This window comes from Ornithinimicrobium pekingense DSM 21552, from assembly GCF_000421185.1.
Classification (GTDB): domain Bacteria; phylum Actinomycetota; class Actinomycetes; order Actinomycetales; family Dermatophilaceae; genus Ornithinicoccus; species Ornithinicoccus pekingensis.
The window spans coordinates 115344-158433 of the sequence record NZ_ATWJ01000002.1 but is presented as its reverse complement, the minus strand read 5'-3'; the positions used below and the strand labels follow the sequence as shown (position 1 = coordinate 158433).

Genomic DNA, 43090 nt, shown 5'->3' with positions numbered 1-43090 from the left:
GAGGCGACCCGGGCCACCTCGCCCAGCACCTCACCGGCCCGCGCCATCCCCCCGGCCGCCTGGCCCAGCGCCTCACCGAGGACCTCACCCCGCGGGCGCGCCGCCTCAGCCGCCACGGCCGCCTCCCGCGCCTCGGCGACCATGCCCGCGGTCAACGCCTCGAACGCGTCCTGGACCAGCACCTCGTGCGCCAGACTCTCCGGATCCAACGGGTCACCCCACCCCGGATGCTCAGCCCACACCACCCGCCCCGGTCCTGCGGTCGCCACCGGTGCTGCGGTCGCCACCGCCTCGGCGCGCGGCGCGGCCGGCTCGCGGTAGCCGTGCCGACGCCACGGCGGCACATCGGGCTCGCACTGGGACGTCCCAGCCACCCTCACCCACTCCCGCGCCGGCCACATACCCACACCCAACCACCCACCACCGACAGACCCGCTGACCAGCGCACACGCCCGACCAGCACGGGGTCACGGACCCGGCGACCGCGTCCGGCGCGGTCGGCCTACGGGCCGTCCTGCCCCGTCAGGTCGACCTCGACCGGCAGGATCTCGGGCCGCTTGGGCACGCGGTGGTCCCCCGAGGACTCTCCGCGCAGCCGGCGCCGGATCCAGGGCCGGAGGTGCCCGGCCACCCACTCGCGGTTGGCCTGCAGCGACTCGAAGCGGCTCAGCGGCGGCGCCGGGTCGAGCGGGTCCACCCAGTCCCGCACCTCGAACGGCATACCGAGGGTCCACAGCGCCTGCGCGGCGACCCGCGCGTGCCCTTCGGAGCTGAGGTGGATCCGGTCGGCTCCGTACATGCGCGGGTCCCGCAGCGACCGCATCGTGTAGATGTCGACGACGAACGCGCCGGTGCGCTGCCCGACGGCCCACAGCTCGGCGGTGTACTCCACGAGCCGCGGGTGCACCCGGCTGACCAGCGGCGCCCACGAGAGGTTGGGCGCGGTGACGAGCATGACGTCGGCGCCGGTGCCGCGGATCTGCTCGACCGCCGCCTCCAGCCTGGCGATCACGGACTCGACCGAGACCCGGGGCCGCAGCACGTCGTTGCCGCCGGCGGACAGGCTCACGAGGTCCGGGGTCAGCGCCAGCGCGGGCTCGAGCTGCTCGTCGATGATGGCCCCGATCATCCGGCCGCGGATCGCCAGGTTGGCGTAGCCGAACGGCCGGTCGAGCCCGGCGTTGCGGGCGGCGAGCGCGGCCGCGACGCGGTCGGCCCAGCCGACGTACTCCCCGTCGCGCCCCGGATGAGCGTCGACCATGCCCTCGGTGAACGAGTCGCCCACCGCCACGAAACGCTCCCAGGTGCGCGGGACGGCGGGATCGGGACGGACCTGCATGCCGATCAGGCTAGCTGCCACCGAGCTCAGGCGCGCACGACCTCCAGGCCGGTCCAGGTCACGGGGTATGCCGTCGCCACCCGGGCCATCTGCTCCTCCACCTCGGCCTTCCGGGGGCGGCGGGTGCCGGCGAACCAGGTGACGACGCAGGTGCGCCGGCGGCCGCTGCCCTCGGCGCGCCAGTGACCGGTCAGGCGACCATCGACCAGGAGCGGCGAGCGCAGCAGGCCGTTCTCCTGCGTCCAGAGCACCCGATAGTGCTCTGGGTCGACGAACCGGGTCCGCGCGGGCGGGTCGTAGGCGCACAGCAGCGCGTCGAACTCGGGCAGCAGCCGCACGCCCGGCACGACCTCGGCCGGGTGCGCGCCGGCGCCGGACGGCATACCCGGCAGGTCGTGCACCTCCTGCCCGTCGGGCGCCACCGAGGTCACCAGCCCGGGGATCCCCGCCAGCGCCGCGTCGACCGCCCGCAGACCGACCCCGGACCACCACGCCAGGTCGCGGCGGCTCGCCGGCCCGTGGCAGGCCAGGTGCCGGCGCACGAGGGCCACGAGAGCGGTGTGCGGGTCGGCGAGGGCGGCGTCCCGCGCCGCGGCATCGCCCAGCACGGCTCGCGCCGCGCGGTAGCCGGGCGCACCCTGGCCCTCCCAGCCACCCCGCAACGGGCGCCGCAGCAGGCCTCCGTGGCCGAAGCCCAGATAGCGGCCGGCGGTGTCGTCCAGGCGCGCGCCGTGCCCCGGGTCGTGCTCGTCGAGCCAGGAGCGCAGGTGGGTATGCAGCTCGGCCGGCGTGCGCCACTCCTCACGGGCGTAGGTCTCCGTCGCCTCCCACACCTGCTCGAGGGTTGTCCGGTCGAGCCGCAGCGACCGCGCCCAGAGCGTGCGCTGGCCGAGCCGGGTCGCCACCTCGAGCAGCACGTGGTCGGACGGGGTGTTGGTGTGGACCGTCCCGCGCAGGGTGCTGCCGCGCACGATCGCGGCATCCTCGTAGGTCGTGCCGACCGCCTCGTACGTCACGCCGGAGCGCCGGGCGGCGAGCGCCAGGTATGGAGATCGCGCGGTCTGCGACTGGACCGGGCCGATCCGGTCCAGGGCCTGCGCGACGTCCTCCGGCCCGCCGCCCCGGGCGAGGTCGTCCGGGAACTGACGGGCCAGGGTCGCGGCGGCCAGCTGCTCCCACGTCACGCGGGTCATCCCCTCAGACGGCACCCTCGGCCAGGAGCCGGTCCAGCTTGGCGTAGCCCTCGTGCACGCCGACCTCCATGCCCGAGGCGAGCATCCCGTCGCGACCCTCGAACGAGTCGCACAGCGAGAAGGCGTGCAACCGGGTGCGGCCGCCCCCGAGATCCTCGAACGACATCGTCTCCAGCGCGATCGCCTCGGGCATCTCCTCGAAGCAGAACGTCTGCACGAGCCGGCGCTCGCTGATCTCGGGGAAAGTGCCGCGGAAGGCGTACTCGTTGCCCTCGTGCACGTTGACGTAGCGGTAGGAGCCGAGCGTCCGCGCGTCCCAGTGGTCGATCCGGGTCGAGGTGCTGTCCGGGCCGATCCACCGGACGAACAGGTCCGGGTCCGTGTGCGCCCGCAGGAGCTGCTCGGGTGTGGCGTCGAAGTCGCGGGTGATGTGCACCGCCGGGACGTGCTGGTCGGCCTCGATCGCGGCCGTGTCGTAACGGGTACCGGTAGGGCTGTCGGTGGTGGTCATGCGGTGTCCTCCGTCAGGTCGGGCGCGGTGTCACGCCCCTGCAGGTCGGCCAGGACGGTGTCGAGACGCTGGTAGCGCTCCTCCGCCCGGCGCTGGTAGCGCTCGATCCACCTCGTCATCAGGTCGAAGACCTCCGCCTCGAGGTGGACCGGGCGCCGTTGGGCGTCCCGGCCACGGGTGACGAGCCCGGCCTCCTCGAGCACCTTGAGGTGCTTGGAGACGGCCTGCAGGCTCATGTCGTAGGGCTCCGCGAGCTCCCCGACGGTGGCGTCGCCGGCCGTGAGCCGCGCGACGATGTCCCGCCGGGTGGGATCGGCCAGGGCGCTGAACGCCTGGGAGAGCCGGTCGGTCATAGCCAGAACACCTTTCTCAACTAACTGGTTGAACTACCCTAGAGCCGTCCCTCATCTCTTGTCAACCACCTGGTTGAGGACGGCGTCGGACACCGCGCCGGCCCGGGGACGGTGTGCCACGATCGAGGTATGGAGATGGAGCAGCCGCAGCAGATCGAGCCGGACACCAAGGACTGGACCGTCGTCATCAGCCAGGGATGCACCGAGTGCGGGTTCGACCCCTCCTACGACGTCACCACGACGGGCGACCGTCTTCGGGCCACCGAGGCGCCGTGGCGCGAGCAGCTGGCCCGCACCGACGTGCGCGAGCGGCCGGACCCGGCGACGTGGTCGCCGCTGGAGTACGGCGCGCACAGCCGCGACGTGCTGCGCGTGATGCGGGGACGGCTCGAGCTGATGCTCGCCGAGGACGGGGCGACGTTCGAGGGCTGGGATCAGGACGAGGCGGCGGTGAAGGACCGCTACGACCTGCAGGACCCGGCGCGCGTGGCGCAGGAGTACGCCGGGGAGATCGACACCACGGCCAGGGCGTTCGACGCCGTCGAGGGGGAGCGGTGGCAGCACCGCGGGTCACGGTCGGGCACGGCCTTCACGGTGGAGACGCTCGCGATCTACATGCTGCACGACATCGAGCACCACCTCGACGACGTGACCCGCTGACAGGCGGCGAACACCACGCTCCCCGGTCGCTGACAGGCGGCGAACACCACGTTCCCCGGTCGCAGGAACGCCGACGCCCCGCCCGTCAGGACAACGGGCGGGGCGTCGGGACACGCTGTCGCGGCGTCAGCCGGAGACGCGCTCCTTCAGCTTGGAGCCCGCCTTGAACGCCGGCGCCTTGCTCGCGGCGATCTGGATCTCGGCGCCCGTCTGCGGGTTGCGCCCGGTGCGGGCGGCGCGCTCGCGCACCTCGAAGGTGCCGAAGCCGGGGAAGGAGACCTTCTCGCCCTTGGCGAGCTCGGCGCCGATGGCGTCGAGAACGGCGCTGACGACCTTGTCGGCAGCAGCCTGGGTCATGCCCGCCTCGCGGGCGACGGCCTCGACGATAACCTTCTTGCTCATGTGTACAGCCCTTTCATCGGCCCATATGGTCGCCTCACGGTAAGCAGATGTTGCGGGCTATTGCCAACCGACGCGCCCACGAACCCGCGTCAGATCAACGATTTTCGCCTCTGGAGACCGATCTGTGACCCTTCCGGCTGCCGGAGCGCACGGTGGTGACGGTCCGGCGGTGGCCGCCGCCCTCGGCCTGGACCCCGCCGAGCTGGTCGACCTGTCGCAGAACATGAACCCCGTGGCGCCACCTGTCGGGCCCCTCGTGCGGCGGCACCTGGACGCCCTGCACCGCTACCCCGACGCGGGTCCCGCGACCACCCTTCTGGCCCAGGTCCTGGACGTCGAGCCGGCGCGCGTCCTGCTCACCAACGGCGGCAGCGAGGCGATCCACCTGGTCACGCGGGTCCTGGGCGGGCACGTGCGCAGCGAGCCGGAGTTCGGCCTGCACCCACGCCTGGGCCGGGGCAGGGGCCGGGGCGGCACCATGGCGGGCGACGAGGTCCGGTGGCGGACGGACCCGCACAGCCCGACCGGTCGGCTGGCGGCACCGGGCGAGCACGCCGACGTCTGGGACGAGGCCTTCTACGCGCTGGCCACCGGACGCTGGACCGCAGACCGGGAGGGCGTCACCGTGGTCGGCTCCCTCACCAAGACCTTCGCCTGCCCCGGGCTGCGCCTGGGGTATGTCGTCGCCGACCCGGAGGTCGTGCGCCGGTGCGCGGAGCACCAGCCGCACTGGTCGGTGAGCACGCTCGCCCTCGCCGTGCTGCCGGACCTGCTCGAGTCGGCCGACCTGACCCGATGGGCGGGCGCGGTCGCCACGCTGCGGGCCCAGCTGGCCGACCTGCTCCGCGCGCACGGGCTTGCCGTCCGCGCCGCGGACGCACCCTGGGTCCTCGTCGAGGAGCCGGGCCTGCGGGCCCGCCTGGCCCCGCACGGCGTGCTGGTCCGCGACTGCACCAGCTTCGGCCTGCCGGGCACCGCCCGGATCGCGGTCCCCGACGAGGCGGGGCTGGACCGTCTCGAGGCCGCCCTCCGCCGCGCCTGAGGCCCGTCCCGGCCTGCACCGCGAGGGGGTATGGTGATCGGGTCACGCAGACGAAGTCCGGTGAGAAACCGGCACTGTCCCGCAACGGTGGAGCATCCCGACCGACCCAGGTCGAGGGGGCCGAGTCCGGTCGAACTGCCTGGCGATCCGTAACCACTCGCCCTCGAGGACCTAAGGGCCGGTTCGGACGGCGGAGCCCTGCGGCCTGTCGCTCGAGCAGCACCAGACCTCGACGACAGGAGATGCACCATGACACCCAGACCCTCCGCCTCCCTCCGCGCCACCACGGCTGCTGCCGCCGCCCTGGCGCTGCTGCTGACCGGCTGCTCCACCGAGCAGGACGCCACCGGCGCCGCGGACCAGACCCCCGACCCGGCGGGCACCACCACGTCGCCCGAGTCCGCTGACGACGCCGCGGCGAGCACCACGGCCGCCGGCGACGCCTCGGCCGCCGACTTCCCCGTGACGATCCCCGGCCCCGCGGGCGACGTCGTCATCGAGGAGCGCCCGGAGCGCATCGTCTCCCTGTCGCCCTCGGCCACCGAGATCCTCTTCGCCATCGGCGCGGGCGACCAGGTGGTGGCGGCCGACGAGTTCTCCACCTTCCCGGCGGAGGCGCCCACGACCGACCTGTCCGGCTTCGAGCCCAACGTGGAGGCGATCGTCGGCTACGAGCCCGACCTCGTGGTCATCTCCAACGACATCAACGACCTCGTCGCCGGACTGGGCGAGCTCGACATCCCCGTGCTGGTCAACCCGGCCCCGGCCGACCTCGAGAGCGGCTACGCCGGCATGGCCGACCTGGGCCTGGCCACCGGTCACGTCGACGAGACGGCCGCGGCCGTGCAGCAGCTGCGCGACGGCGTCGCCGCGGCGCTCGAGGACGCCCCGGACTCCCCTGTGCGGGTCTACCACGAGCTCGACGAGACGCTCTTCGCCGCCAGCAGCGCCAGCTTCATCGGCTCGGTCTACAGCGAGCTCGGCGCGGTCAACGTCGCCGACGAGGCCGACGCCGAGGGCACCGGCTACCCACAGCTGACCGAGGAGGCGGTCGTGGAGTCGAACCCGCAGCTGATCGTCATCTCCGACCAGGCCGCCTACACCGCCGAGGACGTCGCCGCCCGTCCCGGCTGGAGCGAGGTGGACGCGGTGCGCAACGGCAACATCGTCGCCGTCGACGCCGACATCTCCTCGCGTTGGGGTCCGCGCCTGCCCCAGCTGGTCCAGGCCCTCGCGGACGCGATGGCCGAGGTCCCCGCCGGCGAGCCCGTCGGCCGCTGACGGCCGACGCAGCCCCGAGCAGCCCCGCGACGGGCGCACGGCATACCCGATGACCACCACCCACCCACCCCGTCCGGTCGACCCGCTGGACCAGGCGGCCGAGCGCGCCTTCCGGCTCCCGCTCGCGGCCGTGCTCGGCGCCCTGGCCGTGCTGCTGCTGGTCGCCCTGGCGTCTGTCTCGCAGGGTGCCGCCGGGCTGCCCCTGGAGGGTGTCGTGCGCTCGTTCGCGGGGGCCGTGCCCGGCGTGGACGTCGCCTCGACGCTCACCCCGCAGCAGGAGTCGCTGCTGTGGCAGATCCGGTTGCCGCGCACGGTCCTCGGCGCGCTCGTGGGTGCCTCGCTGGCGATGGCCGGCGCCGGCTACCAGGGCGTCTTCCGCAACCCGCTCGCCGACCCCTACCTGCTCGGGGTGTCTGCGGGCGCCGGGCTGGGCGCGGTGCTCGCCCTGGGCTTCGGGCTCGACCTGTCCTGGGGCCCGGTGGGGGCGCTGCCCGCGGCGGCCTTCGTCGGGGCGCTGCTCGCCGTCACCGGGTCGGTGGTGGTGGCGCGAGGCTCCTTCCGCGACCCGGCGACCCTGCTGCTGGCGGGCGTCGCGATGGCCGCGCTGTTCTCCGCCTCCCAGACCTACGCGCTGCAGAAGCTCGACGAGTCGCGCTCCCGCGAGGTGCTGTCCTGGCTGTTCGGGCGCCTGGCCACCCACGGCTGGCAGCCGGTGACGCTGCTGCTGCCCTACGTGGTGCTCGCCGGTGCCGTGCTGCTCCTGCACGCCCGGCACCTCGACGTGCTGCGCCTGGGGGACGACGAGGCGCGTGCGCTCGGGCTGCACCCGGCGAGGTCCCGGCTGGTCGTCGTCACGGCAGCCACGCTCATCACGGCCGCGGCGGTGTCGGTCAGCGGCCTCATCGCCTTCGTCGGGCTGGTCACCCCGCACGTGGTCCGGCTGCTCGTCGGCCACTCCTACCGGGTGATCGTGCCGCTGTCGGCCCTGGTCGGCGCGTCCTTCCTGGCGCTGACCGACATCGGCGCCCGCACGCTCGCCGCCCCCGCCGAGCTGCCGGTCGGCATCATCACGGCCTTCGTCGGTGCGCCGTTCTTCTGCGTCGTCCTGTGGCGGGGGAGGCACGACGTATGAGCACCGCCAGCCTGACCCCCTCCAGCGCCGTCCGCGTGCACGACCTGCGGGTGGCCTACGACGGCACCGAGGTGCTGCGCGGGATCGACCTCGAGCTGCACACCGGCGAGTGGCTCGGCCTCATCGGCCCCAACGGCTCCGGCAAGTCGACCCTGCTGCGGGCACTGGTCGGCCTGGTGCCCAGCACGGGGACCGTCGAGCTCGGCACCGGGGTGCCGCCCGGGCCGACCGACCTCTCGCTCATGCCGCAGTCGCCGGAGCTGCCGGCGGGGATGACCGTCGTGGAGTACGTCCTCCTCGGCCGCACCGCGCACCTGGGCTGGCTCAGCTCGGAGTCACGCGCGGACCGCAGGGTCGCCACCGACGTCCTGCGCCGGCTCGGGCTGACCTCGTTCGCCGGCCGCGCCGTGCGGCAGCTCTCCGGCGGCGAGGCCCAGCGCGTCGTCATCGCGCGCGCCCTGGCGCAGCAGTCTCCGGTGCTCCTGCTCGACGAGCCGACCAGCGCCCTCGACGTCGGCCACCAGGTCGAGGTGCTCGAGCTGGTCGACGAGCTGCGCCGCGAGGACGGGCTGACCGTGGTCGCCGCCATGCACGACCTGGGCACCGCGGCCCGCTACGCCGACCGGCTGGCGCTGCTGGACCGGGGGTCGCTGGCCGCGCTCGGCGCACCCGTCGACGTGCTCGACGCCTCGCTCGTCTCCCGCGTCTACGGCCACCCGGTGCGGGTCCACGAGCTCGACGGCCACCTGGTGGTCGTGCCCGAGCCGCGGGCGTCACGCCATACCCGCCCCTCCGCCCCGGTGCCGCTGGCCGGCAGGCGCCGGGCGGCGGACGCCGGCTTCGAGGTGTCGTGACTCCCGCAGCGCCCGGACCCGCGCTGAGCAGCCAGGACGACCCCGAAACCCGGCACGGGAGCCCGATGACCGCTACCGTGGTGCAGTGCGCTCTCGCGCGAGCCGTGGCACGTGGACGTGCCGGGCTGGGCACAGACAGGACCGGGAAAGGACTCATGGCCGGAAGGGCAGCGACGACGCGCCCCTCCACCACAGGGGGAGCCGTGATGGTCGTCGGGACGACCAGCGGCGCAGGCAAGTCGACCGTGGTGGCGTCACTGTGCCGTGCCCTGGCGCGGCGGGGGCTGCGGGTGGCGCCGTTCAAGGCGCAGAACATGTCCAACCACGCCGCCGTCACCACCGACGGCGGGGAGATCGGGCGCGCGCAGGCGCTGCAGGCGCTCGCCGCGCGCGTCGAGACCGACCGCCGCATGGGACCGGTGCTGCTCAAGCCCTCGGCCGACAGCACCTCGCACGTGGTCGTGATGGGCGAGGAGGTGGGCGTCGACGACGCGGTCGGGTATGGCGAGCGCGCCGCCCGGGTGCGCCCGGTGGTCCTCGAGGCCCTCTCCTCCCTGCGCCGCGACCACGACGTCGTGGTGCTCGAGGGGGCCGGCGGGGCGGCCGAGATCAACCTGCTGGAGCGCGACGTGGTCAACCTGCCGCTGGCGGCCGCAGCGGGGATCCCGGCCGTGCTCGTGGTGGACGTCGACCGCGGCGGCTCCTTCGCCGCGGCCTACGGCACCTGGGCGCTGCTGCCCGAGCACCTGCGCGGCCGGCTGCGGGGGTTCGTGCTCAACTGCTTCCGCGGCGACAAGGCCCTGATCACCGACGGCCTGACCGACCTGGAGCGCCGCACCGGGGTGCCGGTGCTGGGCGTGCTGCCCCACCTGGGCGACCACCTGATGCTCGGCGTCGAGGACTCGCTGGACCTGCTCGACGCGCGACGGCCCGTGAGCCACGTCAGCGACCCGGTGCGCGTCGCCGTCGTGCGCCTGCCGCACCTGGCCAACCCCTCCGACCTCGACCCGCTCCTGCTCGAGCCGTCCGTGGAGCTGCGGTGGGCCAGCCGGCCCGGTGACCTGGAGGACGCCGACCTGGTCATCCTCCCCGGCAGCCGCGCGACCGTGGCCGACCTGGGGTGGCTGCGGCAGCAGGGCCTGGACCGGGCGCTGGGGAACCTGGACCGGCGCGTGCGGCTCTTCGGCCTGTGCGCCGGCTACCAGATGCTCGGCGGTGTCATCCACGACGACCTGGAGTCGGGGGCCGGCACCGTCGAGGGCCTGGGCCTGCTCCCCGTCGAGACCACCTTCGGGCGGCCCAAGGTGGTCCGGCGCTCGCGGGGCAAGGTGGTGGGGACCGACATCCCGGTCGAGGGCTACCAGATCCGGTGGGGGCAGGTGCGCCGGCTGGGCGGGCAGCCCCTCTTCCGGCTCGACGGCGCCGACGGCGTTCCCGAGCTCGAGGGCTGCGTCTCCGACCGGCACATCCGCGGGACCAGCCTGCACGGCGTCTTTGACAGCGACCGGCTGCGGCACGCCCTGCTGTGGAAGGTGGCCGCCGCGCGCGGCCGGACGTTCGTGCCCTCGGGCACCCCCTACCACGACGCGCTCGACGCCCACGTCGAGCACCTGGCCGACTGGGTCGACGAGCACCTGGACGTCGACGGGCTGCTGGCGCTGGCCGGGGAGGCTGCGCTCCCGGGCCAGGAGCCCGGGTGGTGACGGCGGCCCCCGACGCGCCGCTGCCCGAGCTCGCCCGGCACGACCAGGTCCTCACGTGGGCCCTGCCCGCCGGGTGGCGGGCGCTCTCCTCGGCCGCGGTCGGCGGTGGGCTGGTGGAGCCCCGGTGGGTGCTCAACGCGACGGTCGACGGGAGGTTCGCCCGCACCGACCTCGACGCCTGGGCCGCGGAGACGGCCCGCGCCGTCGGGCTCGACGGGCCCGGGTGCGCGCTGCTGACGGCCGCCGACGTGCGCCAGGTCGAGCACGCGCACCGGGGCGGGGTCAGCGCGTGGGCCACCGTCGGCGTGACCAGGCCGACGTGGCCGCACGACCCTCGTGCCGTCCTGTCGTGTCACGGTGGTCGTCGGGACGACCGGCGTGTCACGACAGCGGTGCACGAGCATGTGCCCGCGCCTCCTGGCACCGTCAACATCGTCGTCGCCCTCCCGGTGCCGCTGAGCGGCTCGGCGCTCGTGCAGGCGCTCGCGACGGCGACCGAGGCCAAGGCTCAGGTGCTGGTGCGGGCCGGCGTGCCCGGCACCGGGACCGCCAGCGACGCGGTGGTGGTCCTGTGCCCCGGCCCCGCGACCGCCTCCGACGCGTCCACCGGCACACAGGACGGGACCATGGACCCCGCGGCGGTGCCCTTCGCCGGCGTCCGGTCCCTGTGGGGCCGGCGGGTCGCGCACGCCGTGCACGACGCGGTGCGGGCGGGCCTGCTCACCCACCCCTGGACCGGCACCGACGCCGACGGCAGCGCGGGCCCGGTGTGGTGACCTCCCCCGGCTCGCGAGCCCTGGGCGTGGCGCTCGGGCTGCTGCTCGACCGCGCCCTCGGTGAGCCGCCGGACCGGTGGCACCCGGTGGCGTGGTTCGGCACCGCGATGCAGCACGTGGAGCGGCGGCTGCACGCCGACAGCCGGGCCAGGGGGCTGCTCCACGCCGCCGTCGGCGTCGGGCTGGGCGCCGGGGCCGGGACACTGCTGCGGGCGGCCCTCGGTGACACCGGGGCGACCGCCGTCGCGGTCGCCACCGCCGGCGCGGGCCGCATGCTGCGCACGACCTCGGCCGTCGTCGAGCAGCAGCTGCGGGAGGGCGACCTCGACGCCGCCCGCGCCACGCTGCCCATGCTCGTCGGCCGCGACCCCTCATCGCTCGACAGGTCGGGCCTCAGCGCCGCGGTCGTCGAGTCGCTCGCCGAGAACACCGTCGACGCGGTGCTCGCCCCCGCCCTGTGGGCCCTGGCCGCCGGCGCCCCCGGAGCGCTGGGGCACCGGGCGGCCAACACGATGGACGCGATGGTGGGCCACCGCACCGCCCGCCACCACCGCTACGGCTGGGCGGCGGCCCGCCTCGACGACGGTATGGCGTGGGCCCCGGCCCGCGCGTTCGCCGGCCTCGTGGCCCTCGTCACCCCGGGCCGCGCGGGTGAGGTGCGACGTCTCGTGCGCCGGGACGCCCCCGCCCACCCCTCCCCGAACGCCGGCGTCGCCGAGACGGCCGTGGCCGCCGCCCTGGGCGTCGAGCTCGGCGGGCCGCTTCGCTACGGTGGTCGGGACGAGGCCCGCCCACGGCTGGGCGAGGGACCACGGCCGTCGGCCGCCGACATCGCCCGGGCCCGGCGGCTGGCCGACCGGGTCGAGCTGGCCGTGGTCGGGCTGTGCCTGGCCGCGTGGGCCGGTGAGCGGGCGACCGCCCGGTGGACAGCGAGGAGAGCCGGATGACCCTGACCCTGCTCACCGGGGGCGCCCGCAGCGGCAAGTCGGCCCTGGCCGTGCACCGCGCCCGGCGCACCGGCACCCCGGTGGTCTTCGTGGCCACCGGGCAGGCGCGCGACGCCGAGATGGCGGACCGGATCTCCCGGCACCGGGCGGAGCGGCCCGAGGGCTGGACGACCGTCGAGGCACCCCTGGAGCTGGTCGCCGCCGTCACGGCCCTGCCGCCCGACCGCACGGTCGTCGTCGACTGCCTGTCGCTGTGGGTGTCCAACCTTCTGGAGCGCGGTGACGACGAGCAGGTGGTGACGACGCAGGCGGGCGAGCTCGCCCGGTGGGGCGCGGCATACCCGGGCACGGTGGTCGTGGTGACCAACGAGGTCGGGCTCGGCCTCGTGCCCATGCACCCGGTCTCGCGCGACTACCGTGACCGGCTCGGGCGGGTCAACGCACTCGTCGCCGCCTCCGCCGATCTCGCCCAGCTGGTGGTCGCCGGACGCACCCTGACCCTCGACCCCGTGGAGGACTGACCCGTGACCGACGAGACGACCGGCCCGCAGAGTCCGCTGGAGCGGGTGGAGGAGGCGGTGAGCAGCATCGGGCGGTTCGACGCCGAGGCCTCGGCCGCCGTCGCCCGCGCCCTGGACGGCAAGGTCAAGCCGCTGCGCAGCCTGGGCGACCTCGAGCACCTGGCGGCCCGGCTGGCCGGCATCCAGGGGACCGCCGAGCCGCACGTGGACGCACCCGCCCTCGTGGTGTGCGCGGCCGACCACGGCGTGGCGGCCGACGGCGTCAGCGCCTACCCCCAGGAGGTCACCGCGCTGATGCTGCAGAGCTTCGCCGAGGGCACCTCGGCCGTCGGCGTGCTCGCGCGTCAGGCCGGCGCGCGGCTGGTCGTGGCCGACCTCGGGGTCGCCGAGGCACCCCGGCTGCAGCCGGGCCAGAACCAGGTGCTCGACCGGCGTGTGCGTGCGGGCACCGCCGACAGCGCCGCCGGGCCTGCGATGAGCCTGGCCGAGGCCCAGCAGGCCGTCGCGCACGGCGTCGCCCTGGTCGACGACCTCGTCGACGAGGGGGTCGACCTCGTCGGGCTCGGGGAGATGGGCATCGGCAACACCACCACGGCGAGCGCGCTGACGGCGGTGCTCCTGGACCGCGACCCCGCCCGCCTCGTGGGCCCCGGGACGGGCGTCACCGGTGAGGCGTTCGCGCGCAAGCTGCGCAAGGTCGACGCGATCCTGGCCCGGCACCGGGACGCCGACGACCCCTGGGACGTCCTCGCCCGGGTCGGCGGCCTGGAGATCGCGGCGCTGGCCGGCGTCGTCCTGGGGTGCGCCGCCCGGCGGGTGCCCGTGGTCCTCGACGGGTTCATCACCACCGCCGCCGCCCTCGTCGCGTGGCGTCTCGCGCCCGCGTGCACCGACGTGATGGTGGCCGGGCACCTGTCCCCCGAGCCCGGTCATCAGGTGCAGCTGCAGGCCCTGGGCCTGCGGCCGGTGCTCGACCTGCGCATGCGCCTGGGCGAGGGCAGCGGGGCCGCCCTGGCCATCCCCGTGCTGCGCTCGGCCGTGACCGTGCTGCACGAGATGGGCAGCTTCGCCGACCTCGGCCTGGACGACGAGCGACCGACCGCCTGACCATGGGCTTCCTCGACGCCGTCACCTTCCTGACCCGCGTCCCGGTCCCGGCCGGCCACCGCCGCGCGGTCGACCTCGCGCGGACCTCGACCTGGTTCCCCGTGGTGGGGGCGCTGCTGGGCGCCGCGCTGCTGCTCCTCGCGTCGGCGCTGGCCGGCAGGACCTCGGCCCTCGTCGCCGTCGTGGTCGTCGTCGCGCTGGAGGTGGTCGTGACCGGCGCGCTGCACCTCGACGGCCTCTCCGACGTGGCCGACGGGCTCGGCGGCAGCGACCGCGCGACCCGGCTGCGGATCATGAAGGACCCGGCCACCGGGGTCTACGGCACCGCCGCCGTCGCCCTCGCCCTGCTGCTGGAGGTCGCCCTGCTGCTGGCCTGGGTGCCGCCGTCGGCGGTCGAGGGTATGCCGTGGCCCGGCCCGGCGAGCCTGCTGCTGGCCTCCTCCCCCGGCTGGGTGACCGCGGCCCTGCTGGGGGCGACCGCCTGGTCGCTGTCCCGGGCCGCCATGCTGCCCGTCGCGCTCGCGCTGCCCTACGCGCGGGCCGAGGGCACCGGCCGCAGCGTGGTGGAGGGCCTCACCCTGCGCCGGACCCTGGTGGCCTGGGTGGTCCCCGGCCTGCTCTGCCTGGCCCTGGGGTGGCGCGGCCTGGCCATGCTGGTCGGCGCGCTCGCGGCGGCGGCCGTGGTCGGCGCCACCGCCCGACGCGCCTTCGGCGGAGCCACCGGCGACGTGCTCGGCGCCACCGCCCAGACCGCGCTGCTGGCCTCCCTGCTGGCCTCGACGCTCCTGCCCTGAGCGGGCTTCCGGGCGGTCCCGGTGGCCCCGGCGGCGGACGCGACGACCGCTCGTCGCGCCAGGCCGACCGTTCGTCGTGCCGGGAGGGTCCGCCCACCCCGTCCCCGGCCCCGCTCGGCGGTCCACGGGCGCCGCTGACCGAGAAATCTGCGCAAGGTCCCCCCACCAGCGCCTTTCGGGCCCTAGCGTGACCCCTGTCACACCGCCGTGACCGCGGCGGACCGCCTCAGCCCAAGGAGCTGCTTGTGCCTGCCCGTTCAGAACCGCCACCCCCGGAGGTGTCCTGATGGATGCTGACAAGCGCCGGGAGTACTGGCGCCGCAACGTACGCCTGATGTCGATCCTGCTCACCGTCTGGGCTCTGGTGTCCTTCGGGGCCGGGATCATCTTCGTCGAGCCCCTCAACAACCTCACGTCCTTCATGGGCGTGCCGCTGGGCTTCTGGTTCGCCCAGCAGGGCTCGATCCTGACCTTCCTCGCGCTCATCGCCATCTACGTGTGGCGGATGGACGCGCTGGACAAGGAGTTCGGGATCACCGAGTACGAGGAGGGGGTCCACCACTCATGAGCATCGTGCAGATCTGGACCCTCGTCTTCGTCGTCATCACCTTCAGCATCTACATCTACATCGCCTACGCCAGCCGGGTGAAGGACACCGCCGGGTTCTACATCGCCGGCGGCGGCATCCCGGCACCGGCCAACGGCGCGGCCATCGCGGCCGACTGGATGAGCGCGGCGTCGTTCATCTCGATGGCGGGCATCATCGCGCTGAGCACCAACGGCTACGCCGGCTCGGTCTACCTCATGGGCTGGACCGGCGGCTACGTGCTGCTGGCCATGCTGCTGGCGCCCTACCTGCGCAAGTTCGGCAAGTACACGGTCCCCGACTTCGTCGGTGACCGCTACTCCGAGACGGCCCGGCTCATCGCCGTCGTCTGCGCGATCGTGGTCTCCTTCGTCTACGTCGCCGGCCAGATGGCCGGCGTCGGCGTCGTGTTCCAGCGCTTCCTGGGCGTCAACGAGACCCTCGGTGTGATCATCGGCATGGTCATCGTCTTCCTCTACGCCGTCCTCGGCGGGATGAAGGGCATCACCTGGACCCAGGTGGCGCAGTACTCCGTGCTGATCGTGGCCTACCTCATCCCGGCGGTCGCGATCTCCCAGCAGCTCACCGGCATCCCGATCCCGCAGGTGGGCTTCGGCCAGATCATGAGCGACCTCAACGCGCTGCAGGCGGAGTTCGGCCTGGCCGAGTACACCTCGCCGTTCACGCAGATGAACATGCTCAACATGATCCTGATGACGGCGACGCTGATGTTCGGCACCGCCGGCCTGCCGCACGTGATCGTCCGGTTCTACACCGCCCGCAGCGTCCGGGCCGCGCGGTTCTCCGCGCTGTGGGCGCTGTTCTTCATCTCGCTGCTCTACACCACGGCCCCGGCCGTCGGTGCGTTCAGCAAGTTCAACATCCTCAACCAGATCCCCGGCACCGCCGTGGACCAGGTGCCGGCGTGGTTCCAGTCCTGGCAGGACGTCGGCCTGATCACGGTCGACGACCTCAACGGCAACGGCATCATCGACGTCGCCGGCGCGCTGGGCGAGGGCACCGAGCTGGCCATCAACAACGACATCGTCGTCCTGGCCACGCCGGAGATCGCCGGGCTGCCCGCACCCATCGTGGGTCTGGTCGCCGCCGGTGGCCTGGCCGCGGCCCTGTCGACGGCCTCGGGCCTGCTGCTGGTCATCTCCTCCTCGGTCGCCAACGACGTCTACTTCAAGCGGATCAACCCGGGCGCCACCGAGGCCCGTCAGCTGATGGTCGGGCGCATCGCCATGGGGGCCGCGATCGTCGTCGCCGGCTACCTGGGCATCAACCCGCCCGGGTTCGTGGCGCAGGTGGTCGCGCTGGCGTTCGGCCTGGGAGCGGCCAGCTTCTTCCCGATCCTGTTCCTCGGGATCTTCTGGAAGAGAGCCACGGCGATGGGAGCGGCCGCCGGCATGGCAGCCGGTCTGGTCACGACCCTGGCCTACCAGATCTGGACGCTGCCGATCTACGGCGGCAGCGACGGGATCTTCGGGATCACGGCCGCCAGCTTCGGCGTGGTCGGCATGCTGATCAACTTCGCGGTGACGATCATCGTCTCGCAGTTCACCCCCAAGCCGACCGAGACCATGCAGCGCGTGGTCGAGGAGGTGCGCTACCCGGGCCGCAGCGAGCTCGTGGCGGCCCACGCGACCGGGGCGCTGGACGACGAGCTCCTGCACGGGGAGCACCACGACGACCCGGGCCGTCACCACCACTGACGGCACCCGGAGTCGCACCACTCCTGCCCGGCACGGCCACGGCCCGTCCCACCGCGACCGTGCCGGGCAGGCGCACCGCATACCTCGACCCTCCCCGGCCCGCACCGCCCGACGATAGGCTGAACCCGATGGCCACCCAGACCGCTCCCGCCCCGACCCGCCGGCGCAAGATGCCCGGGCAGCTGCGGTTGCTCGCCGCGAGCGTGCTCATGATCGTGGGCGCCTTCCTCCCCTGGCTCTACACACCGCTGGGCACGGTGACCGGGATGCGCGGCCCCGGCCTGTGGACCGCGACGGTGGGCATGCTCGCCCTCGCCGGCGCCCTCGTGCCGGTGCGGGTCCTCGCCGTCCTCCAGGCCGTCGTCGCCGCCGCGATCTGCATCGTCCTGCCGATCTGGCAGCTGGTCCACATGCTGGGCCTCGTCGGGATGCAGGGCTGGATCCCCGGCCCGGGCCTGGTGCTCACGCTCGGTGGCGGCGCGCTCGCGGCCCACGCCGCCTGGCAGCTGTGGTCCCTGCGCGCCGTGGAGGCCCCGCGCTCCTGAGCGTCGCCGCCGCCGCGTCCGGTGGCAGGCTTGACCCGTGACCACCTCCCGGCGCCCGCCCCGCCCGACCGCCTCCTCGTCGCCGAGCCTGCCCACCTGGCTGCACCGCGTGGTCCCCGTGCTCGTTCTCGTGGGTCTGATGTGGGTCAGCGAGCTGCTCGACCTGCTCACCCCGCTGCAGCTGGACGGCTACGGCATCCGGCCGCGCGACCTGGACGGGCTCACCGGGATCGTCCTGAGCCCCTTCCTGCACCTGGGGCTGGCGCACCTGGTCGCCAACACCTCCGGGCTGCTCGTGCTCGGCGCGCTGCTGGCCTGGACCACCCGGCACCTGTGGATCGTCACCGCCGGGGTCGTGCTGCTCGGGGGCGCGGCCGTCTGGCTGCTCGGCGCGCCCCGCACCGTCGTCATCGGCGCCAGCGGCGTCGTCTACGGGTATGCGGCCTTCCTCGCCGTCTACGGGTTCGTCGCCCGACGCCTGCTGCCCGTGCTGGTCGGCCTGCTCGTGGTCGTGCTCTACGGCGGGCTGCTGTGGGGCGTGCTGCCCCTGCAGGCCGGGGTCTCCTGGCAGGGCCACCTCTTCGGCGCCGCCGCCGGGGTGCTGCTCGCCCTGTGGCTCGGCCGCCGCGACCGCGCCGCCGGGCCCGCGGGCGCCCGGCCCTCAGCCCGCCGCTGACCCGGGACGCCCGCCCGCCCCGAAGGCGGCGGCATACTCCGGGCCCAGCTCGAGGTAGCCGTCCCACCCCACGGTGCTGACCTCGCCCGTGCGGACGCTGTCCTCCAGCCGGTCCAGGTAGTACTCCCAGCCCGGTCCCACGTCGGTGACGGGCAGGTCGGCGTTCATCACCTGGGCGAGGTCCAGCACGGTGCGCCCGCCCTCCTCCCGCAGCCGCAGGTCCAGCGTCCACACCTGGGCCGGGTCGTCGCCCCGGTTGTGGGCGCGCAGGTGGTGCGGCGCCTCGCAGGCGTCGATGACGTAGACCTCGTCGGCCACCTCGTCCTCGAAGTCCCACCGCACCCGCACCTCGCCGTCGGCCGGGTCGCCGCTCCACGTGCCGAACCAGCGGCCGAGGCGCTCGGACTTGGTCACGGCGGCCCACACGTCCTCGACGGGGGCGGAGAAGGTGCGGGTCAGGACCAGGTGCTCCTGACCGCCGCGGGTCTCGGGTCGTCCGGTGATGGTCATGCGCTCTCTCCTGCCGTGGGGGGTGGGTCTGCCGTGACGGGCGAGCCGTCGGTATGCCGTGCACCCGAGGACGTCTCGCGCGCGGCGCGCTCGCGGACGGTCCGACGGACCTCGAGGTCGAGGGCGTCGAGCTGGTGGTCAGCCAGGGGTGGACGCGGCGGGGGCGCGGCCACGCGGTGCGCCCAGGAGACGACCTCGTCCAGAGGGCCGGCGACGAGCTCGTAGTGCCGCTCCCGGCCGTGGTCGCGGGCGCGCACCAGGCCGGCCTCCCCGAGCACGCGCAGGTGCCGGCTCACGGCCGGCCGCGAGATCCCCCGTCCGACGGTGAGGTCGACGACGCGCACGGCCCCGTCGCGCGCGAGCTGCTCCAGCAGGCCGCGACGCACCGGGTCCGCCAGGGCGGAGAAGACGTCCACAGGCCAATGGTAACTGATCTGTTACTGATTGGTCCAGGGCCCGGCGTCAGCCGCCGAGCACCTGCTTGGTGTAGGTCTCCCGCTCCATCTGCAGGACCTCGGTGGTCACCTGCACCCGGTCCGAGACCGTGGGCAGCGCACCGGCGACGGCCTCGGTCACCGCGAGGGAGATCCCCCGCCGCTGCTCCATGGTGCGGCCGTCGAGGATCGAGACCCGGCAGGCGACGAAGCCCGTGCCGTCGTCCGGGTGGTCCACCGCGGCGCGCTCGAGGGCGACGATCCTGCCCTTGGTGTTGGACATGTCGAACTCGCCGGTCCCCGCGAGCGCCGCCATGGCGGCCTCGAGGACGCGCTGCGGGTCCAGACCGGTGATGGCGGTGTGCTCGACGACCAGGTGCGGCATGACGACATCGTGCCACCGCCGCCCGGTCCGCGGGCGGGGGCGGCGAGACCGACCCGTGGGCCGGCTCGCCCGCGGGACTCACCCCGCGAGCAGGGCCGCGAGCGTGCCACCCAGCTCGTAGGCGGCCTCCTCCTGCTCCGGGCCGACGTCACCCATGACCTCCAGCACCGCGGCCGCCTGCCGCCAGCCGAGCGCGCCGACGATCGACTGCACGGACCGGACGGCGCCGGTGGTGTCGTAGCGGCCGTGGACCCACAGGCCGTAGGGCCGGCCCACCGTGCTGCCCGACGTGGTGCCCGCAACACCTCCCGCCGACCCGTCGGGCGCCCCCGTGGGCGACAGCGCGCCGCCCACCTGCAGGAAGGTGCTGTCGAAGAAGTGCTTGAGCGCCCCGGACATGTAGCCGAAGTTGGCCGGCGTCCCCAACAGGTAGCCGTCAGCCGCCAGCACGTCCTCGGCGCGGGCCTCGAGGGCTGGCAGCGCGAGGACCTCGACCCCCTCGACCAGCGGGTCGTGAGCACCCGCCAGGACCGCCTCGGTCAGGCTCCGCACACCCCGCGTCGGGGAGTGGTGCACCACGAGCAGCCGGGCCATCCCCCGACCCTGCCACAGCGACCCGGCCCCACGGGCGCACCGGCCGGGATGCGGCCGGGGCCCGGCGGTGCCACGGTGGGCACATGAGCGACGACCTCAGCGACACCGGCAGCGGCCCTACCGACAGCGCCGCCACGGACGGCAGGACGGACGGCGACCCCACCGGGCCGGTCTACGACCCCGAGCAGGACCCCGACTCCGACCCCGACATGCTGCAGGAGCAGCACCCCGCCTCGGTGGGCGAGAACGAGCGCGACCCGGCCGAGGGGCCGGACGACGCGTCCGCCACCGACGGCTGAGACCGCGTCAGAGCAGGTCGTCCGCCGCCGGGCGCTCCATGCTCGCGCCCTCCGCCTCGTCCGCGGGGTCGGTCAGGCCCTCGTCTGCGTCACCGGGCCGGCCCGGCTCGAGGGAGCCGATGTGGACCAGGGCGTCGCCGCTGTTGACCAGCGGCGCCTCGGTCCGGCCGATGACGATGCCGTCGCGGTCGGCCTTGACGATGGCCAGCCGCCGGCCGAAGGAGTTGTGCAGCTCCCCCAGCCGCTCGCCGGCGCGCACGTGCTGGCCCAGCTCCACGCCCATGCCGAGGATGCCCGTCCGGCGGGCTCGCACCCAGCCGCTGCGCCAGCAGATCTCGCTGGGCCGCTCCGGATCGGCCAGGGCCGGCGGACGCTCGATCATCCCGAGCATGGTCAGCACCCGCAGGACGCCGTCGACCCCGGCGGTGATCGCCCACTCGTCGAAGCGCCACGCCTCGCCCGCCTCGTAGAGCAGCACCCGCGCCCCCCGCTCGCGGGCCGCGGAGCGCAGCGACCCGTCACGCAGCCGGGCGTGGTAGACCACCGGGGCGCCGAAGGCCTCGGCCAGCTCCCGCGTCCGCGCGTCCTCGAGGTCGCAGCGGATCTGCGGCAGGTTGCTGCGCCGGTCGGAGGCGGTGTGCAGGTCGATGCCGACGTCGCACTTGTCGACGATCTCGGTCATCATCAGGTGCGCGATCCGGGCGGCCAGCGAGCCTCGGGCCGAGCCGGGGAAGCTGCGGTTGAGGTCGCGCCGGTCGGGCAGGTAGCGGTCGTTGGTCATCGTGCCGATGACGTTGACGATCGGCACCGCGACGATCGTGCCGCGGATCTCCTTGGGCGAGAGCTGGCCCAGGACGCGTCGGATGATCTCGATGCCGACGACCTCGTCGCCGTGGATCGCGGCGTCGAGCCAGACCGTCGGCCCGTCCTCGCGGCCGTGGAGCACGTGCACCGGCAGGCTGACCTCGGCACCGGTGATCAGCCGGGTGATCGGCAGCGAGACCTCGCGACGGGCGCCCGTGCGCACCTTCACCCCGCCGATGGCGAAGGAGGGACGCAGCCTGGTCGCCACTACCTGCCCCAGTTGCGGCGGCGCACGGCGCGCTCGGGCCGGCCGCCGGCGTAGGAGGCGGCGGGGTCGACGAGGAAGCCCCGCACGAGCGCCTCGCGCCCCACGAGCATGCGGAAGCCCATCTCGTCGCGGTCGGTCAGCGTCACCTCGGCGTCGACGGAGCGGTGGCCGAGGACCAGCTGGACGAGCACGACATACCGGGTCTCCTCGTGCCCCGAGCTGCTGCGCACGGTGCGCACGTCGTGGATTGGCAGCTCGACCGTGACCGCGTCCTCGGCGGTCGCCTGCCAGGGGTGGACGTCGAAGCGCACCCACGGGCGGCCCTCCACCTCGAGGCGCTGGAGGTCGAAGGCGTGCAGCGAGGACGTGCGGGCCCCCGTGTCGACCTTGGCCTTGATCCAGGGCACGCCGACGGAGTCCATCCGCACCCACTCCCGCCAGCCGACGACCGTCGGCGCGGGGGTGGTTTCATTGGTCTGCCCAGGCACCCACACATCTTGTCAGGACACCGTCGTGAAACTCGCCATCCTGTCCCGGTCGCTGCGCGCCTACTCCACGCAGCGGCTGCGCACCGCCGCCCTCGACCGTGGCCACCAGGTCAAGGTCCTGGACACGCTGCGCTTCGGGATCGACCTGTCCGGCCCCGAGCCCGACCTGCACTTCCGCGGGCGGCCGCTGTCCTCCTACGACGCGGTGCTGCCGCGGGTGGGGGCCTCGGTGACCTACTTCGGCACCGCTGTCGTGCGCCAGTTCGAGCAGATGGACGTCTACACGCCCAACACCGCCAACGGCATCATGAACAGCCGCGACAAGCTGCGCGCCAGCCAGATCCTGTCGCGCCACGGCATCCCGATGCCGGCGACGGTCCTGGTGCGCAACCGCTCGGAGATCCCGCACGCGATCGAGATGGTCGGCGGGGCGCCGGTCGTGCTCAAGCTGCTGGAGGGCACCCAGGGGATCGGCGTCATCCTGGCCCCCGAGGCCAAGGTCGCCGAGGCCATCGTGGAGACCCTGCACGGCACCAACCACCAGGTGCTCATGCAGAGCTTCGTCAAGGAGAGCAAGGGCACCGACATCCGCGCGCTCGTCGTCGGCGACCGTGTCGTCGCGGCGATGCGCCGCCGCGCCGCCGGCGAGGAGTTCCGCTCCAACGTGCACCGGGGCGGGTCCGTCGAGGCCGTCGACCTCGACCCGGAGTATGCCGAGATCGCCGTGCGCAGCGCCCACATCATGGGCCTGCGGGTCGCCGGTGTCGACATGCTGGAGGGACGCGACGGGCCGCTGGTCATGGAGGTCAACTCCTCCCCCGGCCTCCAGGGCATCGAGACCGCGACCAAGCTCGACGTGGCCGGCGCCATCGTCGACTACATCGCCGACCAGGCCGGCTTCCCCGACATCGACGTGCGGCAGCGGCTGGCAGTCTCCACCGGCTACGGCGTCGCCGAGATCGCGGTGCTGGCCGGGTCGGAGCTGATCGGGCACTCCATCGGCGACTCGGGGCTGCTGGAGAAGGACGTGCAGGTCCTCACCCTGCACCGCGGCACCCGGGTGGTCCCCAACCCGGGCCCGTCGAAGGTGCTCGAGGAGGGCGACCGGCTGCTGTGCTTCGGGCGGCACGAGGGGATGCGCTCGCTCATCCCGGCCCGGAGCCGCCGGCACAAGCGGGTGCGCCGCCTGCCCAAGAAGCCGATCCACGACGTCGTCGAGGCCTGAGGCGGGGACCGGCGGCCGGTCTCCTCACGGGGTGACGGACCGGTCCGGCACGACCGGTCGGCCCGGCGCGACGGGGTCGAGCCGCCGGTAGGCCTCGCCCGGGCCCGGGCGCGGGTCGGTCTCGCCCCGGACCGGCCACAGCGACATCGCCCGCTCGGCCTGGGCGGTGATCGTCAGGGAGGGGTTGACGCCCAGGTTGGCCGAGACCGCCGACCCGTCGACGACGTGCAGCCCGGGGTGGCCGTGGACCCGGTGGTAGGGGTCGATCACCCCGGTCCGCGGCGTGTCGCCGATGACGCAGCCGCCCAGGAAGTGCGCGGTCATCGGCACGTCGAAGATCTCCCCGATGCTGCCCGCCGGGTAGCCCCCGATCCGCCGGGCCATCGCCCGGACCGCCCGGTGCGCGGCGGGGATCCACGTCGGGCTGGGCTCGCCGTGCCCCTGCGCCGAGGTCAGCCGGTAGCGCCCCAGCAGCCCGCGCCCCGCGCGCACCGTGATCGAGTTGTCCAGGCTCTGCATGACGAGCGCGATGGTGCTGCGCTCCGACCACGACCCCAGACCCGCCACCATCTCGACCGCCCGGACGGGGTGGCGGGCCACCTGCCCGAGCCACCGCAGCGGCCGCGGCACCCGGCCGCCGCCGTCGGTCATCAGGGTCGTCAGCAGGCCCATCGCGTTCTGCCCCCGGCCGTAGCGGACCGGCTCGACGTGGGTGTCCTCGTCGGGGTGGAAGCTGCTGGTGATGGCCACCCCGCGGGTGAAGTCGACGCCCTTGCGCCGCCGCCGGCCCGGCGGCACCATCGCGCCGACGAGCGCCTCGGAGTTGGTCCGGGTCAGCACGCCCAGCCGGTCGGACAGGTGCGGCAGGTCGCCGTCCCGCCTCAGCCGGTGGAGCAGATGCTGGGTGCCCCAGGTGCCCGCCGCCAGCACCACGTGGTCGGCCGTGAGGGTATGCCGTCGCGCGCGCCGGCCCCGCACGGACCAGGCGCCCGAGCGCACCGTCTCCACGGCATACCCGCCCCCGGGCCGTGGGGTGATCCGGACGACCGTCGTGTCCGGCACGATCCGGGCGCCGGCCCGCTCGGCGAACCACAGGTAGTTCTTGACCAGCGTGTTCTTGGCCCCGACGCGGCAGCCGACCATGCACCCGCCGCACTCGGTGCAGCCGGTGCGCCGCAGCCCGGCGCCGCCGAAGTAGGGGTCCTCGACCTCGACGCCCGGCTCCTGCGTGCCGTCACGGCCGAAGAAGACCCCGACCGGGGCGAGCCGGAAGGTGTGGCCCACCCCCATCTCCTCGGCGACCTCGCGGTAGAGCACGTCGGCCGAGGTCATGGTCGGGTTGCGGACGACGCCGAGCATGCGGGTCGCGGTGTCGTAGTGCGGCGCGAGCTCGGCGCGCCAGTCGGTGATGTGCGCCCACTGGGGGTCGTCGTAGAAGGCTGACGAGCGGGGCCGGTAGAGGGTGTTGGCGTAGTTGAGCGAGCCGCCGCCCACGCCCGCGCCGGCCAGCACCATGACGTGCGGGAGCACGTGGATGCGCTGGATGCCCCGCAGCCCGAGCCGCGGGGCCCACAGGAAGCGGCGCAGGTCCCACGACGTGCGCGCGAAGTCCTCGTCGGCGAACCGGCGGCCCGCCTCGAGGACGGTCACGCCGTAGCCCTTCTCGGTGAGCCGCAGGGCCGCCACGCTGCCGCCGAAGCCGCTGCCCACGACGACCACGTCCGAGTGCTGCGGGGGCGACGTCATACCCGGCAAGGTAGCGCCTGCGGCGCGCGAGGCGACGACGCGGCTGCGGTGGACGAGCCCGAGGGCCTGCGCGACAGTGAGCCTATGGCTGAGCAGAAGGACCGCGACCCCGGTTCGAGCATCAAGGACCCGGAGATGTACGAGGCGCTGCGCGACGACGGCGCCAGCAAGTCCAAGGCGGCGGCGATCTCCAACGCCGCGGCCAACAGCTCGCGCGAGGAGGTCGGCAGCAAGGGCGGCTCGAGCGGCTCCTACGAGGACTGGACCGTGGACGAGCTGCGCGAGCGCGCCGCCGAGCTCGACGTCGAGGGCCGCTCGGACATGACCAAGGACGAGCTGATCAAGGCGCTGCGGGAGTGAGCGCGCGCCCGTGACCGACGACTCCGCGCCGCACCCCACGGACGACCGGGCCGAGTCGCGCGACGAGCGGATGGACCGCAACTTCGTCGAGCTGCTGCAGGAGCTGCGGGTGCTGCAGACCGGCACGCAGATCCTGGCCGGCTTCCTCATGACGCTGCCGTTCCAGGCCCGGTTCCCCGAGCTCAGCGACTACCACCGGTGGCTGTTCCTCGTCGCCATCGTGCTGGCCTTCCTCACCACCGTGCTGCTGGTCGGGCCGGTCAGCGTGCACCGGGCGCTGTTCCGTCAGCACCTCAAGGCCGAGCTGGTGCAGGCATCTCACGTCATGGCCCGCATCGGCCTGCTCACGCTGGGGCTGACGATGGCCACCGTCCTCACGCTCATCTTCAGCGTGGTCCTCGGCGTCACCGCAGGGTATGTCGTGGGAGGCGCCGCCGTCGTGGTCTTCGCCGCCGTGTGGTGGGGGCTGCCGCACCTGCTGCGCAACGGGGCCCGGGAGGCCACGTGACGACGCACGGGGGACAGGATCTCCATACCCCCTGGGGTATGATGTCCACATGAGCCGTGACATCTCCCTGCAGACCTTCCTCGCCCGTCACGCCGACGGCGCCTTCGTCCTGGACGTCCGCGAGCCGGCCGAGTACGTCTCCGGCCACGTGCCCGGCGCCGTCCTCGCGCCGATGAGCCGGATCACCTCCTCCCTCGACGGCGTGCCGCGCGACCGCACGGTCCACGTCATCTGCCAGTCGGGCAACCGCAGCCGCTCGATGGCCGACCTGCTCGGCGCGCTGGGCTACGACGCCGTCTCGGTCGACGGCGGGACGTCCGGGTGGGCGCAGGCCGGGCGGCCGCTCGTCACCGGCACCCAGGCAGCATGACCCTGCCCCCCGCCCGGACCCTGCCGGCCCTGGCCGTGCCGGCGCTGGCGCTCGTGCTCGCCGGGTGCGGCGGCGCGTCGGCGGCCCCGGGCACCGCTCCGGCCGAGGCGGCCGGCACCACCGTCACCGGGGCGGCCGTCACGGAGGCGCCCCTCGCCGAGGAGCCCCCGGTGCCCGAGCCCGCCAGCGCGCCCGTCAACGGCGCCACGCTCGACGTCGACCGGTTCGCCGCCGCCGTCAGGGTGCCCGGCACGGTGGTCCTGGACGTGCGCACCCCGGCGGAGTTCGCCGAGGGCCACCTCGAGGGCGCGCAGAACCTCGACGCCTCCTCGCCCGGGTTCACCGCGACGCTGGAGCTGCTGGACCCCGACGACACCTACGCGGTGTACTGCCGCAGCGGCAGCCGCTCGGCCGCCGCGATGCAGCAGATGCTCGACCGCGGCTTCACCGCGGTCTACCACCTCGACGGGGGCATCGGGGCCTGGACCGCGGCGGGCCGCCCGACCGTGCGCTGACCTTTCCCCACCTGCACCGACGGGACCGGTAGGGTGGCGGCAGCCATCTTGGGGGGCGCCGGTCGTCGGCAGGCGAGCGGGCCGTTCCCGGCGACGACGCCGGCCCCGCACGACTGCCCTGCCTCAAGGAGCCCCATGGATCTCGCCGGCCCCGTCCTGATCGTCGTGGCGATCCTCGTCGTCCTCGTCGCCCTGGCGGTGGTCGCCTTCGTCTACGCCAAGGTGCGCTTCAAGATCGCCACCCCCGACGAGGCGCTCATCATCACCGGCCGCAAGAGCGGGACCCCGGTGATCAACCCCGAGACCGGCGACGAGACCACCGACCTGTCCGGCCAGCGCGTCGTCATCGGTGGCGGCACGTTCGTCAAGCCGATCTTCGAGCAGGTGGCGCGGCTGTCCCTGGCCTCGCAGAGCTTCCCGGTGACGGCCGAGGACGCCACCACCAAGAGCGGCGTCGGGGTCACCCTGCGCAGCATCGCGGTCGTCAAGGTCGGCGGCACCGAGCGCATGGTGCGGGCCGCGGCCCAGCGGTTCGCCGGGCGCAGCCAGGAGCAGGTCATCGAGCAGCAGACCAGCGAGGTCCTCGTCGGCGTGCTGCGCACGATCGCGGGCACCCTGACCGTCGAGTCGATCCTCTACGAGCGCCAGGACTTCTCCAAGGAGGTCAAGGACATCGCCGTCCCGATGCTCGCCGAGCGCGGCCTGATCCTGGAGAACTTCGAGATCCAGACGGTCGAAGACTCCGGCGACTACATCCGCAACCTGGGCCGGCCCCGCGCTGCTGCGGTGGCCCGGGACGCCGAGATCGCCGAGGCGCAGGCGCAGCAGGAGAGCACCGAGCGCTCCAACGAGGCCGCCGTCCAGATCGCGGAGTCCAACAAGGCGCTGGCGCTGCGCAACGCGCACATCGCCCAGGAGACGGCGACCGCCAAGGCGGAGGCCGAGGCGGCGCAGGAGCGCGCGGAGGCCGAGGCCCAGCAGGCCGTGCTGGTGCAGCAGGAGCAGGTGGCGCTGCGCCGGGCGGCGCTGCGCGAGCAGGAGCTGCAGACCGAGGTGCGCAAGCCCGCCGAGGCGCGCAAGTACGAGGCGGCCCAGGAGGCCGACGCCCGCAAGTACGCCGCGGAGCAGGAGGCGGAGGCGGCCAAGACGGCCGCGATCCGCAAGGCTGAGGCGGAGGCCCAGCGCACGACCGCGCAGGCCGACGCGGAGGCCGCGGCGCTGCGCGCGCGGGCCGAGGCGGCGCTGGTCGAGCAGCAGCGCAACGCCGAGGGCGCCCTGGCGCGGGCGCGCGCCGAGGCGGACGGCGTGCAGGCGCGGGGTGAGGCCGAGGCCGCGGCCGAGCGGGCCAAGGGTGAGGCACGCGGTGCCGCCATCAAGGCGGAGGCCGACGCCTACCAGACCTTCCCCGAGTCGGCGCGCCTGCAGATGGTCCTCGACGCGCTGCCGCGGATGGCGCAGCCCTATGCCGACGCGCTCGGCAGCATCGACGACATCACCGTCATCGACCGCGACGGCGCCTCCCGGCTCTCCGGCCAGGTCTCGGCCGGGGTGCAGGAGCTCGCGACGCTGCTCAAGGCCCAGACCGGGGTCGACCTGCTCGAGCTGGTGCGTGGCGGCACGGGCACCGGTGCCCGCACCTCGGCCGGGGGTGCCGCGGACGTGACGGTGGCGGGTGACGGCGCCACGGGTGCGGCGGCGGCGACCAGCGCCGGCCCGGAGGACCCTGCCGGGAGCACCGACCGGTAGCGCGGGCGGCTGGCGTGCGCGAGGCTGGTGCTGCACGCTCCCGCCCGTCCGTCCGGAGGCGCCCATGGGCAGACTGATCTACGCGGCCAACACCTCCCTCGACGGCTATCTCGAGGACGAGGCCGGCTCCTTCGACTGGTCGGTGCCCGACGACGAGGCCCACGCGTTCTGGAACGAGCACGAGCGACGCATCGGCACCTCGCTCTACGGTCGCCGCATGTACGAGACGATGAAGGTCTGGGAGGACGACGACTGGCTGGCGGGTGAGCCGGCCGTGGTCCGCGACTACGCCACGATCTGGCGGGACACGGACAAGGTCGTCTACTCCTCGACGCTCGAGGCCGTGTCGACGGCACGGACGCGCATCGAGCGGCGGTTCGACCCCGAGGCGGTCCGACGGCTCAAGGAGGGGTCCGACGCGGACCTGAGCGTCGGCGGCGCCACCCTGGGTGCCGAGGCGTTCCGTCACGGGCTGGTCGACGAGTGCGTCCTGCTCCTGTGCCCCGTGGTCGTGGGCGGCGGCAGGCCGGCGCTGCCCCGGGGCCTCAGGCTCGACCTGGAGCTGCTCGACCATCGGCGGTTCGACAACGGGGTGGTCGGCGTGCACCACGCGGTGCGGCAGGTCTGAGCGTCGGCCCGCCCGACGACGACCAGCCCTCAGGCGCGACGGTCCGCCCCACGCAGCGCGTCCCCCCCGACGGCCGCGCCGAACCTGGTCAGCAGGTCGGCGGCGACGCTGACGGCGATGACCGCGGGCTCCTTGCCGACGAGGCCGGGCAGCCCGATGGGCGTGACGACCCGCGCCACGTCCTCGTCGCCGAGGCCGTTGTCCAGCAGTCGTCTGCGCAGCCGGGCCCACTTCGCGCCCGAGCCGATCAGCCCCACCGTCCCCAGCCCCTCGGTGCGCAGCGCGGCGTCGACGACCGCCGCGTCCTCGGCGTGGTCGTGCGTCATGACCAGCACGTGGGTCCCCGCCGGAAGCTCGGACAGCACGAGCTCGGGCAGGACGGGTATCGCGTGCGGGTGCACGCGCGCGTCGGCGTCGGCGAGCGGGGCCAGCGCCTGCTCGGTCAGGGCGGAGGGTCGGGTGTCGACCAGGTGCAGGTCGAGGTCGTGGCGGGCGAGGATGCGCGCCAGCTCGTGCCCCACGTGGCCCATGCCGAAGATCGCGACGGACGGCACCACGGGCAGGGGCTCCAGCAGCACACCCACCTCGCCGCCGCAGCACTGCACACCGTGCCGGGACGGGACGCGGTCGGAGAGGGTCGTGGTGAACGTCTCGGGCACCGAGGCTCCCTCGGAGAGCATGGCGCGGGCGCGCTCGACGGCCAGCGCCTCGAGGTTGCCGCCGCCGACGGTGTCCCAGGTGGCGTCCGCGGCGACGACCATCTTGGCACCGGCGGCGCGCGGGGCGTGCCCGCGGACGGTGGTGAGGGTGACGAGCACCCCCGCCTCCCTGCGCGACCGCAGGTGCTCGACGGCCGCCAGCCAGCGCATCAGGCCTCCGACAGGCCGGAGAGCGCGGCCTCGGACTCCGGGCGGCGCTCCGGCGCGTGCGGGTCCGGCCCGGGCGGGCGCGCACCGAGCCCGGCGGTGACCTCGCCGGCCCTGCCGTGCGCCGACCGGGCCTCCTGGAGCGCCCAGAAGACGGCCTCCGGCGTGGCCGGGCTGGCCAGGTCGACGCTGGTGCCCTCGGGCCCGAAGGCGGCGCACGCCTGGCGCAGCGCCTCGCGCACCGACAGCGCCAGCATGAGCGGCGGCTCGCCGACCGCCTTGGAGCCGTAGACGGCGCCCTCCTCGGAGGCGTGCTCGAGCAGTTTCACATGGAACACCGGTGGCATCTCCGAGAAGCTCGGCAGCTTGTAGGTGCTGGCGCTCTGCGTGAGCAGGCGGCCGCGGTGCTCCCCGTCGCCCTCGTCCCAGCGCAGGTCCTCCAGGGTCAGCCAGCCCGCGCCCTGGACGTAGGCGCCCTCGATCTGGCCCACGTCGACGAGCGGGGAGAGACTGTCGCCGACGTCGTGGACGATGTCGACGCGCCGGGTCCGGTAGGCGCCGGTGAAGCCGTCGACCTCGACCTCGGTGGCGGCGACACCGTGGGCGAAGTACTTGAACGGGCTGCCGCGCATGACTCGGGAGTCCCAGTGCAGCCCCTCGGTCCGGTAGTAGCCGGCGGCGAACAGCTGCACCCGGGCGAAGTAGGCGCTGTGGACCAGGTCGTCCCAGGGGAGCGTCTCGGTCGTGCCCAGCCCGCCGACCACCCCGTCGCGGAAGCGGACGTCGGGCGCCGGCACCCCGAGCCGCTGGGCCGCGACCTGCGCCAGCCGCCCGCGGATCTGCTCGCAGGCGTCCTTGACCGCCGCGCCGTTGAGGTCGGCGCTGGAGGAGGCCGCCGTCGCGGAGGTGTTGGGCACCTTGTCGGTGCGGGTCGGGGCGAGCCGGACCGCGGCCGGCGGCACCCCCAGCGTGGTCGCCGCGACCTGCAGCATCTTGGTGTGCAGCCCCTGGCCCATCTCCGTGCCGCCGTGGTTGATGAGCACCGAGCCGTCCTTGTAGACGTGCACGAGCGCCCCGCCCTGGTTGAAGGCCGTGAGGTTGAAGGAGATCCCGAACTTCACGGGGGTGACGGCCACCGCCCGCTTGACGTGCTCGTGCTCGGCGTTGAAGCGCGCCACCTCGGCCCGGCGACGGTCGAGCTCACCCTCGGTGCTCACCTGCTCCCACGCTGCGCGCACCCGGCCGGCCTGCGTGATGACCTGCCCGTAGGGGGTGGACTGGCCGTCGGCGTAGAAGTTGCGCCGGCGCAGCTCGTGCGGCTCGATGCCGAGCAGCGGGGCGCACCGGCCGAGGATGTCCTCGATGACGAGCATGCCCTGGGGCCCGCCGAAGCCGCGGAAGGCGGTCTGGGAGGTCTTGTGCGTCCGGGCGATGCGGCCGGTGACCCGCACGTGGGGGATCCAGTAGTTGTTCTCGACGTGGCACAGCGCCCGGGCCAGCACCGGCTCGGACAGGTCCAGGCTCCAGCCGCCGTCCGAGGTCAGCGTGGCCTCGAGCGCCTGCAGCCGCCCCTCCTCGTCGAAGCCGACCCGCCAGTCGGCGTGGAACCCGTGCCGCTTGCCGGTCATCGTCAGGTCCTGGGTGCGGTTGAGCCGGAGCCGGACGGGACGGCCGGTCAGGCGGGCGCCGAGGGCGGCGATCGCGGCATACCCGTGCGGCTGCATCTCCTTGCCGCCGAAGCCGCCCCCCATCCGCAGGCACTGCACGGTCACCTCGTGGCTGCGCAGGCCGAGGACGTGCGCGACGATCTCCTGGGTCTCGCTGGGGTGCTGGGTGCTGCTCTGCACGAAGATCCTGCCGTCGTCCTCGACCGAGGCGAGGCTGGCGTGGGTCTCCAGGTAGAAGTGCTCCTGGCCGGCGAGCTCGGTCTGCCCGGAGAAGGTGCGCGCCGCCCCCGCGAGCGCGGACCGGACGTCACCGCGCTCGACGGTCGGCTGCGCGCCCTGGAAGCTGTCCGCGGCGACCGCCTCGGCCAGCGTGACGAGGGAGGGCAGCGGCTCGTAGTCGACCTCGACCGCGGCGGCCCCCCGCCGGGCCGCCTCCTGCGTCGCCCCCAGCACCCAGCACACCGCGTGCCCGTAGAAGCACACCTCCTGGGGGAAGAGCGGCTCGTCGCCCTTGACGCCGGCGTCGTTGACGCCCGGCACGTCGGCCGCGGTGAGGACGCGGACGACGCCGGGGACGGCCAGGGCCGGCCCGGTCCGCAGCTCGAGCACGCGCGCGTGGGCGTGCGGCGCCTGCACCGGCCAGGCGTGCAGGACGTCCTTGGTCCGGGGGGTCAGGTCGTCGGTGTAGAGCGCGTGCCCCGTGACGTGCAGCCGGGCCGACTCGTGCGGCACGGCCCGGCCCACGACCGGGTCGGGCGGACGCTCGGACAGCGAGCTCACGACCCGCCTCCGTCCGTCATGGCGTGCAGCCGCAGCAGGGACTGCTCCAGCACGGCCCGGCGGTAGCGGTCGCTGGCCCGGTGGTCGGACAGGGGCGTGCCCTCCGAGCCCAGGACGGCGGCGGCGTGCGCGACGGCCGCCCCGCCCCACGCCATACCCGTGAGCGCCTGCTCGGTGCGCAGCGCCCGCACCGGGGTGGCCGCCACGCCGCCCAGGCCGACCCGCGCGCGCACGACGGTGCCGTCGACGAGGTCGAGCGCGAACGCCACGGCCACGCTGGAGATGTCGTCGAAGCGGCGCTTGGCGACCTTGGTGAAGGCGGTGGTCGTGGCGAGCGGCAGCGGGACCCGCACCTCGCGGATGAGCTCGTCGGCGGCGCGGACGCTCGTGCGGTAGCCGGTGAAGTAGTCCGCCAGCGCGACCGTGCGGTCGCCGTCCGGCCCGCTGAGCACGAGCGTGGCCTCCAGGGCGAGCAGCACGGGGGCGGCGTCGCCGATGGGCGAGGCGGTGGCGAGGTTGCCGCCGAGGGTGGCGCCGTTGCGGATCAGCCGGGAGGCGAACTGCGGGAACAGCTCGGCCAGCAGCGGCACCCGCCCGGCCAGGCCACGCTCCACCTCGGTGAGGGTGAGGGCCGCGCCGATGCGGATCTCGTCGGCGCCGACCTGCAGGTCGCGCAGCTCGGGCAGCCGGTCGACCGCGACGAGCAGCCGGGGCCGGGCGCCGCGCAGGTTGACCTCGACGCCCAGGTCGGTCGAGCCGGCCAGGACGACCGCCTCAGGGTGCTCGGCGAGCAGGGCGGTCGCCTCCCGCAGCGAGGCCGGTCGCACAAAACCGGCGCCGTCCGCCTCCAGGCGGGTATGCCGTGCCGGGGGCGGAGGGGTCGCGCGCCGCCCGGCGAGCGGGTCGGCGGCGTCCGGGTGCCCGAGGGCGAAGGCGGCGTCCTTGATCGGCCGGTAGCCGGTGCACCGGCACAGGTTGCCGGAGAGGGCGTGCAGGTCGAAGCCGTTGGGGCCGTGCTCGTGGTCGTCGTCGTGGTCGTCGTCGTGGGCGTCATCGTGGTCCGCGTGGCGGCCGTCGCGGTAGAACTCGGCGGCCATCGCGCACACGAAGCCCGGGGTGCAGTAGCCGCACTGGGACCCGCCGCGCTCCGCCAGCTCCTGCTGGACCGGGTGCAGCCGTCCGGGCGTGCCGAGCCCCTCTGCGGTGATGACCTCCTGCCCGTCCAGCGCGGTGACCGGCAGCAGGCAGGCGTTGACCGCGACCCACTCGGTCGGCGGCGCCTGCGCGGCGGAGCCCGGCCTGGCCACCAGGACCGCGCAGGCACCGCACTCGCCCTCGGCGCACCCCTCCTTGGCGCCGGTGAGCCCGCGGGCGCGCAGCCAGTCCAGGACCGTGGTGTGCGGCGTGACCCCCTCGAGCGGCAGCGGTGCGCCGTTGACCGTCAGCCCGGCGCCGTCCTGCGCCGCGGCGCCGCTGGCGGGCTGGCCACCTGCGGGGACGGACGTCGTCGTCATTCCCGGCTCCTCCTCCTCGACAGCCTCACCGTACCGCCGCGGCGGCCTCAGTCGCCCTCCTCGGCGCCGAGCAGCTCACGCACGGCCTCCTCGACCGCGCCCTGGCGCCGCACCGGGGTCCGGCCCTCCTTGGCCGCCGGCACCGTGACGGTCTCGCCCTCCTCGTACTGCTCGATGACGCGCGGGTCGATGTAGGAGCCCTTGGCGATCGTGGGCGTGTTGCCGAGGAACTCCGAGACCTCCTCCACCGCCGCCCTCACCGCGCGGCGGCGTGAGGTCACGGTGTCGCCGGGCTCGGGCGAGCTGGCCAGCGCGACCGCCGCGTGGACGGTCGCGTGCCAGGTGCGGAAGTCCTTGGCCGTCAGCTGTCCGTCGAACAGGTCGCCGAGGTAGGTGTTGACGTCGTCGGCGTCCAGGTCGTGCCAGCCCCTGCCGTCTCGGTAGGCCAGCACCCGCTGGGAGGCGGTGCGCCGGCGCCGCATCTGGCGCAGCGCGGCGGTGACGTCCTCGTCCTCGATCGTCAGCTCCTGCTCGACGCCGCTCTTGCCGACGAAGCAGAACCGCAGGCCGCCCCGGACGGACCGCACGTGCTGGCGCTCCAGCGTGGTCAGGCCGAAGGAGCCGTTGACGTCGGTGTAGACGTCGTGCCCGATCCGGAAGTAGCCCTTGTCGAGCATCCGCACGGCGGTCGCGCAGGCGCGCTCCCACGGCATACCCTCCCGGCGCAGGTCGCGGCTCACCCGCTTGCGCGCCGCGGGCAGGAGCCGGGAGGCCTCGACGATCCGCTCGAACTTCAGCTCGTCCTGCCGGGCCCGCCAGTCGGGGTGGTAGAGGTACTGCCGGCGCCCGGCGTCGTCGGTCCCCACGGCCTGGATGTGCCCGTTGGCGCGGGGGCAGATCCACACGTCTCGCCAGGCCGGCGGGATCGCCAGGCTCCTGATGCGCTCGACGTCCTCGGCGGGCAGCTTCGCGCCCTCCTCGTCGCGGTAGCTGAAGCCCTTGCCCGCCCGGCGCCGGGTCCAGCCGGCCTCGTCGGGCGAGACCCTGCGGAGTCTGACCATGGAGAAGTATGCGGTCGCGCCGCGCCTGCTCGGCAACCCGAACCGGCACGGCCGCGCAGCGGGGGCTGCCGCGGCTACGGTGGGCACCGTCGGCGTCGACCCGGAGGTGTGCTCATGGCGGTGACCACTGCGCGAGGGACCGGTGGGCAGCTGCCCCTCGAGGGCCTGCGCGTGGTCTCCCTGGCGGTGAACCTGCCAGGGCCTCTGGCCGCCGCCCGGCTGCACGAGCTCGGCGCGGACGTCACCAAGGTCGAGCCGCCCGCCGGGGACCCGCTCGAGCACTACGTCCCCCGGTGGTATGTCGAGCTGGCCGCCGGCCAGCGCGTGGTCCGGCTGGACCTGCGCAGCGCCGACGGACGGGACGGGCTGGAGGGCCTGCTCGCGCGCTCGGACCTCCTGCTCACCTCGATGCGCCCGTCCGCCGCCGCCCGGCTGGGACTGGCCGGCAGCGTGCGCCGGCACCGCCTCGCACACGTCGAGATCGTCGGTGACGACGGCGACGCGGAGGTGCCCGGCCACGACCTGACCTACCAGGCGGCCCACGGCCTGCTCCGGCCGCCGGACAACCCGACCGTGCTGGTCGCCGACACGCTCGGTGCCGAGCGTGCGGTGAGCGCCGCGCTGCTGGCGTGGGGCTCGGTGGCCCGGGGCTTCGAACCCCCGCACCTGCGGGTCTCGCTCGCGGAGGCGGCCGCGGCGGCCGGTGCGGCCCTCCGCCAGGGGTTGACCGGCCCCGGCGGGCTGCTGGGTGGGGCGCTGCCGGGCTACGGCATCTACGCCACCGCGGACGGCCACGTGGCGGTCGCCGCGCTGGAGCCGCAGTTCGCCGCGGCCCTGGCCGAGCACGTCGGCCGCACCCGCGAGGAGCTCACCACCGCGTTCGCGGCGCGCACGACCGCGCAGTGGGAGGCCGTCGCCGCCGAGCACGACCTGCCGCTCACCGGGCTGCGACCACCGGTGGGAGCCTGAGTCCGCCGAGCGTCTCCCTCCCTTGTTTCAACGAGACCTGTCGTGAATACTGGGAGGGTCATCGTTCCCCGAGGAGGCCACCGTGACCTATGTGATCGCCCAGCCGTGCATCGACGTCCTGGACCGGGCCTGCGTCGAGGAGTGTCCGGTGGACTGCATCTACGAGGGCGAACGGATGCTCTACATCCACCCGGACGAGTGCGTCGACTGCGGCGCCTGCGAGCCGGTCTGCCCGGTCGAGGCCATCTACTACGAGGACGACCTGCCGACCGAGTTCACCCCCTACCTGCAGGACAACGCCGACTTCTTCTTCGACACCCTGCCCGACCGGGACGAGCCGCTGGGCTCCCCCGGTGGTGCCGCCAAGCTGGGGCCGCTGCGGGTCGACACCCCGCTGGTCGCCGCCCAGCCGCCGCAGGCCTGAGCCTGGTCAGCGCCCGGCCGTCGCCCGGACCCGCGCGACGCACAGCGAAGGGGTGACGAACGGCTCGAGCCGCTCCACCGCGGCGGCCGAACCGGTGGCCTCCAGCACCCCCTCCATGAGCCCGAGGTGCACGGCGCAGGGCACCGCGCGGTCCTCCCGGGCCAGCCGCAGGAACGGGCAGTGGTGCACCCGGACCGTCGCGGCCCCCGGCGCCCCGGTGCTCACCTCCGGCGCGAAGCCGGCGTCGTCGAGGACCCGCGTCAGCTCCTCAAGCGATGCGTCCCAGGGGTCGACAGGACCGGTGGGCCCGGTGGTCGGGCCACCCTCCTGCGGGTCGGGCAGGCTGCGTCCCCAGGACCGTCCGGCGGCCTCCGCGCGCGCGACGGGGTCACCCGCCTCGCCCAGCTGCCCGGCGAGCACCCGCGCCAGCAGCTCGTAGTTGTCGTGCCCGGCCCCGTCGCGGTCCCGCCGGGCCACGAAGGTCAGGGGCGGGCGGCCCGGCCCCTGGGAGACGCCGGTGCGCCGCTCGACCGCCCCCTCCTCCAGGAGCCGGTCGAGGTGAAAACGGACGGTGTTCTCGTGCAGGCCGGTGGCCTCGGCCAGAGCCCTGACCCCCAGGCCCTCCCAGGAGGCCCTGATGACGTCGAGGAGCGCGGCACGTCGCGCTCCGGCCCGCCGGTCGGCAGCGGTCGCCGACCGGGAGGTGGCGGTCTGCTGCACCGGCCCGTATGCGGGCGTGAGCGGGTCCGGCGGCGTCATTTCCACAGCATACGCGGGGGAAACCGGTGCGCAGACCCGCGTCCTGTGCCAGTCTCGTCAGGTGCGGGCGGGGACCTCCCGGCCCGGACGCGCACCGACGCACGAAGGAGCGGGACGATGGCGCACGGAGACATCACCCACATCGACATCCCGGTGAGCGACATGGGCCGGGCCCAGTCGTTCTTCGGCGAGATCTTCGGGTGGCAGATCGCCGAGATCGAGGGGTACGAGGGCTACCCCATGTGGCAGGCCCCGAACAAGATCAGCGGCGGCGGGCTCGCCCCGCGCTCGGAGGGCTTCACCCAACCCCGCAGCTATGTCGAGGTCGACTCGATCGACGAGACCCTCGCGCGGGTGACCGAGCTGGGAGGCAGCGTGCAGATGGAGAAGTCGCCGATCAGCGAGACGAGCTGGTGGGCCATCTTCACCGACCCCGACGGCAACACCATCGGCCTCTACGAAGGCACCACCTGAGGGCTCAGCCGTCGGCAGGTGCGGGGTCGGCCAGGCGCCGGACCACGCGGGCCGGGTTGCCCACGGCCACGACGTCGGCCGGCAGGTCCCTGGTGACGACCGCGCCGGCCCCGACGACCGTGTTGTCCCCGATGGTCACGCCGGGCAGCACGATCACGCCACCGCCGAGCCAGACGTTGTCGCCGATGCGGATCGGCCGGGCCGCCTCCCACTTGTCCCGGCGCGGCCCGGGCTCGAGCGGGTGGGTGGGCGTCAGCAGCTGCACGTTGGGCCCGATCTGCACGTCGTCCCCGATGACGACGGGTGCGACGTCGAGGGCGACCAGGCCGAAGTTGGCGAAGGACCGCGCACCGACCGAGATGTTGGAGCCGTAGTCGACGCGCAGCGGCGGGCGGATCTCGGTGTCCTCCCCCACCGAGCCCAGCAGCTCCTCGAGCAGGCGTCGACGCAGCGGGGCCTGGCGGACCGTCGTGGCGTTGTAGGTGTCCATGAGGTCGAGCGCCCGGGTGCTCAGCTCCGCCAGCTCCGGGTCGTCGGCGATGTAGAGGTCGCCCGCCTCCATGCGTTCGCGCATGCTGCGGGTGTCCTCGTGCGCTGGCTGCTCCTGGTCTGCTGTCGGCATCCGCCCACCCTAGTGACAGCAGGCTCGGGCCCCTGCCGCCGACGGTGCGGGCCACGGGCCTGCGGTCCGCGGGGCTGTCGTCGGCCGGTCCCGCGGTCCGGCAGGCCCGGTCATCAGGCGCGGTAGTGCCCCGGCCGCGGCTGCAGGCAGGGGACCGGGAGGTGCCCCTCGTCCCAGGGGTATCGACCCTCGGCGTCGGACCAGGTCAGCTGGTAGGCCGGCACGGACGCGACGAGCGGACGGTCGTAGTAGCCGTTGGCCTCGAACAGGACCATCCCCGGGTTGGGCAGCTCCTCGACGAGCACCTGCAGCCCGTCCACCTCGGTGAGCTCGCCCGGGGTGAGGTCGCCCTGGTGCTCAAGGACGCGGTGCGCCAGCACGTTGAGCAGGTTGGCAGCCGGCTCCGGGGAGAGCCCGAGGACCACGAGCTCGGGATGGCCGACGCCGAACAGGCCGGTGGTGTAGCAGAAGGGCACGGCCAGCCGGTCCGGGAGCTCGTCCAGGTCCTCGACGACACCGGCCAGCGGGTCGCTGTCGTCGCTCCCGAGCGGCTCGCGGCCACCGGGACAGCAGTCGCACGCGGCCGAGGCCTCACCCCCGACGTAGGTGAGGTGCACGCCGTAGCTGCGGATGTTGTCGGTGATGCGGCGCCGCTCCTGGTCCCAGACAGCTCGCCTTGCCGATGACACGGTCATGTGGGTCCCTCCCCGCGCACCCCCTGTGCGCGTCCGTCACCCACGCTAGTGGTGCGGCGTCGGCCGGACCTGCGGCTGTCCACAGGGCCGACGGGGGGCGCGGTCAGGCGCGGTGGGCGAGCGCCGCGCACGCGTGCGCGGCGGCGTCCTCGAGGAGCTGGGGCGCGCGCTCGAGCAGGTCCTCCAGCGACGCCGGGCCGGGCGCGATCGACCACGCGGCGGTCAGGCCGGCGGCCCGGCACTCGGCGGCGGTGAGCAGGACCCGCCCGGCCAGCACGACGACGGCGGCCTCCGGTCGCGCGAGGCGCCGCACCGCGTCGACCACCTTGCCGCCCAGCGACTGCTCGTCGAGGCTGCCCTCCCCGGTCAGGACGACGTCGGCGCTCGCCAGAGCCTCCCCCAGGCCGACCGCCTCCGCGACCAGCTCGGCCCCCGGGCTCAGCGTCGCACCGAGGAGCGTGGTCAGGGCCAGCGGCAGCCCGCCGGCCGCACCCAGCCCCGCGCGGTCCAGGAGGTCCGCCCGCCGGACCCCCGTGTGCTCGGCGAGGACCCCTGCCAGGTGTGCCAGGCCGGAGTCCAGCACCGCGACGTCCCCCTCGTCGGCCCCTTTCTGCGGGCCGAAGACCGCCGCCGCGCCCCGGGGGCCGCACAGCGGGTTGTCGACGTCGACGGCGATGAGCCAGCCCACCTCGCGGGCCCGCGGGTGCAACCCGGAGTCGTCGACCCGCCGCACCCGCGCCAACCCCGCACCGCCGGGTGCCGCCGGCGACCCGGAGGCGTCGACGAAGCGGGCGCCCAGCCCCGTGAGCAGTCCCGTCCCCCCGTCCGTGCTGGCGGAACCGCCCACGCACAGCAGCACCTGCCGGAGCGCGGTGGCGTCCGGGTGGTCCAGCACCGCGCGGGCGATGAGCCCGACGCCGTGGCTGTCGGCCCGCAGCGGCTGCAGCGGGACGTCGGAGACGTGGGGCAGCCCGTTGCCCTCCGCCGCCTCGACCACGGCGGTGCGACCGTCGGGCGACAGCCCCCAGCGGCCCGTCCGCGGCCGTCCGAGGGCGTCGACCGTGCGCACCTCGTGGGGGTGCGCGCCCCAGGCGGCGAGCAGGGCCTCCAGGGTCCCCTCCCCGCCGTCGGCCATCGGCACCTCGGTCACCTGGGCGTCCTCCCCCAGCGCGCTGCGGGCGCCCCGTGCCATCGCGGCCGCCGCCTCCGCCGCGGTGAGGCTGCCCTTGAAGGAGTCGGGCGCGACCACGACGGAGGGTGGACGGTGCGGACGCATGACCCGACTGTAGTGACCCGGCCGATAGCCTCACCGCATGTCGTGCGCGGTGACGGCCATCCGGCGCTACCCGGTGAAGTCCATGGGCGGGGAGCCGCTCGAGCGCGTGACCGTGGACCCGCGCGGGCTGCAGGGCGACCGCTGGTATGCCGTGGTGGACGGCGAGGGTCGGCTGGCCTCGGCCAAGGACTCGCGCCGCTTCCGGCGCCGCGACGAGATCCTCGACTACACGGCGGCGACCCGGGACGGTCAGGTGCTGGTGACCGGGCCGGAGGGCACCTGGCCGGTGGGCGACCCTGCGCTGGACGCGGTCCTGACGGGGCGCACGGGCAGCGGCGTGCAGGTGCTCCCCGAGCGCGACGTCCCTCACCAGGACGGCGGCGCCGTCTCGCTGGTGGGCACCGCCACGCTCGACTGGTGCGCGCAGCGGTGGGGCGTGGACGCCGACCCCCGGCGGTTGCGGGTCAACCTCGTCGTCGCGACGACGGAGCCGTTCGTGGAGGAGACGTGGACGGGCCGGGCTCTCGTCGTGGGCGTGTGCACCCTCCGGGTGGTGGAGCGCATCCCGCGCTGCCGCACGATCGACGTCCGCCAGGACGGCGTCGAGCCGCGCGGGCGGTGGCTCCGGCCGCTGGGGACCGAACGGGACGCGTGCCTGGCCGTCTACGCGGACGTGGTGTCGCCGGGCGAGGTCGGCGTCGGTGACCGGCTCCGCGTCGAGGACCCCGCGAGCGAGGGCACCCTGGCCGGATGAGCCCGGGAATGGCCGCAGGTAGTTGTCTGTTCAACAGACCATGACCACGACGACCCCGCTGCCCGACGTCCTCGCCCTCGACGAGCAGGCTCAGGACCTGCTCTTCCGAGAGGCCAGGACGGCCAACGCCTTCACCGACGAGCCGGTGAGCGACGAGCAGCTGGCCGCGATCTACGACCTGGTCCGGTGGGGGCCGACGGCCATGAACAGCCAGCCGCTGCGCGTCGTGCTGCTCCGCTCCGAGGAGGCCAGGGCGCGCCTGCTGCCCCACCTGGCCGAGGGCAACCGTGCCAAGACCGCCCAGGCGCCGGTGGTGGCCGTGCTGGCGATGGACCTCGACTTCCACGAGGAGCTCCCCCGCGTCTTCCCCCACGCCGCGGGCCTGCGGGACCGGCTGGACGCCGACGAGGACGCCCGACGCAGCACCGCTCTCCTCAACGCCGGCCTGCAGGTCGGCTACGCCATCCTGGGCATCCGGGCCGCCGGTCTGGCCGCGGGTCCGATGACCGGCCTGGACGCCCACGCCGTCACCCGCGAGTTCTTCCCCGACGGGCGCCACCAGGTCCTCGCGGTCGTCAACATCGGTCACCCGGCCGAGGATGCCTGGATGGAGCGTCTGCCCCGCCTGCCCTTCGAGGACGCCGTCACCCTGCTCTGAGCCGACGCGCCGTCAGGGCAGCCGTGCGCCCTTCATGAGCCGCGACGCGTAGACGTGGGGGACGACCACCCCGTCGAGCCAGCCGCTCAGGCACGCCGCCTCCTCCCGCAGGGCCGCCCGCCCCTGCCGCCCTGCCCGCGCGGTGCCCGCCGGCGTCAGGACCACCTGCACCGTCCCGTCGGGGTCCTGGACCCAGGCACCCACCACCCGGCCGTCCCACCAGGCGGTCGTGCCCGCGTTGCCGTTGGTGTCGAACAGGTAGGGCACGTCGGCGGGGTCGAGGTAGTGCTCCCGGCCACGCCACCCCATCGTCGTGGCGTCGAGCGTGGGCAGCAGCGCCGCCCACGGCTCGACCGGGTCCGCCGGCTCCGTGTCGTCCGGCAGCACCCAGCCGCTGTGCCCGTCGGCGAGGGACACCTCGACCGCGCCGACGTCCGCCAGGGCGGTCCGCACCGCCGAGACGGTGGAGCCGAGCCACCACCGCAGGTCGTCGGCCGTCCCGGGGCCGAACGTGCGCAGCCAGCGGCGCACCAGCTCGGCATACCCCTCCTCGGGGCAGACCGGCTCCACGTCCTCGCCCAGCCAGTCCGCCGTCAGCGTCCAGGTCGGTCGCCAGGTGCGCCAGTGGCCGGCGTTGGGGCCGCGGGTGATCCGCCCCTCCGCGCCGAGCACCGCCAGGACGCGGGGCGCCACCGGGAAGGTGCCGCCGTACCTCGTGCCGACGCCCACCGTGACCGTGCCGGTCAGCTCCGGCACCTCCTCGCGCAGCCGCCGCGCCGGGAGGGGCTCGGAGCCCGCGAGGTGGCGCAGCACCGCCTCGCAGGCCGCCTCCAGCCAGGCGGTGCCGTCGCGGGCGATCCCGTGGCGCTCCACGTCACGGGTCAGGCGTCGCCGCTGCTCCGCCGCCACCCGGGCGGCCGCGCTGCCGAGAGCGGCGGGCAGCAGGTCCCGCGGCAGCACGAAGAGCGTGCGCCGCATCGCCAGCTGCCGCACCACCGACCGTTGCTCGTAGAGCGCCCGGTCGACCTGCTCCGGTCCGACCCCGTCGGTGCGGGCGCCGACGGACAGGTATGGCGTGGCCGACTCGGTCGAGTGCAGCACCGTCATCGCGCGCGTCGCGGAGAGGACGTCGTCGAGGCGGTGGGCGGGGTGCAGGCCGTGCCGGCGGGCCAGGCGGGCTCGGCGCTCGGCGTCGTCGACGTGTCGCATCGCCACCCAGCATCGCACCCCCGTGGCAGGCTGGGCCCATGGGAAGCGAGCACTTCGACGAGAAGGCGGCCGACTGGGACTCCGACCCCGACAAGGTCGCCCGGGCCCGAGACGTCGCACGCGCTGTCGCGGCTAACGTGCCCTTCGGCGCCGACGCCCGGCTGCTGGAGTACGGCGCCGGCACGGGCCTGGTCACCCAGGCGCTGCTCGGCCGCGTCGGGCAGGTGACGCTCGCCGACAGCTCACCCGGCATGCGGGCCGTCGCGCAGCAGAAGATCGCCGACGGCGCCCTCCCGCCGGACGCCCGGGTCTGGGACCTCGACCTGGAGCACCAGACCGCCC

At 74.6% G+C, this 43090-nt stretch carries 51 protein-coding genes (1 of these 51 running past the window's edge); 29 read left to right on the top strand and 22 right to left on the bottom strand.

The window, feature by feature from the left end; all coding sequences use genetic code 11:
* The 5 genes from K330_RS22365 to K330_RS0101875 form a co-directional block, all read right to left on the bottom strand.
* The coding region (locus K330_RS22365) for a hypothetical protein (protein WP_202804484.1) at positions 1 to 374 on the bottom strand (374 nt) is incomplete at its 3' end.
* 128 nt (positions 375 to 502) lie between these two features.
* Complete coding sequence (locus K330_RS0101890) at positions 503 to 1339, bottom strand: SGNH/GDSL hydrolase family protein (protein WP_022920166.1); 837 nt, start codon at positions 1337 to 1339, stop codon at positions 503 to 505.
* Positions 1340 to 1365: 26 nt separating this feature from the next.
* The gene (locus K330_RS0101885; protein ID WP_022920165.1) at positions 1366 to 2532 is read right to left on the bottom strand and encodes a winged helix DNA-binding domain-containing protein; all 1167 of its coding nucleotides are present in this window, start codon (positions 2530 to 2532) and stop codon (positions 1366 to 1368) included.
* Between the two features lie 4 nt (positions 2533 to 2536).
* A complete protein-coding gene (locus K330_RS0101880; protein ID WP_022920164.1) occupies positions 2537 to 3043 on the bottom strand; it encodes an SRPBCC family protein in 507 nt (168 codons plus the stop codon).
* On the bottom strand, positions 3040 to 3396 hold the full coding sequence (locus K330_RS0101875) for an ArsR/SmtB family transcription factor (RefSeq protein ID WP_022920163.1): 357 nt from the start codon (positions 3394 to 3396) through the stop codon (positions 3040 to 3042). Before K330_RS0101875 ends, K330_RS0101880 begins: the two co-directional genes overlap by 4 nt.
* Before the next feature lie 129 nt (positions 3397 to 3525).
* Here K330_RS0101875 and K330_RS0101870 point away from each other — a divergent pair, with 129 nt between their 5' ends.
* Complete coding sequence (locus K330_RS0101870) at positions 3526 to 4056, top strand: DinB family protein (protein WP_022920162.1); 531 nt, start codon at positions 3526 to 3528, stop codon at positions 4054 to 4056.
* 126 nt (positions 4057 to 4182) lie between these two features.
* On the opposite strand, the gene K330_RS0101865 is transcribed toward K330_RS0101870, so the two are convergent.
* Positions 4183 to 4458, bottom strand: a complete 276-nt coding sequence (locus K330_RS0101865; RefSeq protein WP_022920161.1) for an HU family DNA-binding protein — start codon at positions 4456 to 4458, stop codon at positions 4183 to 4185.
* A 169-nt stretch (positions 4459 to 4627) separates the two neighbouring features.
* Between K330_RS0101865 and K330_RS0101860 the strand changes: the two genes are divergently transcribed.
* The 14 genes from K330_RS0101860 (at position 4628) to K330_RS18495 (ending at position 18140) form a co-directional block, all read left to right on the top strand.
* Complete coding sequence (locus K330_RS0101860; protein WP_040657578.1) at positions 4628 to 5500, top strand: aminotransferase class I/II-fold pyridoxal phosphate-dependent enzyme; 873 nt, start codon at positions 4628 to 4630, stop codon at positions 5498 to 5500.
* A gap of 249 nt (positions 5501 to 5749) precedes the next feature.
* Positions 5750 to 6781 carry an ABC transporter substrate-binding protein gene (locus tag K330_RS0101855; RefSeq protein WP_022920159.1) on the top strand — a complete coding sequence of 344 codons (1032 nt, stop codon included), beginning with the start codon at positions 5750 to 5752 and terminating at the stop codon, positions 6779 to 6781.
* A 49-nt stretch (positions 6782 to 6830) separates the two neighbouring features.
* The gene (locus K330_RS0101850; protein ID WP_022920158.1) at positions 6831 to 7913 is read left to right on the top strand and encodes a FecCD family ABC transporter permease; all 1083 of its coding nucleotides are present in this window, start codon (positions 6831 to 6833) and stop codon (positions 7911 to 7913) included.
* On the top strand, positions 7910 to 8767 hold the full coding sequence (locus K330_RS18505) for an ABC transporter ATP-binding protein (RefSeq protein WP_051145417.1): 858 nt from the start codon (positions 7910 to 7912) through the stop codon (positions 8765 to 8767). Before K330_RS0101850 ends, K330_RS18505 begins: the two co-directional genes overlap by 4 nt.
* Before the next feature lie 206 nt (positions 8768 to 8973).
* Positions 8974 to 10470, top strand: a complete 1497-nt coding sequence (locus K330_RS0101840; RefSeq protein ID WP_040657577.1) for a cobyric acid synthase — start codon at positions 8974 to 8976, stop codon at positions 10468 to 10470.
* Complete coding sequence (locus tag K330_RS18500; protein WP_022920154.1) at positions 10464 to 11246, top strand: adenosylcobinamide amidohydrolase; 783 nt, start codon at positions 10464 to 10466, stop codon at positions 11244 to 11246. Before K330_RS0101840 ends, K330_RS18500 begins: the two co-directional genes overlap by 7 nt.
* Positions 11240 to 12193 carry an adenosylcobinamide-phosphate synthase CbiB gene (gene cbiB, locus K330_RS0101830; RefSeq protein ID WP_022920153.1) on the top strand — a complete coding sequence of 318 codons (954 nt, stop codon included), beginning with the start codon at positions 11240 to 11242 and terminating at the stop codon, positions 12191 to 12193. Before K330_RS18500 ends, cbiB begins: the two co-directional genes overlap by 7 nt.
* Entirely contained in the window at positions 12190 to 12714 is a 525-nt protein-coding gene (cobU, locus tag K330_RS0101825; RefSeq protein WP_022920152.1) for a bifunctional adenosylcobinamide kinase/adenosylcobinamide-phosphate guanylyltransferase, read from the top strand. The genes cbiB and cobU overlap by 4 nt, the downstream gene beginning before the upstream one ends.
* A 3-nt stretch (positions 12715 to 12717) precedes the next feature.
* The gene (gene cobT / locus K330_RS0101820) at positions 12718 to 13821 is read left to right on the top strand and encodes a nicotinate-nucleotide--dimethylbenzimidazole phosphoribosyltransferase (RefSeq protein ID WP_022920151.1); all 1104 of its coding nucleotides are present in this window, start codon (positions 12718 to 12720) and stop codon (positions 13819 to 13821) included.
* A gap of 2 nt (positions 13822 to 13823) precedes the next feature.
* A complete protein-coding gene (locus tag K330_RS0101815) occupies positions 13824 to 14615 on the top strand; it encodes an adenosylcobinamide-GDP ribazoletransferase (RefSeq protein ID WP_022920150.1) in 792 nt (263 codons plus the stop codon).
* Between the two features lie 286 nt (positions 14616 to 14901).
* Positions 14902 to 15183 (top strand): DUF4212 domain-containing protein, encoded by a 282-nt coding sequence (locus K330_RS0101810; RefSeq protein WP_022920149.1) that lies wholly within the window; start codon positions 14902 to 14904, stop codon positions 15181 to 15183.
* Positions 15180 to 16919, top strand: a complete 1740-nt coding sequence (locus K330_RS0101805; protein ID WP_022920148.1) for a sodium:solute symporter family protein — start codon at positions 15180 to 15182, stop codon at positions 16917 to 16919. The genes K330_RS0101810 and K330_RS0101805 overlap by 4 nt, the downstream gene beginning before the upstream one ends.
* Before the next feature lie 128 nt (positions 16920 to 17047).
* Complete coding sequence (locus K330_RS0101800; protein WP_022920147.1) at positions 17048 to 17464, top strand: hypothetical protein; 417 nt, start codon at positions 17048 to 17050, stop codon at positions 17462 to 17464.
* A 37-nt stretch (positions 17465 to 17501) separates the two neighbouring features.
* Positions 17502 to 18140, top strand: a complete 639-nt coding sequence (locus tag K330_RS18495) for a rhomboid family intramembrane serine protease (RefSeq protein ID WP_022920146.1) — start codon at positions 17502 to 17504, stop codon at positions 18138 to 18140.
* On the opposite strand, the gene K330_RS18490 is transcribed toward K330_RS18495, so the two are convergent.
* The 4 genes from K330_RS18490 to K330_RS0101775 all read right to left on the bottom strand — a co-directional run bounded on the left by K330_RS18490 (position 18126) and on the right by K330_RS0101775 (position 20063).
* Positions 18126 to 18650: an SRPBCC domain-containing protein gene (locus K330_RS18490; RefSeq protein ID WP_022920145.1), complete on the bottom strand. Its 525-nt coding sequence runs from the start codon at positions 18648 to 18650 to the stop codon at positions 18126 to 18128. The two genes, K330_RS18495 and K330_RS18490, sit on opposite strands and share 15 nt — an antisense overlap.
* On the bottom strand, positions 18647 to 19066 hold the full coding sequence (locus K330_RS18485; RefSeq protein WP_022920144.1) for an ArsR/SmtB family transcription factor: 420 nt from the start codon (positions 19064 to 19066) through the stop codon (positions 18647 to 18649). The genes K330_RS18490 and K330_RS18485 overlap by 4 nt, the downstream gene beginning before the upstream one ends.
* Before the next feature lie 46 nt (positions 19067 to 19112).
* A complete protein-coding gene (locus K330_RS0101780; RefSeq protein WP_022920143.1) occupies positions 19113 to 19469 on the bottom strand; it encodes a 5-carboxymethyl-2-hydroxymuconate Delta-isomerase in 357 nt (118 codons plus the stop codon).
* Between the two features lie 78 nt (positions 19470 to 19547).
* The gene (locus K330_RS0101775) at positions 19548 to 20063 is read right to left on the bottom strand and encodes a flavodoxin family protein (protein ID WP_022920142.1); all 516 of its coding nucleotides are present in this window, start codon (positions 20061 to 20063) and stop codon (positions 19548 to 19550) included.
* An 83-nt stretch (positions 20064 to 20146) separates the two neighbouring features.
* Here K330_RS0101775 and K330_RS18480 point away from each other — a divergent pair, with 83 nt between their 5' ends.
* Positions 20147 to 20362: a hypothetical protein gene (locus tag K330_RS18480; protein ID WP_022920141.1), complete on the top strand. Its 216-nt coding sequence runs from the start codon at positions 20147 to 20149 to the stop codon at positions 20360 to 20362.
* A gap of 7 nt (positions 20363 to 20369) precedes the next feature.
* Here the strand turns inward: K330_RS18480 and K330_RS18475 are convergent, their stop codons facing one another.
* Together K330_RS18475 and K330_RS0101760 are read right to left on the bottom strand one after the other, a co-directional pair.
* Positions 20370 to 21434, bottom strand: coding sequence for a succinylglutamate desuccinylase/aspartoacylase family protein (locus K330_RS18475; protein ID WP_022920140.1), 1065 nt, complete (start codon positions 21432 to 21434; stop codon positions 20370 to 20372).
* Complete coding sequence (locus K330_RS0101760) at positions 21434 to 21922, bottom strand: ATP-dependent zinc protease family protein (RefSeq protein WP_268238288.1); 489 nt, start codon at positions 21920 to 21922, stop codon at positions 21434 to 21436. The genes K330_RS18475 and K330_RS0101760 overlap by 1 nt, the downstream gene beginning before the upstream one ends.
* 25 nt (positions 21923 to 21947) lie before the next feature.
* Between K330_RS0101760 and K330_RS0101755 the strand changes: the two genes are divergently transcribed.
* Positions 21948 to 23147 (top strand): RimK family alpha-L-glutamate ligase, encoded by a 1200-nt coding sequence (locus K330_RS0101755; protein WP_022920138.1) that lies wholly within the window; start codon positions 21948 to 21950, stop codon positions 23145 to 23147.
* A 24-nt stretch (positions 23148 to 23171) separates the two neighbouring features.
* Here the strand turns inward: K330_RS0101755 and K330_RS0101750 are convergent, their stop codons facing one another.
* Positions 23172 to 24893 carry an FAD-dependent oxidoreductase gene (locus tag K330_RS0101750; RefSeq protein ID WP_022920137.1) on the bottom strand — a complete coding sequence of 574 codons (1722 nt, stop codon included), beginning with the start codon at positions 24891 to 24893 and terminating at the stop codon, positions 23172 to 23174.
* Positions 24894 to 24977: 84 nt separating this feature from the next.
* Between K330_RS0101750 and K330_RS0101745 the strand changes: the two genes are divergently transcribed.
* The 6 genes from K330_RS0101745 (at position 24978) to K330_RS0101720 (ending at position 29020) form a co-directional block, all read left to right on the top strand.
* Complete coding sequence (locus tag K330_RS0101745) at positions 24978 to 25253, top strand: DUF7218 family protein (protein WP_029202200.1); 276 nt, start codon at positions 24978 to 24980, stop codon at positions 25251 to 25253.
* Positions 25254 to 25263: 10 nt separating this feature from the next.
* On the top strand, positions 25264 to 25761 hold the full coding sequence (locus K330_RS0101740; protein WP_022920135.1) for a DUF6328 family protein: 498 nt from the start codon (positions 25264 to 25266) through the stop codon (positions 25759 to 25761).
* A gap of 49 nt (positions 25762 to 25810) precedes the next feature.
* Entirely contained in the window at positions 25811 to 26131 is a 321-nt protein-coding gene (locus K330_RS0101735; protein ID WP_022920134.1) for a rhodanese-like domain-containing protein, read from the top strand.
* Positions 26128 to 26646: a rhodanese-like domain-containing protein gene (locus K330_RS18470; protein ID WP_022920133.1), complete on the top strand. Its 519-nt coding sequence runs from the start codon at positions 26128 to 26130 to the stop codon at positions 26644 to 26646. The genes K330_RS0101735 and K330_RS18470 overlap by 4 nt, the downstream gene beginning before the upstream one ends.
* A gap of 135 nt (positions 26647 to 26781) precedes the next feature.
* Positions 26782 to 28392: a flotillin family protein gene (locus K330_RS24430; protein ID WP_022920132.1), complete on the top strand. Its 1611-nt coding sequence runs from the start codon at positions 26782 to 26784 to the stop codon at positions 28390 to 28392.
* A 64-nt stretch (positions 28393 to 28456) separates the two neighbouring features.
* On the top strand, positions 28457 to 29020 hold the full coding sequence (locus K330_RS0101720) for a dihydrofolate reductase family protein (protein WP_022920131.1): 564 nt from the start codon (positions 28457 to 28459) through the stop codon (positions 29018 to 29020).
* Positions 29021 to 29049: 29 nt separating this feature from the next.
* On the opposite strand, the gene xdhC is transcribed toward K330_RS0101720, so the two are convergent.
* Genes xdhC through K330_RS0101700 form a run of 4 tightly spaced genes read right to left on the bottom strand, consistent with a single transcriptional unit; the run spans position 29050 to position 34908 of the window.
* Positions 29050 to 29889, bottom strand: a complete 840-nt coding sequence (gene xdhC / locus K330_RS0101715) for a xanthine dehydrogenase accessory protein XdhC (protein WP_022920130.1) — start codon at positions 29887 to 29889, stop codon at positions 29050 to 29052.
* The gene (gene xdhB / locus K330_RS0101710; RefSeq protein ID WP_022920129.1) at positions 29889 to 32333 is read right to left on the bottom strand and encodes a xanthine dehydrogenase molybdopterin binding subunit; all 2445 of its coding nucleotides are present in this window, start codon (positions 32331 to 32333) and stop codon (positions 29889 to 29891) included. The genes xdhC and xdhB overlap by 1 nt, the downstream gene beginning before the upstream one ends.
* Positions 32330 to 33847: a xanthine dehydrogenase small subunit gene (locus K330_RS0101705; RefSeq protein WP_022920128.1), complete on the bottom strand. Its 1518-nt coding sequence runs from the start codon at positions 33845 to 33847 to the stop codon at positions 32330 to 32332. Before K330_RS0101705 ends, xdhB begins: the two co-directional genes overlap by 4 nt.
* A 47-nt stretch (positions 33848 to 33894) precedes the next feature.
* Complete coding sequence (locus K330_RS0101700) at positions 33895 to 34908, bottom strand: DNA topoisomerase IB (protein ID WP_022920127.1); 1014 nt, start codon at positions 34906 to 34908, stop codon at positions 33895 to 33897.
* A gap of 114 nt (positions 34909 to 35022) precedes the next feature.
* On the opposite strand from K330_RS0101700, the gene K330_RS0101695 reads away from it, so the two are divergent.
* Positions 35023 to 35877 (top strand): CoA transferase, encoded by an 855-nt coding sequence (locus K330_RS0101695; RefSeq protein ID WP_022920126.1) that lies wholly within the window; start codon positions 35023 to 35025, stop codon positions 35875 to 35877.
* An 82-nt stretch (positions 35878 to 35959) separates the two neighbouring features.
* Entirely contained in the window at positions 35960 to 36301 is a 342-nt protein-coding gene (gene fdxA, locus K330_RS0101690; protein ID WP_022920125.1) for a ferredoxin, read from the top strand.
* Between the two features lie 6 nt (positions 36302 to 36307).
* On the opposite strand, the gene K330_RS0101685 is transcribed toward fdxA, so the two are convergent.
* The gene (locus K330_RS0101685; protein WP_022920124.1) at positions 36308 to 37060 is read right to left on the bottom strand and encodes a helix-turn-helix transcriptional regulator; all 753 of its coding nucleotides are present in this window, start codon (positions 37058 to 37060) and stop codon (positions 36308 to 36310) included.
* A 117-nt stretch (positions 37061 to 37177) separates the two neighbouring features.
* Between K330_RS0101685 and K330_RS0101680 the strand changes: the two genes are divergently transcribed.
* Positions 37178 to 37534 carry a VOC family protein gene (locus K330_RS0101680; RefSeq protein WP_022920123.1) on the top strand — a complete coding sequence of 119 codons (357 nt, stop codon included), beginning with the start codon at positions 37178 to 37180 and terminating at the stop codon, positions 37532 to 37534.
* 4 nt (positions 37535 to 37538) lie between these two features.
* On the opposite strand, the gene K330_RS0101675 is transcribed toward K330_RS0101680, so the two are convergent.
* The 3 genes from K330_RS0101675 to K330_RS0101665 form a co-directional block, all read right to left on the bottom strand.
* Positions 37539 to 38156, bottom strand: a complete 618-nt coding sequence (locus K330_RS0101675) for a sugar O-acetyltransferase (protein WP_029202196.1) — start codon at positions 38154 to 38156, stop codon at positions 37539 to 37541.
* Between the two features lie 113 nt (positions 38157 to 38269).
* On the bottom strand, positions 38270 to 38851 hold the full coding sequence (locus K330_RS0101670) for a DUF4262 domain-containing protein (protein WP_022920121.1): 582 nt from the start codon (positions 38849 to 38851) through the stop codon (positions 38270 to 38272).
* Positions 38852 to 38954: 103 nt separating this feature from the next.
* Positions 38955 to 40127 (bottom strand): glycerate kinase, encoded by a 1173-nt coding sequence (locus K330_RS0101665; RefSeq protein WP_022920120.1) that lies wholly within the window; start codon positions 40125 to 40127, stop codon positions 38955 to 38957.
* A 37-nt stretch (positions 40128 to 40164) separates the two neighbouring features.
* Here K330_RS0101665 and K330_RS18460 point away from each other — a divergent pair, with 37 nt between their 5' ends.
* On the top strand, positions 40165 to 40881 hold the full coding sequence (locus tag K330_RS18460) for an MOSC domain-containing protein (protein ID WP_022920119.1): 717 nt from the start codon (positions 40165 to 40167) through the stop codon (positions 40879 to 40881).
* 40 nt (positions 40882 to 40921) lie between these two features.
* Positions 40922 to 41539, top strand: coding sequence for a malonic semialdehyde reductase (locus K330_RS0101655; protein WP_022920118.1), 618 nt, complete (start codon positions 40922 to 40924; stop codon positions 41537 to 41539).
* Positions 41540 to 41551: 12 nt separating this feature from the next.
* Here the strand turns inward: K330_RS0101655 and K330_RS0101650 are convergent, their stop codons facing one another.
* On the bottom strand, positions 41552 to 42748 hold the full coding sequence (locus K330_RS0101650; RefSeq protein WP_022920117.1) for a winged helix DNA-binding domain-containing protein: 1197 nt from the start codon (positions 42746 to 42748) through the stop codon (positions 41552 to 41554).
* A gap of 38 nt (positions 42749 to 42786) precedes the next feature.
* Here K330_RS0101650 and K330_RS0101645 point away from each other — a divergent pair, with 38 nt between their 5' ends.
* Positions 42787 to 43090, top strand: the 5' end (the start) of a protein-coding gene (locus K330_RS0101645) for a class I SAM-dependent DNA methyltransferase (RefSeq protein ID WP_022920116.1). It continues 320 nt past the right edge of the window; only the first 304 of its 624 coding nucleotides appear in the window; it begins with the start codon at positions 42787 to 42789; the stop codon falls past the right edge of the window.

Excerpts from the sequence above, each read along its gene's own strand:
- K330_RS0101815 (WP_022920150.1), top strand. The coding sequence starts at position 13,824 with ATGGGCTTCCTCGACGCCGTCACCTTCCTGACCCGCGTCCCGGTCCCG.
- K330_RS0101855 (WP_022920159.1), top strand. The coding sequence starts at position 5,750 with ATGACACCCAGACCCTCCGCCTCCCTCCGCGCCACCACGGCTGCTGCC.
- K330_RS0101805 (WP_022920148.1), top strand. The coding sequence starts at position 15,180 with ATGAGCATCGTGCAGATCTGGACCCTCGTCTTCGTCGTCATCACCTTC.
- K330_RS0101700 (WP_022920127.1), bottom strand. The coding sequence starts at position 34,908 with ATGGTCAGACTCCGCAGGGTCTCGCCCGACGAGGCCGGCTGGACCCGG.
- K330_RS0101735 (WP_022920134.1), top strand. The coding sequence starts at position 25,811 with ATGAGCCGTGACATCTCCCTGCAGACCTTCCTCGCCCGTCACGCCGAC.
- K330_RS0101745 (WP_029202200.1), top strand. The coding sequence starts at position 24,978 with ATGGCTGAGCAGAAGGACCGCGACCCCGGTTCGAGCATCAAGGACCCG.
- K330_RS0101665 (WP_022920120.1), bottom strand. The coding sequence starts at position 40,127 with ATGCGTCCGCACCGTCCACCCTCCGTCGTGGTCGCGCCCGACTCCTTC.
- K330_RS0101840 (WP_040657577.1), top strand. The coding sequence starts at position 8,974 with ATGGTCGTCGGGACGACCAGCGGCGCAGGCAAGTCGACCGTGGTGGCG.
- K330_RS0101650 (WP_022920117.1), bottom strand. The coding sequence starts at position 42,748 with ATGCGACACGTCGACGACGCCGAGCGCCGAGCCCGCCTGGCCCGCCGG.
- K330_RS0101850 (WP_022920158.1), top strand. The coding sequence starts at position 6,831 with ATGACCACCACCCACCCACCCCGTCCGGTCGACCCGCTGGACCAGGCG.
- K330_RS0101865 (WP_022920161.1), bottom strand. The coding sequence starts at position 4,458 with ATGAGCAAGAAGGTTATCGTCGAGGCCGTCGCCCGCGAGGCGGGCATG.
- K330_RS0101750 (WP_022920137.1), bottom strand. The coding sequence starts at position 24,893 with ATGACGTCGCCCCCGCAGCACTCGGACGTGGTCGTCGTGGGCAGCGGC.
- K330_RS0101810 (WP_022920149.1), top strand. The coding sequence starts at position 14,902 with ATGGATGCTGACAAGCGCCGGGAGTACTGGCGCCGCAACGTACGCCTG.
- K330_RS0101775 (WP_022920142.1), bottom strand. The coding sequence starts at position 20,063 with ATGGCCCGGCTGCTCGTGGTGCACCACTCCCCGACGCGGGGTGTGCGG.
- K330_RS0101870 (WP_022920162.1), top strand. The coding sequence starts at position 3,526 with ATGGAGATGGAGCAGCCGCAGCAGATCGAGCCGGACACCAAGGACTGG.
- K330_RS0101800 (WP_022920147.1), top strand. The coding sequence starts at position 17,048 with ATGGCCACCCAGACCGCTCCCGCCCCGACCCGCCGGCGCAAGATGCCC.
- K330_RS24430 (WP_022920132.1), top strand. The coding sequence starts at position 26,782 with ATGGATCTCGCCGGCCCCGTCCTGATCGTCGTGGCGATCCTCGTCGTC.
- K330_RS0101675 (WP_029202196.1), bottom strand. The coding sequence starts at position 38,156 with ATGCCGACAGCAGACCAGGAGCAGCCAGCGCACGAGGACACCCGCAGC.
- K330_RS0101685 (WP_022920124.1), bottom strand. The coding sequence starts at position 37,060 with ATGACGCCGCCGGACCCGCTCACGCCCGCATACGGGCCGGTGCAGCAG.
- K330_RS0101655 (WP_022920118.1), top strand. The coding sequence starts at position 40,922 with ATGACCACGACGACCCCGCTGCCCGACGTCCTCGCCCTCGACGAGCAG.
- K330_RS0101780 (WP_022920143.1), bottom strand. The coding sequence starts at position 19,469 with ATGCCGCACCTGGTCGTCGAGCACACCGCCATCACCGGTCTGGACCCG.
- K330_RS0101875 (WP_022920163.1), bottom strand. The coding sequence starts at position 3,396 with ATGACCGACCGGCTCTCCCAGGCGTTCAGCGCCCTGGCCGATCCCACC.
- K330_RS0101680 (WP_022920123.1), top strand. The coding sequence starts at position 37,178 with ATGGCGCACGGAGACATCACCCACATCGACATCCCGGTGAGCGACATG.
- xdhC (WP_022920130.1), bottom strand. The coding sequence starts at position 29,889 with ATGCGCTGGCTGGCGGCCGTCGAGCACCTGCGGTCGCGCAGGGAGGCG.
- cobU (WP_022920152.1), top strand. The coding sequence starts at position 12,190 with ATGACCCTGACCCTGCTCACCGGGGGCGCCCGCAGCGGCAAGTCGGCC.
- K330_RS18490 (WP_022920145.1), bottom strand. The coding sequence starts at position 18,650 with ATGACCATCACCGGACGACCCGAGACCCGCGGCGGTCAGGAGCACCTG.
- K330_RS0101720 (WP_022920131.1), top strand. The coding sequence starts at position 28,457 with ATGGGCAGACTGATCTACGCGGCCAACACCTCCCTCGACGGCTATCTC.
- K330_RS18505 (WP_051145417.1), top strand. The coding sequence starts at position 7,910 with ATGAGCACCGCCAGCCTGACCCCCTCCAGCGCCGTCCGCGTGCACGAC.
- K330_RS0101885 (WP_022920165.1), bottom strand. The coding sequence starts at position 2,532 with ATGACCCGCGTGACGTGGGAGCAGCTGGCCGCCGCGACCCTGGCCCGT.
- K330_RS0101670 (WP_022920121.1), bottom strand. The coding sequence starts at position 38,851 with ATGACCGTGTCATCGGCAAGGCGAGCTGTCTGGGACCAGGAGCGGCGC.
- K330_RS0101890 (WP_022920166.1), bottom strand. The coding sequence starts at position 1,339 with ATGCAGGTCCGTCCCGATCCCGCCGTCCCGCGCACCTGGGAGCGTTTC.
- K330_RS18470 (WP_022920133.1), top strand. The coding sequence starts at position 26,128 with ATGACCCTGCCCCCCGCCCGGACCCTGCCGGCCCTGGCCGTGCCGGCG.
- K330_RS0101705 (WP_022920128.1), bottom strand. The coding sequence starts at position 33,847 with ATGACGACGACGTCCGTCCCCGCAGGTGGCCAGCCCGCCAGCGGCGCC.
- K330_RS18480 (WP_022920141.1), top strand. The coding sequence starts at position 20,147 with ATGAGCGACGACCTCAGCGACACCGGCAGCGGCCCTACCGACAGCGCC.
- K330_RS18460 (WP_022920119.1), top strand. The coding sequence starts at position 40,165 with ATGTCGTGCGCGGTGACGGCCATCCGGCGCTACCCGGTGAAGTCCATG.
- K330_RS0101695 (WP_022920126.1), top strand. The coding sequence starts at position 35,023 with ATGGCGGTGACCACTGCGCGAGGGACCGGTGGGCAGCTGCCCCTCGAG.
- K330_RS0101880 (WP_022920164.1), bottom strand. The coding sequence starts at position 3,043 with ATGACCACCACCGACAGCCCTACCGGTACCCGTTACGACACGGCCGCG.